Genomic DNA, 57,270 nt, shown 5'->3' with positions numbered 1-57,270 from the left:
TGCGGCGGCCAGCGACATGCAGCAAGGTTTTGATGCCACGCAACCTCAGGCAGTTGCCGCAGCGCCCGCCGCCGAGCCCGTTGCTGCGCCAAGCCCCGCACCCGCGCAACAGCCCGCTCCCGCCGCACCAGCGGATATGGGCATAGACATTGACAGCCTGTTGGCCGCAGCGGCCAATGATCTGCAACACAATGCCGAGGCCGCCCAACCCGCAGCTGGCCCGGCTCCGACATTGGCTCCCACACCGGCTCCGGCAGCAGCGCCAGCCGCCCCTGCCCCCGCCATGTCCAACGACGATCTCGACAGCCTGCTTGCATCGGCAACAGCCGGGCTGGATGTGCCCCCAAGCCCAGCACCCGCGCAACAGCCAGAGCCCGCTGCGCCTGCGGATATGGGCATAGACATCGACAGCCTGCTTGCTGCGGCGGCCAGCGATTTGCAGCAGAGCCTAGACTCTGCACAGCCGGATACGCCAGCCCAGCAAGAGGTTGCACCCACGGCTGCCCCCCTGCCCGATATGGGCCTGGACATCGACAGCCTGCTTGCTGCGGCCAACGACACCGCGCAGCCCGCCGCCGTAGAGCCGCAACTGGCTCCCGAAGCCGCCGATCCCTTTGCCGCAGCTCAGGAAGCTGCGGCCACAGCCGCGCCCGTGCAGCTGGAACCAGAGGTTGCGCCAGAGCTGGAACTTGAACCAGCGCCAGAGCCGCAGCCGGAGATTGTGGAAGTTTTGGCGCAAGATTCCACGCCGCAAACTGCCGCAGATGCCGACGTGGAAACTGCCCCTGAAACAACGGCTGACATAGAAGCCCTGATGGCTGCCGCCTCTGGCGAAGCCCTGGCAGCAGAAGGTTCGGAAGATCAGGATATTCCCGCCGATTCGGCAGATGATCTGCTGGCGGCCATGTCTGCCGATCTTTCTGCGCAGCCAGAAGCGGATATTTTGCCAGAAGCAGGCGCGGACGAGCTGCCCATTGCAGACCATGACTTGCCTCTGGCAGAAAGTGAGCTGCCCATTGCAGAGCTTGAACTGCCTCTGACAGAAACCGATCTGCCCATGGTGGAACCGCTTACGGAACCGGCAGCGGAATCTGATGCGGATTTTGCGGCAGAACAGGCCCTTGCGGCAGCCCATGAACCCGATATGCTTTCGCAAGACCCTTTTTCGCAAGACCAGCTGGTGCAGGATATGCTGCCCGAAGCCCCCGAATTTGACACTTCCCCGGCAGTGCTTGCGGCACAGCAGCAGGACGATTCCGACCCTGCGGGGACAGAATCACAGGCCGCGCTGGAAGCGACCCTTGCAGCTGTTTCTGCCGAGGCCCTTGACGCCGTGATGGCCCAGGCCAACGAAGCTTCTTCGCACGCGCTTGATGCCTTTGCCCAGGCTTTTGACGCATCATCACGCGCGGCAGACGCTGCCGAAGCCGTTGGCTCTCTCGCCGCCCGTGTGGAACAGTGCGAAAGGTCGCTTCAGGAGGCTGGTGACCGCATCATAGCGCTCGAAACCGCCCTGGAGTCACAGATCGCGGCCTCACATGATCTGGCCGCAACAGCCCTGCCCCGGCAGGAGCTGGAGGGCTTGTTTATGGAAGAGCATCCCCTGCACCAGGGCCTCATGGAATGTATCAGCAGGGCCGTTGCCGAAGCCCTTGCCGCTGCACCGGCCCCGGCATCTGCCCCGGCGCTGGCCGCAGCCCCGCAGCCAGACATGGCACAGGTGCAAGCCCTTATTGATGAGCGGCTGCAACCGGTCATTGCTGCGGCTCGCAGCGCCAATGCGCGCATTGATGCCTTGGAGACCCGCCTGGACGCACTTGAACCCCGCTTTAACGACAGGGTTGAAAAGGCCGCCGCAGCGGCGGCGGCTCGTATCCTGCGCGAAGAAATCAGCCGCCTTCTTGAAGAATAGCAGGCGGCTTTGCCCCCGCACCCCGGCAGGCGCCGTGGTGCAGGCTACCGGTTGCAGCACATCCGCATGCCCGGCGGCAGCCATACCGGCCTTGCCAATGACAGGCGGAACGCATATGCTGTTGCGCGGTTTCGCGGGCGCTGTGCCGCGATTCTTACTACTAAAAAAAGGGGCGGGGGCTGTTGCTTCCGTTTCTTAACCCGTCCAGGCAATACCCGCTGTGGGTCTTGGCCATTCCCCAAAGGGACGGGTTTTCATTTTTGCCGTGCCCTGTAGGGCCGGAAGCTGAGGCTCAAATGGATAAGGATCGCAAGGAAGCCTTGCAGGTTGCCAAGGAACTGACCGCTAAATTCATTGAAACGCGCACGGTTTCCCCCAGCAATTTTGCCGAGGTGTTTCCCTCGGTCTACCGGGTTGTCTGCGCCGCCATCGGCGTGGATGCCGACCAGGACAAGGGCGGGAAATAACGTGGAACCGTCCCGCAACACCACCGCAGATTGCACAGCCAAGCCCGCGCACGACGCCGCCGTGGCTGGCATGTTTGGCCGCATTGTGCCCTTTTACGACCTGCTCAACAGGGTGCTGAGCCTCGGCCTTGACCAATACTGGCGCAAGGTGCTGGCGCAGAATGTGCGCCTTGGCGATACGGGCCGCGTGCTTGATCTGGCCGCCGGCACTCTTGATGTTTCGCTGGCCATCCGCCGCCGCTACCCCACGGCCGTTGTTCCGGCCATGGATTTTTGCCCGCCCATGCTGGTGCGCGGCAGCCGCAAGCTCAAGGACAACAACGCCCGCTGCATCCTGCCCGTGGCAGCCGATGCCAAGCGCCTGCCCCTGCCCGATGCCTCGGTTGACTGCATCACCATTGCCTTTGGCATACGCAACATCCTGCCCCGCGAGGCAGCCTTTGCCGAAATGCTGCGCGTTCTGCGCCCCGGCGGCAGGGCCTGCATTCTTGAATTCGGCTCTGGTCAGGAGCGTATCTGGGGTGGGCTGTACAACGTGTACCTCAACCATCTGCTGCCGCGCGTTGGCAAAATTTTTTCCAAAGATCCCGGTGCATACGAATACCTTGCCGATACTATCCGCAAGTTTCCGTCTGCTCTCAGCCTTGAAAAAGAAATGCGCACCGCTGGCTTTGAACGCGCATGGCACGAAAAGCTCACATCGGGCATCGTTTGCCTGCATGTGGGAGAAAAAGCCCGCTAGACATCACGCCCGGCATGGATGCGGGCGGTCACAGGGCGGCAGTAAGGCGGGGTACGAAGTTTAACGGCAGCCCAGGGCCACAATCCCAAGCCCCACGGCCAGGGCCACAAGCCCCACGGCACGCAGGCGGCTTTCTGGCTGCGGCAGCAGTTGCAACAGGGCACGCCGCATACCGCCGGGAAACAGTGTCCAGCAAAGGCCCTCAATGATGATGGCCAGCCCTAGGGCGCGCAAAAACAGAGTGTAGTCGAATTGCATGGTTTTCTGGTGACGGAAAATCCCTGTTTTGTAAAGGAACGAATCATGGCTGCTTGCATGGCCCCGCACACAGGCAACACCGCGCCCGGCTTTTTTTGCACCGCTGGGGCCGCCACGCCCGCGTTGCGCCCTTGCCAGTGCCAGCAGGAGCGCGAAACCCTGTGAGCCTGCTGCTCTGCGCTGCCACCGGGCCGGAGCTGGCTGGCCTTGTACCCGGATTTGCGCCAGCCGGATTTGTGCCGGATAAAATTTCTGCTCCCACGGCCAGTGCGGCAAAAAGCTGGCCAGAAATGACCCTTTGGCCCCTGCGCCTCAAATGCGGCCCGGCATTGTGCTGCATCACCGGTGTGGGGCCGGTCAACGCGGCGCTGGCCACCGGCATTGCCCTGACCAGGGCAATGGCAGAGGGCACGCCCGTTACGGCAGTGCTCAATGCGGGGCTTGCCGGTGCTTTTGATCTGGCAGAGCACCCCCTGCTGGCCCTGTGCCATGTGCGCGAGGAAATCTGGCCCGAATACGGCCTGCACGATGGCCGCTCGGTAACGGCAGAGGCCTTTGGCTTTCCGCAGTGGCAGCCCCCGCAGGGGCCAGCGGTGCGCGACCGCATTGCGCTTGCCGGACTTGAGGCACTCGAAACTTTTGGCGCGCACCAGCACGCCCCGGCCCTGTTGCCCTGCACCTCGCTTACCGTGGCCGGGGTAAGTGCCAGCTTTGCCAGAGCCGCCGATCTGCGCGCCCGCTATGGCGCGGGACTTGAAAATATGGAAGGCTTTGCCGTGGCGTATGCCTGCGCCCGCATGGACATTCCCTGTGTGGGCATACGCAGCGTTTCCAACAAGGTTGGCCCGCGAGCCCAGGACGAAAAGGATTTTCCCGGTGCGCTGGCAGCGCTCACGCGGGTATTGCCCGCGCTTAACCTTATCTGAGTAGCATATGATCCAACTGAAAGCACGTCTGGCTCTTGAGCTGCCCGGCATCAACCGCGCCCTGAACAAGGCCGTGGACACCCTGCCGGAACCTGTACGGCCCGTGGCCCGCCACATTTTTGATGCGGGCGGCAAACGCCTGCGCCCCCTGCTTACCGTGCTGACCACGCGCCTGCTGGGCAACGGAAGCAAAAACATACAGGATCTGGCCATCACGCTGGAAATGCTGCACGCCGCAACCCTGCTGCACGATGACGTGCTCGACAATGCGGTGAGCCGCCGGGGCAAACCCGCCGCGCACACGCTTTTTGACGTTTCGAGCGTTATTCTTGCGGGCGATGCCCTGCTGGCCGGGGCCAACTCCCTGGTTGCAGACTATGGCGACACCCGCCTGACCCGCTGTTTTTCAGAGGCCACCAGCCGCACGGCGGCGGGCGAAATACTTGAAATCGCGGCCCAGCGCCGCGTGGATTCAAGCAGCGCCGACTATGAAGACATGGTTCGCGGCAAAACAGCATGGCTAATCCGCGCTGCCTGCGAAATGGGTGCTCTAGCCGCCGGGGCAGACGACGCCTCTGTGGCGGCAGCCGCCGCCTACGGCGAAAATCTCGGCATGGCCTTCCAGATGGTGGACGATGCCCTCGATTTTGCGCCCGAAAGCGTCACCGGCAAGCCCACGGGCGGCGATGTGCGCGAGGGCAAGCTTACGCCGCCCTTGCGCCTGTACCGCGACAGCCTGAATGCCGAGGAACGCAGCGCCTTTGACGCCGCCTTCTGCGCCGGGTTGATGACCGAAGCCGACGCCGCCAGCATTGCCGAGAGCATCCGGCAGGCCGGTTATGACGACGCTGTGCGCCGTCAGGCAGATGAATTTCTTGACGCGGCAAGGCAGGCATTGGAAACTCTGCCTGACAGGCCGGAGCGTGAGCTCATGCGCCAAATGGCCGACTACGTGCGCGACAGAAAAAAGTAAGCAGCCAAACCAAGAGGAATGCAAACCATGCTCTATAGGGTGGAAACCGGCCCCCGCGCCGGACTTGACGATACCCAGGGCCGCAAGACGGCCCAGCACCTGCGCAAGGCGCTGAACATTTCTGTTTCCGGCGTCCGCCAGATCAAGGTATTTACGGTGGATGGCCTTGATGCCGCGCAGGTGGCGCGCCTGCTGGACGAAAGCATCTGGCACGACCCCATTCTTCAGGAAGCCTCGCTCGAGCCGCTGCCCCTGCTCGATACCACGGCCGACTGGTTTGTGGAGGTGGGTTTTCGCCCCGGCGTGACCGACAACGAGGCCCGCACCGCGCGCGATACCGCCGCCATGGTGCTGGACATTCCGCGTGACAGCCTGCGTGTGTACACTGCCGTGCAGTACCGCATCAGCAGTGACAAGGCCGCGCCCCTCACCCACGAACAGGTGGACATGCTGGCCCGCGACCTTTTGTGCAACACGCTCATCCAGCGCTACCGCATCAAGAGCCGCCAGGAATGGGACGCCCAGCCGGGCTTTGAGGCGCAGGCCGCCAGGGTAACGGGCGAAATCAACGAGGCCGTTGACACCATCGCCCTGTCAGCCATGGATGACGAGACCCTCACCAAGGCCAGCCGCGAAAACACCTGGGCGCTGAATCTCAAGGAAATGCACTGCATCCGCGAGCAGTTCACCGCCCCGGCAGAGGCCGACCGCCGCAAGGCGCTGGGCCTGCCCGCCGACCCCACAGATGTGGAAATGGAAGTGCTGGCCCAGACATGGTCCGAGCACTGCAAACACAAAATCTTTGCCTCGCGCATCAATTATACCGATACCGCCACGGGCCGCAGCGAAGTGGTGGATAACCTTTATAAAACCTGCATCCGTGATGCCACGGCCATGCTGCGCGAGCGCATGGGCGAAAACGACTACTGCAAGTCTGTTTTCAAGGACAATGCGGGCGTTATTTCGTTCATCAACGGCTACGATGCCTGCATCAAGGTAGAAACCCACAATAGCCCTTCGGCGCTCGACCCTTACGGCGGCGCACTTACCGGCATTGTGGGCGTCAACCGTGACCCCATGGGCACAGGCATGGGCGCAGAGCTGGTGTGCAACACCGACGTGTTCTGCTTTGCCTCGCCCTTCCACGACAAAAATCTACCCCCGCGCCTGCTGCACCCCCGCCGCGTGCTTGAAGGCGTGCGCGAAGGTGTGGAACACGGCGGCAACAAGTCGGGCATTCCCACGGTCAACGGATCGCTGGTGTTTGACGAACGTTACCTTGGCAAACCCCTGGTGTACTGCGGCACGGTGGGCATTATCCCCGCCGAACTGCATGGCCGCCCCGGCTGGTTCAAGCAGGCCGAAGAGGGCGATTATATTGTCATGACCGGTGGCCGCATCGGCAAGGACGGCATCCACGGAGCCACCTTCTCATCCGAAGAACTGCACGAGGGCTCGCCCGCCACGGCAGTGCAGATCGGCGACCCCATCACCCAGCGCAAGATGTACGACTTCATCATGCGCGCCCGCGACATGGGCCTGTACCACGCCATTACCGACAACGGCGCTGGCGGTCTTTCCTCTTCTGTGGGTGAAATGGCCGAAGACACGGGCGGCTGCGTGCTTGATATCGCCAAGGCCCCGCTGAAATACGACGGGCTGCGCCCCTGGGAAATTCTGCTCTCCGAAGCCCAGGAACGCATGACCCTGGCCGTGTCGCCAGAAAAACTCGACGAATTCATGGCCCTTGCCGCGCGCATGGATGTGGAAGCCACGGCCCTTGGCCGCTTTACCACCTCTGGCTATTTTGAGGTGCGCTACCACGACCGCCTCATCGCCTCCATGCCCATGGAATTCATGCACGACGGCGTGCCGCAGCTGGAACTTGAAGCAGAATGGAAGGCCCCCGAAACCACCGACATTACCGTGGACGTGGCCGCCGTTGAACACACCGCCTTTTTGCAGCGCATGCTGGGCACGCTCAACATCTGCTCCAAGGAATATATTATCCGCCAGTACGATCATGAAGTACGCGGCGGCAGCGTGATCAAGCCCCTGGTGGGCGTAAAGCGCGATGGCCCCGCCGATGCGGGCGTTATCCGCCCCTTGCTGGAATCGGATGCGGGCCTTGTGATTTCGCACGGTATCTGCCCCAAATTCAGCGATTACGACACCTACTGGATGATGGCCAACGCCATGGACGAAGCCATCCGCAATGCCGTGGCCGTGGGCGCAGACCCCGACGCCCTGGCCGGTGTGGACAACTTCTGCTGGTGCGACCCCGTGGTCAGCCCCTCCAACCCCGATGGCCGCTACAAGCTGGCCCAGCTGGTGCGCGCCTGCCGCGCCCTGCGCCAGTTCTCTCTGGCCTTCGGCGTGCCGTGCATTTCGGGCAAAGACTCCATGAAAAACGACTACACCGGCGGCGGCGAGCGCATTTCCATTCCGCCAACGGTGCTGTTCTCCATTCTTGGCGTTATCCGCAATGTCACGGGAACCCAGACCTCCGACTTCAAGCAGCCGGGCGACGCCATCTATGTGCTTGGCGGAACCTGGCGCGAAATGGCGGGCAGCGAAGCCGCCACAGAACTGGGCCTCAAGGGTGGCCGCGTGCCCCATGTGGACGCCGCCAGCGCCATGCAGCGCTACCGTGCTGTCAACGCCCTCATGGGCCAGCGCGCCTTTTCGGCCTGCCACGACTGCTCTGACGGCGGCCTTGCCGTGGCCATTGCAGAAATGTGCATAGGTGGCCGCCTTGGTGCAGAAATTGACCTTGACGCCGTGCCCGCTTTTGATGCCATGAACGTGACCGAACTGTTGTACAGCGAAAGCGCCAGCCGTCTGGTTGTGAGCGTAAAGCCCGACATTGCCATGATTCTGGATGCCTTTGCCCAGTGGCAGGTTTGCGCACGCATTGGCACGGTCACCGGAACCGGCCAGCTGGCCATGAAATCTGGCGACAGCATGATCATCAACGCCCCGGTGGAAGACCTGGCCCGCTCCTTCAAGAGAACGCTGGACTGGTAACACCGGCAAAACAGCTGAATATGTATTGGGGCAGATGGCTTGGGCCGTCTGCCCTTTTTTGTGCCCCTTTGCCGGACGGCCTGCCCGGCAAGGAACCACCTTTTTCATCCGTATGCGGGCATCGCCAATGCCCCCTTGGCTCGTGTGCTCTTTGCCACAGCCTGCCGCCGAATGCCCTCCCTGCTTGCCACCATTTTGGCCTGCGTTGCCCTGCGATTTCCTAGCTTCACACTGCAAATTTGGGAATTCTCTAGACTATTTTTTGTTTAACATGCTGAATTAAAAGAATTTATCTGTTTGACACGGGGCGTTTTTTTGCTGTATAGTCTCTTAACAAAGAACAGGCATTCCCCTGGGGAACCGATGGACGTGAAGCGCAAGGCGCGCTTGCTGCCATCATTGTAAGGTTTCTGGGGTCAGAACCGCGGGCGCGGTTCGCCCGGCAATTTCGCTGGTCAGCCTCGAACTCTAACAAAGGAACGATCATGAAGTATTCACGCTGGCCATTAGTGCTGGCGGCCATAGCCCTTGGCATGCTTTTGGCCCCACCCATGAACGCCGACGCGGCTTCACAAAGCGCTCCCTCTGATCAAAAGCACACGAACGCTGCCTCCCACGCCGCCAAAAAGTCTTCTGGCGACACTGATGCTCGCAAATCCAAACGCGACAAATCCAGTGACAAATCTGCCTCTTCGCACAGCTCGCGCTCTAAGCGCGATAAAGCTGAATCGCGCTCCAAATCCAAGCAACGCACCTCTTCCAAGCAGCCTGCGGCCATTGATGATGGCAGCAGAGAGAGCACCGACAGCCGCGATATCTGGCTGAAGCGCGCGCAGGAAAGCGAAATCATGACTGGCAAGGCCTCATGGTATGGCCGTGACTTTCACGGCGGCCCCACTGCCAGCGGCGACAATTACGACATGTACACCTTTACCGCCGCACACCGCACCCTGCCCATGGGCACGGTTGTTCGCGTCACCGACCAGGATAACGGCAAAAGCGTTATGGTCTGCGTGACCGACAGAGGTCCCTTTGTGCGCGGGCGGGTCATTGATCTTTCTTTTGCGGCTGCCCAGCAGATCGATATTGAAAACCGTGGCGTAAGCCGGGTTGAGCTGGAAGTTATCAGCGACGAGAGCGGCACACCCCTCAAGCCCGACGAAGCTTTTTTTGTGCGCTACAACGCAGCGCAGAGCGATGAAAAAGTCGGGCCCTTCCGCGCCTTTGCGGATGCCGCCGCCATGCACGAAGCGCTGCGCCAGGTTCACCCCGAGGCCGAAGTGGTCATAGACCAGTCGCGCTAGCAGCACACACCTTCGCACCGTGCAGGCCGCAAGGCGGCCCTCCTACGATTCAAAGATGCGTCCCCGACAAAAGCCGGGGACGTTTTTTTGTAACGTAACAGACTTGCCTAGCTGCTTCTTCCCCGGTATGAAATCAGTTTGCTGTTTCACACCAAGAAGGATGCCATGGGCTTTTTCTACAGTATTGTGTCGTCAGCGGCCTTTGGCCTGATTCCACTGTTTACCCTGCCACTCATGAAGCTTGGCGTATCTGGCGCAACGGCACTTTTTTACCGTTTTGCCATTGCCACTGTTGTTCTGGGCATTGTTCTTGCCATGCGCGGTGAACGGTTTCGGGCCCGTGGTATTGACCTGTGCAAGCTGGCGGGCATGAGTTTTATGTACACCATGGCGGCACTGCTGTTCTTTTGGGGTTTCAAGCACATGCCCAGCGGCGTGGTGGCCACAATACAGTTTACCTACCCTGTCATGGTCATGCTGATCATGACGGTTTTTTACCACGAGCGTTTTTCGTGGATAACGGCCTCGTCCATCCTGCTTGCCATTGTGGGTGTTTATCTGCTCAGCGCTGGGGGCAACGGCGATGCAGGCGCGGAGGCTGGCGTCATGAGCCTGCTGGCCCTTGCGCTGCTGCTGCTCTCTGCCCTTTGCAATGCGGTGTACATCACGGCCATCTACGCCGCACGTATTCCCAACATGAGCGGCCTTGTGATGACCTTTTATGTACTGGCATTTGGTGCGCTGATATCTGGCGGCAATTCGCTGCTTTCCGGCACTTTTCAGCCCCTGCATTCGTGGTGGGAGCTGCTGCTGGCCACCTTGCTGGCCGTGGTAACTGCCGTTGTATCAAACCTCACCCTTATTCTGGCCATCCAGCGCATAGGCTCCACCCTGACATCCATCCTTGGGGTCATGGAACCTGTAACGGCGGTGGTTGTGGGCATTCTGGTGTTCAACGAGCCCTTCAGCCTCTCGCTGGTGGCCGGTGTCGTCCTTATTGCAGCCTCGGTGGTGCTGGTGATGCTGGGCAGGCAGATCACAGAATTCCTGCAACGATTCAGGCACGCCTGATCTGATGATTGCCCGTGGCAGGAGCAAGCACACGCCCACGCCACGGGTTGTTGCAGATTTTTTCGCTACAGGCTGGCGGGCATGCCGCCAAGGCTCTTTGCCAGCAGGGCCGTGTAGCTCATCACCGCCATCCGTCCCCGCCCGTTGGCCTTCAGCGCCACGTTGCAGCCAGAACACGCGCAGACGAGCGCCTCAGCCTGCACATCCTGCGCTGCGGCGATGATACGCTCCGGCTGTTTTTTGCAGCACAGGCTCTGCGCAACATCAAGCACGGTCAGTCCTTCAATGGTATTCAAAAACTGCCGGTAGTGCGCCCAGTTCAGTTCTGTCTGCCGAAAATGCCTTTTGTACGAAGTATGGCAGCCCTCAAAATAGGCAACCCTCATGGGCTGCACCTCCAGGGTCTGCCCCTTGAGCGCCTCCAGCAGAACATCGAGAATATAGGCCTGCTGCGCCGAATTTTCACCAGTTACGGCCTGGGCCACATGGGCGCACCCTGCACAACAGTACGCAAGGCGCGCTGCCCCTTTTTGCGAGGCAGCGTCAGCATTGCCCCGCACATATCCCTGCATGGTTTCCAGCATCATGGGCCTGTCTTCTGCTGCAACCTGATGCATCATGGGCAGCCCGCAGCAGTTTTCCTTTTCCAGCCAGGTATGGCTGACGCCAAGAGTCTGAAAAAGCCAGGCCACCTCGCGCAGAATTTCTGGCGTGCTGAATGGCCTGTAGCAGCCAAATACCAGGGCCAGCTCTGCCTGCGAAGGTGCAGCGCCAAAACCGTTGGCCCCCAGTGCCATGGCCCGCAAAACCTGTGGCGCGCCATGCTGCCCGCTGGTTGCAACCGCCGCAAGCTGGGTATCCAGATCCCTGCCGCAGGCGCTTTTTTCTACCCAGGGGCTCAATTTGTCTGATGTTGCGCGCATGTCTGCTCCTGTATTTTTCTGAATTGTTCCGTCAAAACGCAAAAGGCCGCCCAAACTTTCGGGCGGCCCTGTAAACATGTATCTGGCTACTGTTACAGCCTTTCCACGACCTTGTCGCCCATTTCCTTGCAGCCCAGCAGGGTTTTGCCAGGTTCCATGATATCGCCGGTGCGGAACCCGTCTGCCAGGGTTTTACGCACTGCGGCTTCAATGGCGTCGGCTTCCTTGCCCATGTCAAAACCAAGGCGCAGCATCATGGCCCCGGAAAGAATGGTGGCAAGCGGATTGGCCTTGTTCTGGCCCGCAATGTCGGGCGCGGAACCGTGGATGGGTTCGAACAGGCCGGGGCCGGTAGCCCCCATGGAGGCAGAGGGCAGCATGCCCAGCGAGCCGGTGATGACCGAGGCCTCGTCGGACAGAATATCGCCAAAAATGTTGCCCGTGAGGATAACGTCAAACTGCGAGGGATCACGCACCAGCTGCATGGCGGCATTGTCCACATACATGTGGGTCAGCTCCACATCGGCATACTGGCGGTGCGTTTCGAGAACCACTTCCTTCCACAGGCGCGAGGTTTCGAGCACGTTGCTTTTTTCCACAGAGCACACTTTGCCCCGGCGCTTGCGGGCCGTTTCAAAAGCCACTGTGGCTATGCGACGAATTTCTTCTTCGTTGTACACCATGGTGTTGTAGCCGGTGCGCAGGCCGTCGCGCACTTCCTGCCCGCGTGGTTCGCCAAAATAGATGTCGCCGGTGAGCTCGCGCACCACCACAAGATCAAGGCCCTTGGCGGCGATGTCGGCGCGCAGCAGGCAGGCTCCCGCCAGTTCGGGCAGCAGCATGGCCGGGCGCAGATTGGCGAAAAGCGCCAGCTCTTTACGGATGCGCAGCAGGCCTTTTTCCGGCCTTTTTTCGGGAGCCAGGGCATCCCACTTGGGGCCGCCCACGGCTGCCAGAAACACCGCATCGGCAGCGCGGCACTTGCGCACGGTTTCTTCCGGCAGGGGATCGCCCGCGCCGTCGATGGCCGCACCGCCAATAAGGGCGGTTTCAAACACAAAATCATGGCTGAACTTTTCTGCGGCGGCCTTCAGAACCTTGACACCCTCGGCCAGAATTTCCGGGCCAATGCCGTCACCCGGCAAAAGGCAGATGGTCTTTTTCATGGTATATCCTTGAACTCAATTCTTTGTGTTGATGCTTATTTTCTCATATCTACCCGCCTACCAGCTATTTTTTTTACATAAAGATTTTTGTGCCAGAGCAAGGAAAAATGGGTTTTGCCGACAGGAGTATACTCTTAGGTATTCGACTGGAGGCAAAAACCATTTTTGACGCAGCCCTGGCCAAAAAGATTATGTAAAAAAATTAGCTGGCCAAGCGTTCCTTGACATAGCCGACCAATCCGCCCTTATCGAGAATGACCGCCATGGACTTGGGCAGGGGCGGACAGGTGATTTCGGCTCCGTTGGTCAGATCGCGGATAATGCCGGTGGCGGCGTCAATTTCCAGCTCGTCGCCGTCATTGATCTTGTCCACATCGTCGCCCACTTCCATGAGCAGCAGGCCCATGTTGAACGAATTGCGGTAAAAAATGCGCGCAAAGCTGTGGCCGATAACCACCTGCATGCCCGCACCAAGAATGGCAATGGGCGCGTGCTCGCGCGAGGAACCGCAGCCAAAGTTGCGCCCGGCAACCATGATGTCGCCAGGGGTTACGCGCTTGACCCAATCGGGCTCAAGGCCGGACATGCAGTTTTCGCCCAGTTTTTGGGCATCGGTGGTGACCAGAAAACGCGCGGGAATAATGGCATCAGTATCAATATGTTCGCCCACTTTGTGGGCCTTACCCTTGTAGTTCATGCGGCTGTCCTTCTTTCTCTGCGCCGGGGCATGGCCAGGGCGCAGACAGGTGCTGATTTTTGCTGCCTACAGCTGATCGGGCCCGGCCACGCAACCCGCAATGGCCGAAGCGGCTGCCACAATGGGGCTGGCCAGATACACTTCTGAACTCAGGCTGCCCATGCGGCCCTTGAAGTTGCGGTTGGTGGTGGCCACGGCGCGCTCACCATCGCCAAGAATGCCCATGTGGCCGCCAAGGCAGGGGCCGCAGGTGCAGGGGCCAACCACGCAGCCAGCTTCCATAAAGGTTTCGATCAGGCCTTCCTTGAGGCACTGCTTCCACACCGTGGGGGTGGAGGGCAGCACAATGCAGCGCAGATGCTTGGCAACCTTGCGGCCCCGCAGCACTTCGGCGGCATCGCGCATATCGCTGATGCGGCCATTGGTGCATGAGCCGATAACCACCTGCTGGATGGGCGTATCGCGCACCGCTGAAACGGGCTTGACGTTGGAGGGCAAATGCGGGCAGGCCACCACGGGCTCCTTGCCGGTCACGTCTATGTTGACCACGCGTTCGTACACGGCGCCGGGGTCGGCTGCCAGATCCTGCGTGAGGCCGGGGCGTTTGTGCTCGGCACAGTAGGCGCGGGTTTTGGCATCCACCGCAAACAGGCCCACCTTGCCGCCCGCCTCAATGGCCATGTTGGCCATGCACAGGCGGCCCTCGACCGAAAGATCATCCACAACAGACCCGCCGAATTCCAGGGCCTTGTACAGAGCACCGTCCACGCCGATGGCGCCGATGAGCATAAGCATAAGGTCTTTGCCGCGCAGCCACTTGGGCATCTGGCCGTCAATATTCACGCGGATGGTGGAGGGAACCTTGAACCAGGTTTCGCCCAGGGCCATGGCAGCGGCAATGTCGGTAGAACCCATACCCGTGGCAAATGCGCCGATACCGCCGTAGGTGCAGGTGTGGCTGTCTGCGCCGATAACCACATCGCCGGGGCCCACAAGGCCCTGCTCGGGCAGCAGGGTGTGTTCCACGCCGCAGTCGCCGCCCTCGTAATAGTGGGTGATGTTCTGCTCTTGCGCGAACTTGCGGGTCACCATGACCTGATTGGCCGAATCAATATCTTTCTGCGGCGTAAAGTGATCCATGACCAGAGCAATCTTGTCTTTGTCAAAAACCTTTTCCGCGCCCATTCCCTTGAATGACTTGATGGCAAGAGGGCCGGTAATGTCGTTGGCAAGCACCAGCGACACGCGGCACTGAACAATCTGGCCGTCCTGTTCCACAACTTCGTCTGTGTGGGCTTGCAAAATTTTTTGCGCAAGCGTCTGTGGCATGGTCTACTCCTTTCATCCTGAACTTCACCGAGGGGGGCGCGGCGAATACGGTTTCACTGTGGCGCACAGAGTATGCGCCCCGTGGTTGTTGCACCAATATGGCGGCACAAAAGCGCCTGCCCTTTGCGGGTACTGCGGGCATACAGGCCAGCCGCCCCCGCAGGGAGGCGGCCAGGTCCGTTGCACACCAGAGAAAACAGCCGCTAGTCGTGCTGGCAGTGCAGGCGCGGGCCTTCCTGCTCTTTTTTAAACAGGTGGTTCAGCGCGTTGACATAGGCACGGGCGCTGGCCACAAAGATATCGGGGTGCGTGCCGCGTCCCACGGCGCTGACCTCGCCCTCGCGCAGACGCACAGTCACTTCGCCCTGGGCATCCGTGCCGCCGGTGATGGCGTTGATGGCGTACTGCTCAAGCTCTGGCTGGCGGCCCACCATATCGGCAATGACGTTGAACAGGGCATCCACAGGGCCCACGCCAAAACCCGCGCCGCTGCGCTCAATGCCCTTGATATCCATGATGACGGCAGCCGTTGGCGGCACGCCGCCCGCGTCGGAACTCTGCACGCTCACATGACGCAGGCGGAAGAGATCGGGCATGCGGTACACTTCTTCCTGCACAAGGGCCATGAGGTCGTCGTCGTGCAGGGTCTTTTTGCGGTCGGCCAGTTGCTTGACAGCTTCAAACACGAGGTTGAGCTGTTCGTCGTCGAGCTTGTAGCCCATGCTTTCAAACTTGTTGCGCACAGCGTTGCGGCCAGAGTGCTTGCCAATGACAAGGTTGCTCTCGGTGCGGCCCACAGACTGCGGGGTCATGATTTCGTAAGTTTCGCGGTTTTTCAGCATGCCGTCCTGATGGATGCCGGACTCGTGCGCAAAGGCGTTGGCGCCCACAATGGCCTTGTTGTTGGCAATGGGCTGACCAATGGTCATGGAGAGCAGGCGGCACGAGGGATAGAGCTGCTCGGTAATAATATTGTGCTCAAGCTGATAGTAGTCGTGGCGCACACGCAGATTCATGACCACTTCTTCAAGAGCGGCATTACCGGCACGCTCGCCAATGCCACACAGGGTTACCTCGGCCTGGCGCACGCCCACGCGGAAGGCGGCCAGGGTGTTGGCCACGGCCAGCCCAAGGTCGTTGTGGCAGTGTACGCTGAAGATGGCCTTGTCGCTGTTGGGCGTATTCCTGATAACGTGGTCAAGAAGCGCGGCGTATTCCTGCGGTTCGGCATAGCCCACGGTATCGGGCAGATTGATGGTGCTAGCCCCGGCCTTGATGGCGGCTTCTACCACACGGCAGGCAAAATCGCCCTCGGTGCGCGAAAAATCCTCAAGGGAAAATTCCACATTGCTGGTGTAGGTGGAGCAGCGCTTCACACCCTCGACAATCATTTTAAGAACGTCTTCGGGGTCTTTGCGCAGCTTGTGCTTCATGTGCAGGGGCGATGTGGACAAAAAGACATGGATGCGGGGATTTTTAGCCACTTTAACGGCTTCCCAGCAGCGGTCGATATCGTTGGCAACGCAACGGGCAAGGCCCGCCACCTGAATCTCCCCGGCCTGGGCGGCTATGCGCTGCACAGATTCAAAATCGCCGGGGCTGGATGCAGGAAAGCCCGCTTCCATAATGTCCACGCCCAGCACTTCAAGCTGGTGCGCAACACGCAGTTTTTCCTGCAAATTCATGGTGGCGCCGGGCGACTGCTCGCCATCGCGCAAGGTGGTGTCGAAAAAATAGACGCGGTTGTTCATGACAAACTCCTCTGGTGCTGACAATGATGGCTATATCTTGCATAACGGCCACCGTAAAGGGCGGCTGTCCAGGGAGCGTCTTCCGCCCTTAAAGGGGCGGCGAACCGTTACGCAACCTCAATCGCTCTGGGGCGATAGGGCGCGTAGTAGCTGACGATTGCGGCGGGGAAGAATAATGAAGGTGTAGACAACGCCGCCAACGATGTAGACGGCGCAAAGCACAAAGCCCATGACTCGCGGAAAGGAAATGACCGTTCCGAGCACAAGCAAAAAGAAAAGCATGGTGCGGATGGGGTGGGCGCGCAGAAAATCATATTCCTTGAATGAAAAATAGCGCACCTTGCTGACCATCAAAACCCCAACGCCAATGGCGAGCACAAGGGTCATGTAGGGCAGGGCCCCAAGCATGGACGCGGGGAAATGCGCGGCGCAGAACACAAAGGTAACCACCGTGCAGCCAGCCGCAGGAATGGGCAGACCGATGAAAAAGCGCTTGCCCACAGCGGCCGTGCTTACGTTGAACCGTGCAAGGCGCAGTGCGCCACAGGCAGCGTAGATAAAGGCGGCGGCTATTCCCATGCGGCCAAGTGACGAAAGCTGCCACTGCCACATGAGCATGCCGGGGGCAATGCCAAAGGCCACAAGGTCTGAAAGGGAATCGTACTGCACGCCAAATTCGCTGGCGGTATTGGTAAGACGGGCCACCTTGCCGTCCAGCCCGTCCATGACGGCAGAAAGCAGAATGGCGAAGCAGGCCGACTCGTAGCGGCCCTGTACAGCCCACACCATGGACAAAAAGCCGAGAAACATGCTCAACGTCGTGATCATGTTCGGCAGGAGATATACTCCCTTGCGCGGCTTTTTAACTTCCGGGGCCATCATTCACCATCTTTAAATAACTGCCGCAGATGCGGCTTTGCGGGCCGGGCTATTCCGCCCTGGCCACCACGGTCTGCCCGGCAAACACCTGTTCGCCGATGCGTGTGGCCGCAACATATCCCTGCGGAAGGTAAAGGTCAACTCGTGAGCCAAAACGAATCATGCCGTAGCGCTGCCCACGGTCAAGGACATCACCCTCGTCAACGCGGCAGACAATGCGGCGGGCAATAAGACCGGCAATCTGCACCATTGTCCAGGGTTTGCCATCGGCATCGCGCATGCTGTAGGCGCAGCGCTCGTTGTGCGTGGAGGCCTTGTCAAAGGCGGCGTTGACAAACGCACCGGGAAAATACCTGATGCCTTCAACTGTACCCGCAACGGGCGCACGGTTTACATGCACGCTGAACACGTTCATGAAGATGCTCACGCACAGCCGGGACTCGTCGGTAAAGGGGTCGGGCCGTTCTTCGATACGGATAACCTTACCGTCTGCCGGGCTGACGGCAAGCCCCTCACCCTGGGGCACAACCCTTTCGGGATCGCGGAAAAAGTGCATGCTGAACCAGCACAGCGCCAGAAAAACCACAGCCAGCGGCCACCAGCCCATGCAGGCAAAAACCAGTGCGCTCAGCGCGGTAAGGCCTATGCAGGGCCAGCCTTCGGGGGTGATGCCGCAGTTGGGTGAACGCATGGCGACTCCTGAGTGGAAATTGGCGCGGGCAAACCGGCAATCAGACCAGCCCGCAAAAACTTGTCGGCCATATGCCGAAAGATGAATATACCCCGCCATCGCCACCAAGGCAAGCCCCAACAATCCCGCGCCCTTGCCCCGTCATCTGCCACTGCGCCATACGCGGTAAAGCCCTGCAAAAACACCCTGCCAGGCGTTTTGTGCGCCTATTGCGGAGAATGCGCGGCGCGGCTATACTTTCATAATGAACAGAACAACCGCCATCTGCCTTTTACCCCTGTTGCTGGCCGCCGCTGGCGGCATGGTGGGGTGCGGCCCCAAGGATGTTGGCGAGGGTTCATCTGCGCGCTACGAATCACAGCCCCAGGGCGTAAGTGTTGAGGATCAGCTGCGCTATCCCGTGTACGGCTCAAACAACACACAGCGCATGCTCTATCTGCAAAACAGACCCGATGTCATGCAAAACGTGCAGCAGTGGCGCATGATGCAGTTTCGCCGGGCCAACGGTCTGGACAATGCCGCAGACCCCGAAGACCCGCAATACAGGGCTGTTCCAAAGCAGCGCAGTCCTTTCAGGCAGTAATAATGGATCCGATCACACATGCCGCCAGCGGCGCTGTGGCCATGCTTGCCATGCCCCACCGCCCCGCAAGCCGCTGGGCTGTTCCCCTTGCCGCCCTTGCCGCAGCCTCGCCCGACATGGACGTGGCCTTTGCCCACACCCCCTTGCAGTTTTTGCTGCTGCACAGGGGCATTACCCACTCGCTGGCGGCGGCCCCCCTGCTGGGTCTTGTGTTTGCGCTGGCTGGCTATACCCTGTGGCGGCCAAAAACTGCGCAACACTGGCGCTTTGCCAAAACATGGCTGTTCATGACAGCCATGATCCTGCTGCACATCTGGCTTGATTGCATTACCACCTACGGAACCATGATTCTTCAGCCTTTTTCAGACATGCGCATACGGCTGAACGCGGTTTTCATCATTGATCTGCTGCTCACCCTGCCCCTGCTGTGGGCAGTATGGCGCTGGCGGGCGCGGCGCGGCCTTTTGCTGCTGGCTGTGGCGTGGATGTTCGTTTACCCCGCCATTTCCATCGGGCTCAACGCCTGGCACACGGCGCAGACCCGTGACAACCTCGCGGCGCAGGGGCGGGCTCCCCAAAACATTGTGGTACTGCCCGACGCCTTTTCGCCCTTTTTTTGGCGCGCCCTTTACACCGAGGCCACGCCCAGGGGCCTGATGGTATGTGCGCAGGGGCTCACCGCCCTTGGCCAGCCTCACGGGCCGGAAACCACTGCCCCGGCGCTGCCGGAAAGCTTGGCCCGCGACCTTGCGCGGCAATCTGTGGCTGCGCGGGCATTTTTGCAGTTTACGCTGCTGCCCGTGGTGGCCCCGCTGCCAGCCGATATGCTGCCCGGCGACATGCTACCCGGCGACAGTACTTCTGCGGTGCAGCCAGCAGATGCGCCCTCTCCCAGCTATATCATGGTTCACGATCAGCGCTTTGGCACCAGCCTTGCCCTTGTGCGCAGCATCATGGCCATGCGCCCCAGTGCCGATATTCCTTTTAAATATATGGCAGAGCTGGCCCCCGCCCCCGCCACTGCAGAGCTGGACACCCCTTCTGCCGATTCCTCGCAGGAAAGCGGCAAGGCCGCCGCCCCTGCCCTGGACGCTGCCCCGGCCCATACGCAGCGCCTGCTGCGCGAACGCATGCGCTTTTCAGACAGCCGCCGTGATTCCCTCTGGCAGGCCCCTCGCCCGCCCACACAGCCAGGCCTGCTGCAATGGCTGGTCGGCCTGCGCTGAACATTTTTGCGCAACCCGCCACAGTGAAACATCCGGCGCAGTTGCCCCCGGCGGGCCTGCCATTTGCCGCAATGACTCGCATATCATTTTGGGGTAACGTCAATTCCCGCCTCAGCTGGCCCATGCGGCAGACGCGTGCGCTTTAAAATGCCAACCGGCGCTGACACGTCGGGAAATATCCAGAGGTAACAATGAACGATAACTTTACGCATCTCGACAGCCAGGGCAATGTAACCATGGTAGACGTGGGTGCAAAAGCCCACAGCGAGCGTGTGGCCATTGCCGAAGCTGTGGTAGAACTGGCCCCGGCCACCATGGAACTGCTGCGCAAAAACGCCCTTCCCAAGGGCGATGTGCTCACCTGTGCCAAGATTGGCGGCATCATGGCAGCCAAGCGCACGGGCGAGCTTATACCCATGTGCCACCCCCTCAACCTGACGTATGCGGATGTGCGCTTTACGGTAACAGAAACGCCGCCCACGGTGCGCATAGTGGCAGAAACCCGCACGGTGGGCCCCACCGGGGTGGAAATGGAAGCCATAGTTGCTGCCCAGACCGCAGCGGCCACCATTTATGACATGTGCAAGGCCGTGCAGCGTGACATTGTCATCAGCCATGTGCGCCTGCTGCACAAACGCGGCGGCAAGAGCGGCGAATTTAACGCACAGGATTTCAACGAATGAATCTTGCTCAAATAGACCCTGTGGCCCTTTCCATCGGCAGCCTGCAACTGCGCTGGTATGGGCTTATGTATCTGGCCGGATTTGGCCTTGGCTGGATGCTGGGCCGCTGGCGCGCCTCGCGTCCCGGCTCTGGCTGGACAGCCCCCGATGTGGACGACCTGCTGACCTGTGTGATGATAGGCATTATTCTGGGCGGCAGGCTCGGCTACGTGCTGTTTTACGATCTGCCCGTGTACATCAACGACCCCATGGAGATCATGCGCATCTGGAACGGTGGCATGTCGTTTCACGGCGGGCTGCTGGGCGTTCTTGGGGCGTTTTGGTACTTTGCCCGCACACGCGGCAGAAGCTTTCTGGAAGTGTCCGACTTTATTGCGCCGCTTATTCCGCAGGGCCTCTTTTTTGGCAGGCTCGGCAACTTTATCAACGGTGAGCTGTGGGGCAAGGTCAGCGATGCGCCCTGGGCCATTGTTTTCCCCGGTGCGGGGCCGCTGCCCCGTCATCCCTCGCAGCTCTACGAGGCCGCACTTGAAGGCCTGGTGCTCTTTATCATGGTGTGGGTGTTTTCGCTCAAGCCGCGCAAGCTGGGGGCTGTTTCTGGCCTGTTTGCCCTGGGCTATGCCGTGTTCCGCTTTGCCGTGGAATTTGTGCGCATGCCCGACGTGCAGCTGGGCTATCTGGCCTTTGGCTGGCTGACCATGGGCCAGCTGCTGTGCGTGCCCCTCATGCTGGCAGGTGCGTGGCTGTTGTGGCGCAAGGCCCCTGTGCTGGCCAGGCAGATGCCCCAGACCGAACAAAAAATCAGCCCCCGCAGCAAACAGCCCAAGGGTCGCAAGAAATAACTTTTACACCGGCATGTATGGCGGGCGCTGTCTGCGCGTTGGGTTGTCCCAAATTGGGGGCAAGGTCGTGTTGACAGCGCCACGCTTTTTTGTGAAGCTGACCGGCGTTTATCCACATCATATTTTGGAGTACTCATGGCCAAGGAAGGATCAATCGAAGTAGACGGCGTGGTGCAGGAAGCCCTGCCCAACGCCATGTTCCGTGTGGAACTGGAAAACGGCCACGAAGTTCTGGCCCACATTTCTGGCAAGATGCGCAAGTTTTACATCCGCATTCTGCCCGGCGACCGCGTCAAGGTCGAACTTTCGCCCTACGATCTCACCCGTGGGCGCATTACCTACCGCATGAAGTAGCTGCGGGCGCGGCGGCTTTTTCCGCCACCAGAGTGGCCTTTTGCGCCATTGGCCGCGCCCCCTTTCAGCTTGTTTCTTCAGTGGCCCGTGCCCACGGTCTTAGACAAGACCCACCACACGCAGCAGGGCCACGCACAGCAAGGCCCACACGCCAGCCACAACATCATCAATCATGATGCCAAACCCGTCGGGCAGCCAGTTTTCCGAAGCCCGCACGGGCCACGGCTTGCAGATATCAAACAGCCGGAAAAAGGCAAACGCTGCCAGCACCAGCCAAAAGCCGGGATTTTCAAAAGGCAGCAGCACAAGCCATACGCCTACCAGCTCGTCGATAACCACCTCGCCGGGGTCTTTGCGTTCAAGCAAATGCTCGGCGCGGGTGGCGGCCAGCCCGCCCAGCACAAAAATCAGCGCCAGCAGCACCGCCCGCCAGGGCAGTGACAGGGGCAGAAAAATGTACGGAGCCAGCAGGCAGGCAATGGCCGTGCCCCAGGTTCCCGGGGCCTTGGGGTCGAGCCCGGCAACCCCCAGGCGGCAGAACGACAAAATCAGCTTGTCAAAAAAACTCATTCGGCCTCCGCGATGTGCGTGTTTTTTATGCACCTTACGCCCAAAGCCCACGCAAGACCAGCGCAGAAGACATCCACGCGCAATTATTGCCTAAAGAGCATATTTGCCGTATATGCAAGCCCATGGACAAAAACCGCAGCGAACTTTTTGCCCACTTCAGCTACGACGACAGCCTCACCTACGAGGCCCTGCTTGAAGTGGAAGAAGACCTGACCCGCGAAGTTGAGCAGTTGCTCCAGCGGGCCGGGGCTGCCCACCTTGATTTTACCCCTCTGGGTGATGCGCTCATGTTCCAGTGTGTTTTTGAAGCGCACCGGCTCTACGTGTACCGCAAAATTGCCCTTGAAATTGCCGCACTTCTGCCGCAGGGTGTGCGCGGAAGGCTGCTGTGTGTAGACAAAAATTTTGAGTCCATGCACGTTTTCTGGCTGCGCCCAGGCGAATGGCAGGAAGAAGAACGCCCGGTTCCCGTTGACCCGCCGGCAACCCTAAAAACATGGCGCATCGCCTCGGCAGACGCACAAAATGCTGCCGCTGACGATGATGAAAGCGGGAAAGGATAAAAAGAAAATCCAAGGGGCAGAAGCAAAAAAAGCCGGACAACGAGCCCGTGTAACGGGGCGGCAAAATTAGCACAAATTGGCTATTCCGGCGATTAGCAGCAAGACAGGCCGAAGACTGCTGCAAGCGGAACAAATTTCAGCCGCATAAATTGCCCCAATCTCATTCAATAGCATCGGCCCCCGCCGCTTGCCACGCGCAACACACGCCCGGATGGTGGAATGGTAGACACAAGGGACTTAAAATCCCTCGGCCGCAAGGCTGTGCGGGTTCAAGTCCCGCTCCGGGTACCAAGCTACAATCTCATTAAGCCCCATAAAGCCTAAAAAGCCTTGTGGGGCTTAATAATTTCCAAGTTTATAAGTCTTGGATAGTCTCAAAAGCTCCGTTGACATATCGCGCCATTGGGGGCAACTTAAGGGGCAGATTACAATTTCTTGTTGCCACCTCACATGGAGTTGCCCCCATGCCCCTCACCGATACCGCAATTCGGGCAGTTAAGCCCACCACCAAGGCTACCAAGCTGTTTGACGGCGGCGGGCTTTACCTTGAAGTTGCCCCAAGCGGGGGCAAGTGGTGGCGGCTTAAATACCGCTTTCAGGGCAAGGAGAAGCGCATATCACTGGGCACCTATCCTGCCGTGGGATTGAAGGATGCCAGAGAGAGGCGTGAACAAGCCAAGAAGCTATTGGCGCAGGGCATTGACCCAAGCGCCCACAAGCAAGAAGCGAAAGCTGCCGCCGCTGCTGTTGAGCAGGAGCAGACAACGACCTTTGAAGCCGTAGCCCGTGAGTGGTTCTCCAAAAAGAAGGCCGCGTGGAAGCCGGTTCACCAAAAGAAAATTCTTTCTCGCTTGGAAAATCAAATCTTCCCTTTCATTGGTGACAGACCTTTTTCATTATTGGACCCGCCGACATCCTCACTGCGATTCAGAATGCTGAAGCAAGAGGGGCCATCGTGACCGCCCACCGCCTTGCGCAGCTTTGCGGGCAGGTTTCCCGCTATGCCCGCATTGTGGGGCATACCCGCTATGACGTTGCCGCAGGCCTGACAGAAGCACTCACTCCCGTGCAGACCAACCATTACGCAACCATTACAGACCCGGCAGAGGTAGGACACCTCCTCAGAGCAATAGACGAATACGCCGGGGAGCCTTCAATCTGCTTTGCATTGAAGATGCTTCCTTTCGTGTTCGTGCGCTCCGTTGAACTCCGGGGCGCAGAATGGAGCGAAATTGATCTTGATGCCGCTGAGTGGACGATCCCAGCGGAACGAATGAAAATGAAACGCCCCCACGTCGTTCCCCTGGCAGGCCAGGTGCTGGCGCTGCTAGACAACCTGCGCTCATTAACTGGCGAGGGGCGCTACCTGTTCCCAAGCTTGTACAGTGCAAGCCGCCACATTTCAGATGTTGGGCTTCTGAACGCGATACGCCGCATGGGCTACGCCAAGGGCGTTATGACAATCCACGGCTTCAGAAGCATGGCCTCTACCCTGCTCAACGAGCAAGGATACAGAGCAGACGTAATTGAAGCCCAGCTTGCCCACGGCGAGAAAAACGCCATTCGGGCCGCATACAACCATGCCGAGTATTTGCCGGAACGCCGCCGCATGATGCAGGACTGGGCGGATTATTTGGAAGGATTAAAGGCAATCGAAAATTGACAATAACTTTCTCCCGGATAGGCCGACGGGCTGAAAAGCGGATACCTTGACCGCCTTCCGGGAGATTTTTCAAGGAAAAACCCTGCAAGGGGGGACACCATGGACTACGGGAAAGCCCTAATAACTGAATTTCTTGACCCCGATGAAGTGAGTCGAGGTGTGAGAGATAGAGTTGCAAGAGGGGAACCATTCGACGTTTACCTTGCAAGGGAGGGATATAGAAGAATTATTCCAGATATTCCATACTACGAATATGTGCCAATTTTTTCTGTCGTAAAGGCTTTTGGAATAACTGGTGAAAAAATACGTTTGCTGTATGATCTGTATTTAAAATGTAGCGTGTACAAGAATAAGTCTCCGCAGTATGCGGATTTGATAAGCATTGAAGAAAAGAAAAATCATGTTGGGCAAATAGTTGCGTCTTTTTATGTTTCCGTGATTATGCACAACGCTCAGGCAATAAGTGAGAGTAATGCCTGGGCTATAGTAAAAATATTGAGAGAAAATATCTCAATAGTGTTAAATGGTCATATTTTAAAAGAAGAACTCTATTCGTATATGGCAGCAGCAGGAGAGCAACAAGTTTCTTCTGCCGATGGCTTGCCAATGCCCTGCACTCAGCCACAAATGGTCATAAACAATGTGGCTCAGGCATACTCGCAAGTGACACAATCCCCGCCTATTTTTGTTGCCCCGCAGTCATCCTCAAAGTCAGAACCCTCAAGACAAGAAGATGAATATACACCAAGCGAAACGCACCATGCACATGGACACAATGAAGCCCCCCCAGAACCGACGCGCATCCCCGTGAACGTTCCATCTTCAAGGTGGGCGGGGAAAACTCCTGAACAGATTTTCATGGCCCTGAAAGATGATTACGCCCCAGAAGTTATTGCCTTGATTATGCAGAAAGTGAGCAACAATAAAACAGAATGCGGAAAAGCCTTATCATTAGGTGAGTATAACAGCGGGAAAATAAAAGACGAAGGAAACTACCGGAGGTTTTTTGTCAAACTTCTTGAAGCCGGTAACTCAAAGTACTCATTAACTTTTAACAAATAGTATCGCTTAAAAGCCTGCCATGCGCCTTATTTTTGCCCGTTTTTAACCCTCTTTACGACCGCTTTACGCCTCACACAAGTTCTACACTCTCACATAGCCTCTTACGCAACAGCAAAGCGTAGGAGGCTTTTTTATGAAAGATGTCACATTGAACAGTCGGAAGACTTTGAGAGCAAGGGGCGTAGCCGCTTATTACGGCATTGGTGTAGCGACTGTTTGGCGTTGGGCAAAAGAAGGAAAACTGCCCAAAGGTACCCGCCTCAGCCCCCGCGTTACAGTATGGCGAATTGAAGACCTGGAAAGGCTGCTCGACCAGGCCACCGAGGGGGCGTAGCCATGAATGCCCTCAAAATCTTTGAGCATGAAGCCTTTGGCAGTGTTCGGGCTATCGAGCGCAATGGTCTGCCGTGGTTTGTGGCCAGGGACGTTTGCGACTGCCTTGAAATCCGCACACCCTCGGTAACTCCGTGCAGCAGACGGCAGATAACTTTCTCAAAAGCATGCTGGCAATGGGCCAGATGCAGAACAACAACGCTTGGCGCATGGCTGAAATGAATATGCAGAACCAGCGCCTTGCCGACGCTATCCGTGCCCACAAAAGTTGAACCCGTAGCTGCCAAAAAATAGGTTAACGCGTTGACACATACCAATTTGTAATTACATTACGATAAACCTTTAAGGAGGGTTCAATGTCTGAAGATAAATGGGAATTCTACGTTGATAACAACGGCAAGTGGCGGTGGCGCCGTGTCGCCTCTAATGGACGCATAACCGGGGCATCCTGCCAAGGCTATGCAAACAAAGCGGATTGCATCGATAACGCTATCCGCAATGGTTACGCGGGTTAACCGTCACCTCAACCTCCCCAGTTGACCGCACTGCAAAACCCCCTGCCTTCCAAAACAGTCAGGGGTTTTTGCATGTTCAATTATTTCGCCAAACTCCATTACATATCATAAAATTTTCTTCACGCGCAGCGGCAATAATTTTTTTCTTCATATGATATCAGCACTTGCGCCTGCCAAAACCTCCCACTTGACATAGGTTTGTTTATATGTGTAACTTTATAAATAAACCTATACGCACAGGGACTTCATATGGAAATTTTCTGGCGGACTAGCCTTGAAGAAATATATCAAAATTTTCTCATTAACCTTCAGTTCATGTCTGACCGATGCGAGCTTTGCGACGTATCATTTGCGCAAGGCAGAACACCGAACTACGAATCTATCGCCCAACAGAATCTATATCTTCTGCGATATTTTTCTGCCTATCTGTTTGAATATCATCTGGCCTACCAGAAGCTGCAAGAGGCAAGATTTCTAGACGGAGCTCCGCGCATTACCTCATTGGGCTGTGGCAGTGGCATAGACGGCGCGGCAGCAAAATTCGTTTTTGATGATTATTCGTATCGTGGTATAGATCGTGTACGGTGGGGCAAGTGGTTTGCGAAAGAACCACCTTGCATTGGCGATGCAGGAGCGTTTACCCCTATACATGATAATGTTTTTGTATTTCCCAAATCTCTAGGGGAGCTTCCCGACTGGGTTGTAGACGCTCTTGCTTGCAATTTGCCAAGAACATCGGCAAAAAAAGTCTGCATTATCAATTCACGGCGTAAAGAAACAGCGTCCGATGGGCCTGCGTGTACAAAAATTCTACAGGGATTCTCATCCGCAGGGCCAATTAAATACGCCCAAATTCAGATACGCCAGCAAGGCAACGAAAAAACGGGATTTAAGAGCGACAAGTTCTGGTTCAACTATCCGCCTGAGATCAAACAAACAATATTATCTCTTGCGCAAACCTGCCCATCCAGGCCGCAATGCCCGCAAGGAGTGTCTGCCGATGCACCATGCCGTCGCCTGGGTTCAAACAAGTTGTGCTGGAACGGGGGTGTGCCCATGCAATGGAACCCTGTTTTATCAGACTGCAATTTCTGCACAGATATTTACCTGATCGACCGAACATAACATGCACCCCAAAATAACGATCAATACTCCCAATGGCAGTGTTCAGGGGCTTGCGCCCCTGATCATTTCTGCCAGCCGCACTACCGATATTCCCGCCTTCCACACCGCATGGCTCATGCACAGGTTGCGGGCGGGTTACTGTGTCTGGGTCAATCCCTTTAACAGGAACCAGCGGCAGTATATTTCGTTTGAAAAGTGCAAAGTTATTGTTTTCTGGTCAAAAAATCCCGCGCCGCTTCTGCCTGAGCTGGACGAAATTGCAGATCGCGGCATCAAGTTTTATTTTCAGTTCACGGTCAATGACCACGTAAAGGAAGGCATAGAGCCCAACGTGCCACCGCTTGAGCGTCGGATAGAAACATTCCTTCGCCTCTCTGAAAAGATTGGCCGCGAAAAGGTTATCTGGCGGTATGACCCCATATTTCTTACGCCAGAGCTGGCTGCCGATGAAATTCTTGAGCGTATTGCCAGGCTGGGCAATCAGCTGGCCCCGGCCACTTAAAAGCTTGTTTTCAGCTTTATCGACATTGGTGACTATAAAAAAGTTAGTTCCAATCTCAGCAAAACCGGCATTGATGTGCGAGAACCTTCTGCCAGCGAGCAAATATATTTTGCAAAAGAGCTGCAAAAAATAAATGCCAGCTGGCCCGTGAGGCTAGAGCTGGCAACCTGCGCAGAAGGGCAGGATTTTTCGGCGTATAACATTCTGCACAACAAGTGCATTGATGACCGGCTGATCTGCAAAATCTGTAAAAATGACCCAGAAATTCAGATTGCCTATGGCAAACCGCCCCAGCAGATGCAGCTTTTGCCCTCGGCCCCTTTACAAAGCTACCCAGAACTCAAGGACAAAGGGCAGCGCGAGGTGTGCGGGTGCGTCCCCAGTAAAGACATTGGCGCATACAATACGTGCCTGCACCTGTGTACCTATTGCTACGCCAACCACTCAGAAACGGCAGTGAAAAACAACTGCCAAAAGCTCACGCCAGAAACGGAGAGCCTGATTTTGTAACTTTCAGAGCTGCGGCGCAAAACCGCCACACCCAAAAAATACCCCTCTGCCATGGCATAAGCTTCTACAACTCCCGGTTTGCCGATTTGATGGCGGGAGATCAACCGTTTGGAACACTACATCTAGACAATATTATACCATTCATTGAGTACACTTGCTTAAAAGACTCTACGACACAAAACCTTCATAAATAGGTATGCAACGGCTGCATCACAAACTATCTACGAAAAATATTCGTTTTTTACCCGTAGCATTTTTTGCAGCCCATTCTAGCGCCTTGCCGTAGCCAGCACAGGCGTTGATGCAGTCCCCGCAATGGGTGCAATCCTGCCGGTCTGGCCCGCCCTTGCGGCGCGGGTTCAGGTCGAGTGAACAGGCAAGCTGGCAGGGAGCCTTGCCCTTGCAGGTACATTTTGTGGCCTGCCAGCCAATGCGCAGGCCAGGAACAGCCCCAGGCAGGCATTTTGCCGCAAGCCCCAGCAGCACAGATTGCGGGCACACCAGACGACACCACAGCCGCCTGCCCGTGGCAAACTCCAGCGCCAGCGCCGCCAGCGGCACGGCAGCGGCCCCAAGCAGCAGCCATGCGTCATCGCCTTGCCACGCAAACACAGGCAGCAGCGAGAGTTCGCCGGGCAGTGAAACAACGCCCAGCACGGGAAATCCCGCCCCCAGTGCCGCCACCAGCCCCAAGACCAGTAACAGAATCTTGCCCCAGAATGCCTGCCGCGCCACCATGCGTGCGCCAGACCGCCGCCAACGCAGGGCATATACCAGCTCGGACAAAAAACCGTAGGGACAGACCCACGAGCAGAACACGCGCCCCAGCAGCAAGGCAATGCACAACGATAGTATGGCCCCAGCCAGCAAGCGCCCCGCTGGCAAAAAGCCCATGGCCGCAACCTGGGCCGCTCCAACGGGATCGGCAAAGGGTATGCCCAAAAAGTCGAGCGCAAAAAAACTGCCGTTTACCCCGCGCCAGCCCGCCAGATTCAGCCACGGCAACTGGCACAAACCCGCCACAACCAGCAGTTGCACTGCCCGCCGTACCGCAATCAGTCTCATGCCTTGCCTCCCGGCGCTTTTTCCACAGGGATGCCCGTTTGCGGCTTGTGCCGTGACGATACGGGCACAATTTCCACTGCCTGCACCGGGCACACGTATTCACATATGCCGCAGCCCACGCAGGCCGTGGTCATGGCTGGAACAAGCCCGCCCGAAAGCACCACCGCCGAACCCCGCAGGGGGCAGCGGTCGTAGCAGGTCATGCACATGGTTCCGGTTGCGAAATTGTGACAGCGGTTTTTCAAGATATAGGCTTGCCCCATACCCGCCCGCTGCATTTCAGTAACCGAATTGTCCAGGGCCCCGCTGGGACAGACCGGCGGACACTTCATGCACAGATAGCAGGGCTTTCTGCCGGGACGAATCTGCGGAGTGCGCCGCGCGCGTCCAAACCCACCAGCGAGCTCAATACTCTCGTGCGGACAAATGGTGGCGCACTTGCCGCAACGCACGCACTTGCGCAAAAAGGATTCCTCATCCCCTGCTCCCGGTGGCCGCAGGGGCGGCACAAACAGGCTCATGCCTACTCCCCTGCCCTGAATGGCGTATCCTCGCCATCCGCCCCACGGCGGCGTGGCTGGTGCGCCGGGCAACCCATGTGGCCTTGCGCGTCCATGTCATCCTCATAGTTGGCAAAAACGAGATGCAGCTCGTCCACACCCGGCAGCTCACGCAGGGCGGAAAGTTCACCTTGTATTTTGTCAGAGGCCTGCTCCACCACCAGCACCAGACCGCCAATCTCGGCATCTGCTGGCGTGCGCTGCACGTCCACAATACCCGCACGGCCCCGCACAGCCGCTTCCAGCCCGGCAAGCGCCCCGGCGGGTGCGCCGAGAATGATTCCCGCAATGGCCATATATCCTCCCGCATTGCCCCGCCCGCGCAGAACACACGGGCGGGGACTTTTTCCGTAAAAGGGGCTTGCTGCCAAAACTAGGCCTTACGCACCCGCGCCGCGCATATCTTGTATTCCGGCTCGCGCGATGCCGGGTCTGTGGCGTCCAGAAACAGCTTGTTGACCAGCTTTTTGGGGTCAAAAAACGGCACGGCCACCAGCCCCGGCCTGCACACATCACTCACGCGGGCGGGCAGTTCCATTTTGTCGCGCCGGGTTTCAAGCACCACGGTTTCCCCGTGCCTGATGCCCAGGGCTGCTGCATCCTGCTCGTTGATTTCCACAAATGCCGCAGGGTTGGCCTTGAGCAGTTCAGGAACCTTGCCCGTCATGGTTGCGGTGTGCCAGTGGTCGATAACGCGCATGGAGGTGAGATACAGGGGATATTCTGCATCAGGTTCTTCCGCAGCCCCCTTGGCCGGACGCATAAAGATGGTGGGCCTGCCGTCGGGCTTGCCGTAAAAAAAGAACTTGTCCGGATGGTCGGCAGGCACAAGCGGATCGTGCCCGCGCACATAACGCAGGCTGGTTCCGGGGTGGTCTTCCGAGGGGCAAGGCCAGATGATGCCCGATTCCTTGCGCAGGCGCTCACGGGTCATGCCATAGAAATCATAGGTGGTTCCCTTGGCAACCATGCGCCATTCGTTCCACACGTCCTCGGCGTTTTTAAAGTTCACCAGTTTGGGATCAACCCCCGCACGCTTGGCGAATTCCACCAGGGTGTTCACTGTGGGGCGGCACTGGCCGGGCGAATCAACGGCTTTTTCTGTCAGCGAATAGCGGCGTTCGCCGCAGCCGTACACGCCATCGCGCTCGCACCAAAAGGCAGGCGCAAGCACAAGGTCGGCATATTGCAGGGTTACCGCATCGGGGAAGGCCTCGATGCACACAATGAACGATTCCGGGTTGGACATGGCCTTGTGAACCTTGTTCAGGTTGGGCAGGGTGTGTGCGGGGTTGGTTTCGCAAATAACCATGCATTTCACGTCGCCACGGCCAAGGGCCTCAAACAGCGCCACAGTGTGGTGGCCGGGGGTGGGAGCAATACGCCCTTCGGGCAGGCCCCACAATTTTTCCATTTCTGCCCGGTGCTTGGGATTGGGAATGGCACGCCCGGCGGGCAACAGATGCGCCAAAGCGCCCGCATCGCGCACGCCGCCGCAGGCATTGGGCTGGCCGGTGAGCGAAAAAGACGTAGCGCCGGGGCGGCATATCTGCCCGGTCAGCAGATGCAGATTGTGGATAAGATTGTTGGCAAAAACACCCTGCACGCGCTGGTTGATACCCATGCACCAAAGGCTCATGGTGGCCGATGATTCGGCAAAGGCGCGGGCCGCAGTATAAATCTGCTCCACAGGAACACGGCATATCTCGGCCACCTTTTCGGGCCGATAGTTTTCCAAAAATGCCTTGTAGCCTTCAAAATCAGAGGGCTTGCCCTCCGGGTCGGCAAAGCTCACATAGCGCTGCCAAAAGCGGGGGTTGTCCAGCTCTTCGTTAATGATCACCCAGGCCATGCTGTGCATGAAGGCCAGGTCTGTGCCGGGGCGAAAGGCCACGTGCATGTCGGCAATGCGGGCCGTGTTGGTACGGCGCGGGTCGGCCACAATGATCTTGATGCCCGGCTCTACCTGCTTGCGGCGGGCAATGCGGCGGAACAGTACGGGGTGCGCCTCGGAGGTATTGGAACCGATAATGAAAAAACAGGTGGCCTGATCAATATCGGCATAGGTTCCCATGGGCTCATCCTTGCCAAACGTGGTGGTGTAGCCGCCCACAGCCGAGGCCATGCACAGGCGGGGGTTGCCATCCACGTTGTTGGTGCCAAAGCCGCCCTTGAAAATCTTGTTGGCGAGGTAGCTTTCTTCTGTCAGGCACTGGCCAGACCCGTACCATGCTACGGAATTGGGGCCAAAAGTATCTATGCTGTGCCGGAATTTGGAAGCCATGAGATCAAGGGCTTCGTCCCAGCTCACGGGTTCGAGGGGGCCGCCCTTGGTGCGGCGCAGCATGGGCTGGGTGACGCGCTCCTTGGAGTTGAGCACGGGAATGAGCAGCGAGCCCTTCAGGCACAACAGGCCCGCATTGTGGTTGTTGGGGTCGCCCTGAATGGCCACGGCCTTGCCGTTTTTAACACCCACCATAACCCCGCAGCCCGTGCCGCAGTAGCGGCATACGCCCTTGACCCATTTGTCCGGCTTGTTGTCGTCTGCCGCAAGGGCAAGCGTGGGCAGGCCAGCGCCCGTAGCCGCCGCCATGGCGGCCGACATGGCAAAAAACCGTAAAAAGTCACGACGTGATGTATTCATATCCGCAACCTCGCTAGTTACGCTTGGCATGATTGTTTTGTTACCCTGGCTGCCCCCGCAGGGGCACACCCACTCCCGACCAATGACAGCGGAGGCTACAAATCCGTTTTGCCGCTGGGCGTGCGGTATTCGTAAGCCTTGCCGTGCATGGGACTTTGGTGGTTGGGATGACAGCTGGAACAGTCATCGCGTTTGCCAAACTTGGCTTCCATGCGCTGGATGGAAAGCGAGTGACAGCGGGCGCACACCTCAACCCCCGGCGCGCGCGTAAAGGGAATGGCCCCCTTGCCGTCGGGCATGCCGTGACAGGTCTGGCAGCGCACCAATGTGATGCCGTGTTTGCTCTCGTTCCATTCCTGCGCGATGCGGGGCGTGCTTTTCATGTGGCAGGTATAGCAATCGCCCGCCATCTGCGGCGAATCCAGATGCTTTGCCGCTTCGCACCGCTCGGCAGGAAAGGCCCAGGCCATGTACAGAAAATAGCCGCCCGCCAGCACCGCCAGGGCAAGCAGAACAATGAGCAGTTTCTTGTTGCGGGTCATGGCCGTATCTCCTTAATTTTCTGTGCGAACTTATGATTGGCGGGAATGCGTTCGTCAAAAACGGGCAAATGGGCGAGGTTGCGGTGGCACCCCACGCAGCCGCTGCGGGCCTGACCGTTCTTGCCCTCGTAGTTTTCGTGAGCAAGGCGGCCCTCAACCGACACAGGGCCGTCGGCCTTGGCGTTGCGGGTCAAATCCTGATGGCAGGCGCGGCAGTTGGCATCGTCGGTAAACCGGCGTGCAATGGGTTGCATGGCAGCGCGGTTAAGGTCTGTGCCACCCTCCACGTTGTGTACCCACAAGTCCTTGATGCCCATCCATGCCTTGGCGCCGAGCATGCGGGCCAGATTGCCCGACGGGATATGGCATTGCGAGCATCCAATGGCTTTGCCCTGTGCGTCCTTGGCGTGCGGTGAGAGCATCAGTTCGTCCTGATACACGCGCATTTCGTGGCAAGAAAGGCAAAACGCCGTCTGCGACGAATACGACACCCCCGCTGCCGCCAGGCCCACGCACGCGGCCAGGGCAATACAGCCCACAATCCAGACGCGCTTAGAAGGATACGGCATGGTTTTGGTCTCCATGGCTGAGGGTTCCGCCATGCCCCTGAGCATCGTTGTCCGATAAAATAGCTGGAGCTGGCGCAAATTGTGAATTTACGCACAAAAGCAAGACCAATGCCAAATGCACCATTTAAATTTTTTGTGTGATTAATGGCAGTTTGTGTTTTCTTGTACGGCAGGGGCTTGGTGCTTTGTCATAAAAAAATGACAAAAATCATCTGTACCTGACAGGCTGAAATCATAAAATGACAAAAGCCCCGGATACGTCGAGGACGAATCCGGGGCCGGTCAGAATTCTTTGCTCTTCAGCTGCCGCAGGCATCTGCCAGACTTCCAGAACCCCTTGTGGAAGGGAACAAATTCGGTAAAATCGCCCCATGATACGTTACGGATTTGCCTGCAAGACCATTGGAGTTTCGGGGGCTGACCTTACGGCCATCACCCTTGGCAGGGCCACGCCCGAAAACATGCTGGGCGTGTGCCGCCACAATCTGCGCGCGCTTGAAGCCATGCTGCGCTACTGCGCAGAGGCGCACATACCGCTCATGCGCATCAGCTCGGACATCATTCCACTGGCCTCGCACCCCCAAAACAGCTTTGACTGGCAGCGCGAGCTGCAAGCGGAACTGGCGGCAGTGCGGGCAACGCTGGCGCAGACGGGAATCCGCGTTTCCATGCACCCAGGCCAGTACACGGTGCTCAACTCACCCCGGCAGGATGTGGTTGACCGGGCTGTTGACGATCTGGTGTTCCACGCCGCATTTCTCGATGCCCTTGGAGCAGACGGCAGTGCCCGCATTGTGCTGCACCTGGGCGGCGGCTATGGCGACCGGCCCTCGGCTTTGCAACGTCTGACAGAAAACCTGCTGGCCCTGCCCCCGCAGGTGCTGGCCCGCATTTCGCTTGAAAACGACGAGCGCGTGTTCACCATAGAAGACGCCCTTGCCGTATGCGGCACGTGCGGCCTGCCAGCCATTTTTGACGTGTTCCACCACTCGCTCAATGCCCCGGCCCACGGCACGCAGGCCTACTGGCTTGACCGGGCCATAGAGAGCTGGAGCCCGCAGCATGGCCGCCCCAAGCTGCACTACAGCCAGCAACTGGCAGGCGGCAAGCCGGGCATGCACTCGCGCTTTATCGCCATGAAGGATTTTCTGGAATTTCACCGCTCGCTTGAGGGGCGCGAAGTGGACGTGATGCTGGAGGTCAAGGACAAGAACCTTTCGGCGGTAAAGTGCATCAACCTGGCAAACACCAGTGTTTCACGCCACGAACTCACCCGCGAATGGGCCAGATACAAGTATCTGATTCTTGAGCGCGATCAGGCGGCGTACAATACCTTTCGCGCCATGCTCAAGGCAGATGCGCCCACCGCCCACGATTTTTACAGGCTTGTGGAACAGACTCTGGAAAAGGAAATCCACGGGCCGCAGGCCTGCAACGCCGCTCAACACGTGTGGGGCTATATGGACAAACTTGCCACGGCCGCAGAAAAAAAACGTGTTCTGACGGCCATGGGTGATCTGCAAAACGGCCCGCAAAACCTGCCGCGCCTCAAACGCGCCCTGCTGGGGCTGGCCCTGAAACACAACGTGGAATATCTGCTGCAAAGCCTCTATTTTTACATTTAGCGGCAAAAGAAAAACGCAGGGTACTCCCTGCGCCTATTGCTTCAACTATTTTCCGGGCGCTGCCACGCCATGTGCAGCAATGGGTAGGGCATGCCCTGCCCATCCTGTGCCGAGCGCCCCACAATCCCAAAACCCTGCCGTTCATAAAACGTCAACGCCTGCGGGTTCTGCTCGTTCACATCCAGAGTCAGACGCTTGTGGGCCGCCTTTGCGTGGGCCAGCAGCGCTGCACCAATCCCGCACCTGAAACAGGCCGGATCGACAAAGAGCATCTCAACCTGGGGGCCATTGCAGCCCATAAAGCCCACGGGGCGCGCTCCGGCAGATGGGGATTCGCTCAGTTCGGCAACCCACAGGGACTCTACCCCTGGCAAATAAAGCCTGCGTACATCTTCAAAAAGACGTTCCACCTCGGCGGGCGGCAAAAATTGGTGGGTCGCCTCTACGCTGCGCCGCCACAACAGGCTCAGGGCCTCGTGGTCTGCCCCAGTTGCCTGCCGAATGCCCAGCTTGCCTGCGAGGCCTGACGCGCCTGCAACAGGCTGGGCAACAACATTTATGCTCATGACCTGACTACCGGCTACCTTTCATTCTGCCCCGGTGCGCCCGCCACCAACCCCGCCGTCTGCCCAGCAGAAACAGGAGACTCCTGTTTTTGCACATCGGGGCTGTTCTGCTCTCTGGTCAGCTGGCCGCTGTCGATCATGGCGCGAGCGCTGCTCTCGGCCTGCGGCGCAGTAGCCTCGGCAACCGGAACCGTCTGCTCCTGCTTTTTTGCATACTTGGGCGAAAAATGGCGCTCAACCAGGGCCACCCCAACGGTATAAAGCACAAAAACCACGGTTACCGCACCAAGAAAAAGCACAGTGCGCCATACCATTTTAAGCGTTTCCATACATCTCCACTAAAATTCTTTGACTGGTTTGATCTATTCCGCAGCCGTGGGCAGCACTTCCATGGTGTCGCCCGTGCGCACCTCGCCGCCGTGCAGCACCTTGGCAAATACCCCCTGGGTGGGCATGATGCACTCGCCCATGGTGTGGAATATCTGGCAATGGCTGTGACATTCCTTACCGATCTGCGACACCTCAAGCAACACGTCGTTGCAGGCGATGTGCGTGCCCACGGGCAGGGCGGCAAAATCAATGCCGTCCACCACCAGATTTTCGCCAAAACAGCCGTTGGCAACCAGCGCCCCACGGGCCTTGAATGCCTCGATGGCCTGCCACGAAAGCAGGCTCACCTGCCTGTGCCAGTTGCCCGCGTGCGCGTCGCCCTCGATGCCGTGATTTTCAATAATATTGGCAGACGCTACGGCCTTTTTGGCCGTGCCCTTTTTCTGGCTGGTGCAGATAGCCACAATTGTGCCCATAATGCTGTTCCTTTGCTTGCATAAACCTGTTGCCGCACCTCTGCGGCCGCCACAGTTTGCCCCAGATGCGGGGCCGCGTCCAGAAGGGAAGCTTTACCACTGCCTTTTCTGCCGGGCATTCCCGGTCTGAAGGCGGATTTTCTGAAAATTGCCCCCGGCAGTACAGAATGCCAGTTTTTTGCTATGTTATCACACCCTGCCCTGCCAGCCAAGCGCAGAACATCAGTAGTTATATTTCCAGGTCAGGCCGCCCTTGGTGCTCTGCTGCTCGGTGCGCACCTCAAGATTAGCCCGTGGTGTCAGCTCAAGCTGAATCACAAAGGCAGTGCTGCCCTGCTTTGCCCCCTGCTGCACACCCACGTAGATATCTTCCGTAAGGTATTTGCCCATTTCTACCGAGCTCCCAGCCGCCATGTTCTCACCGTCCTGCCCCTGCTGGCCTGCCCCGGAAGAATTGAACCGCAGCACGTCCACGCCAAGGGCCTGCCGCGCAGAATCAAGCACGCCTCCGCCGCCGTTGCCCGTACCAAAACCGGCCAGCTGCGCAACCGCCGCCGCAAGCCGCAGATTTTCCAGCCGCCCAAGCTCGCTGGCACTTTTGCCAAAAAGTATCTGGGCCAGAATGTCATCACGCGGCATCTCGGGGTCGCTGCTCAAAATGAGCTGCATCTTGCGCACGGTTCCCACAATGCTGATATTGGCCATGAGGGCCGGGGTCTGGCTGGTGAGCATGATATCGAGCAGGGGGTTGGACACAGCACCGCCGCCAAATGTCACAGCACCCCGCGCCAGCTTGAAATTTTTGCCCAGAATATCAAGGCTGCCCTTGGCCGCGCTGAGCTGGCCAGAAACAATGGGCTCGGCTGGCGTGCCGCCAATATGCAGATCTGCCCGCCATTCGCTTTTGAGGCCAAAGCCCTCAACCACAAAACGGCCAGGAATGACTATGCGCAGATCGAGCAGGCCAGCCTTGCCGCCAGCAGACTGACCCTGTACGGCAACAGCGGGCGCAGCGGCAGCCTTGCCTCCACCCTGCTTGGCCGAAGCGGAACCCACGGCTTTTGCGGTGGGGGCTGGCGGGCCGGAAGCCCCAGCCGTGGCCCATCCGGGCGAGGTATTGCTGATGGGCAGCGTGGTGATGCTGCCGCCGACCTCAAGATTGTTGAGCAGCACCAGCCCCTGATTGACAGTAAGGGTTCCGCGCACCTCTGGCGCTGTGGCGCTGCCGCCCACCGAAGCCTGGGCAGAAAGCTCCACGCGCATATCGCGGCGGCGCAGGGGGCGCAGATGGTCAACAGTTACATTGAAATCAAGCTGGCTACCGTCCAGTCTGCTCTGACCGGCAATACGCGCTGTTCCCCCAAGGCCATCGGCGGCGGCAAGGTTCACACGGGCAAGCCCCAGGGATCCTGTCCGGCCTTCTTCAAGATCAAGCCGCAGATTTATGGCCGAGAGCAGCACGCCCAGGGTAAGATTTTCGTACCGGGCATCGTCCATGCGCACAAAGCCCCTGGGGGCTGGCGCTTCAAGGGTTCCGCCCACATCAAGCGAAAGGGCAAGCCGCCCCGCAAGCCGCTGGTCGGCCACTGGCAGCAGGCTCCACAGGGGGGCCACAGCGCCGTTCCAGCGCACCGTTGCCCGCAGCGGCCCCTGCATGTGGGGACGCGGCATCCCGTCTGCCCCGAACAGCAGGGGAACGCGGGCCTCAACCCTGCATTCCGTGCCGCCCAGGGCCGCCACCGTTGTCTGGTCGGGCACAAGACGCATGGCCAGCGCGCCACTCCCCGCAGCCTCGCGCTCCAGCTTGCCGGATAGGCTCAGATTCATGGGTTTGAGAGCGCCCCCCGGCAGGGTCAGGCCGCGAACATCCACCCGCAGATCACCCTGGGGCTGGGCAGGACTGCCCGCAAGCCGTGCAGAGGCTTCAACAGTGCCTTCGGGCAGGGCGGGCACGAGCACACGCCAGGGAGCAAGGGCCAGATGCTCAAGCGTCAGGCGCAGATCGAGCTTTTCAGCCCCCAGTGCGGCCTGGGCCCGCAACCGGCCAGAGGGTTTCATGGTTACATCAAGTCCGTTCAGGCCCAGTTCCCCCGCTCCATAACGCACCAGGGCCCCGGCTGCGGCCCGCAGGCCCAGTTTTTGCGCGGGCAGGTCAAGTTCGAGCCGCCGCAGTTCAACCGTGCCGGGCTGCCAGCGCAACGCGCAGTGCGCCGCCGCAAAGCCGCTGGTATCAAGCGTTGCCTCCAGCGGCCCGGTTACCGAGCCCTGCGCACGCACCCTGGCCCCTAGCCTTTTGCCGTCGCTGTGCAGTCCGCCAAGATCAAGGCGCGCGGCAAGCTGCCCGACGCCAAAAACATCGGTCAGCGCGGCCTCGCCCTCCAGCCCCCGAACTTCAACCGCCGGGGCGCTACCCTCTCTGTAAAAAAGCCGTGGCACGCGCAAGCGCACGCAGGCCTGCTGCGAAAAGGCCCGCGTGCCCGCGCCATCCGCTGCCTGCTGCGAGAGCAGCTCCAGCGACAGGGCGGCATCGCCTTCCAGCCGCGCACCGGGCAAAAAGGCCGAAAGGGCCTTCCAGTCTGCAACGCGCACATCCACCTTGCCGTCAACGCGGGGCATGCCCGCCACGCCCACAGACAGTGGCAGGGGCAAGGCCGCCGCCACCTGTCCCGAAGCGACAATGCCCAAGATATCACCCTGTAGATCGCGCACGCCTGCCAGCACTGTGCTGCGGTCGCCTTGCCGCGTCTGGCGGGCGAATACCGTCGCACCAAGGCTTTGCGCAAAGGAATCTGCCGTGGCTGATGCCTGCACCCTTACGGCCAGTTCTGGGCCCGAATCAGCACCAACTTCTGCGCCAACTTCTGCGCCGAACAGCACCTGCCGCCAGCGAAAAGGCACGCTTTCCAGCCTGAGGGCCACATTTGCCAGTGCATGCCCGCCCATATTCCAGGCGGGGCAGTCGAGGGCCGCACGCACATCCGGCGCATCCAGTGACCCGCCGAGCGCCAGTTGCAGCCGGGCTTTTGCGGGCAGCAGGCCCCCGCCCGCATTTGTGCGCGCAGGGCTGGCATCGGGAACGTCGGCATTCTGCGAGTCAAGGCTGGTCAGGATATCCGCATCCAGCGGCCCGCCAAACCACAAATCCGCCGCGCCGCTCTCCCACGCCGCATGCCCCGCAACCCTCAGGGGACCCGCCTCTACAGAAATTTTTTCAATGGCCGCACGCCCGCCTGCCGCAGGGCCCCTACCCGCAGGAGCAGTGACGCGTGCCACCAGCCGCATATCCGCATTGGCCCCCTGCCCTAGCAGGCTTGCCAACATGCTGCCGCCTGCGGAATCTGCATCAGCTACGGGCGAAGAGGTAGCCTCTGCTGCTGCGGGTAAAGCCGTGTGCAGCGAACAGGCAAGCCCCGCCCTTGCGTCCAGAGCCAGCATATTCCCCTGCCGCGAGGGCACAGCAGAAACTTGCACACGGGCCTCAACAGCCGTGGCTGCAAGCCCGGCCAGAGGCAGGGGCGCGTTGTCAGCCCCCTTGAGGGAGAGTTCCATATCTGCCTGCACCCCAGCTGTTCCGCCCACAAGCTTCAGGCTCGCATCAAGGCGGGCAGTGGTCAGAGCTGCCGCTTCGGGGCGGGCATCGTCAGGGGCGGGCGGCAAAGAATTGCCAGCATCTGCCGGTGGCTGACCAGCCTGCCCCAGCAAGGACTGCGCCACCTGGGCATTGCTCAGGGAAAATTCGTCAATCCGCACCTGCGGCAACCAGCCGGGCAAAGAATCAAGGGCACGCAGGGCATCGGCCAGCGCCGAGCGCAGACCGGCTTCCGTAAGGGGGGGTGTGGATGGCGGCACGGTCGCCGCCTCCGGCAATTGGGGCATACGCAGCAGATCGGCACTGTCCACGCGCACAAAGGCCATGCGCAGCGCGGATGGCAAGGCCTGCCAGTCCCAGCTGGCGCTGCATGCGGGCAGGCGCAGCCACAGGCCATCGGCATCGTACAGCTCGACACCAAGCGTAAATGCAAAGGGCAAGGGGCCGGAAAGATGGGTGATACGCGCACGGATGGCCGGGGCAGCCTCGCCTTGCGCCACAGCCCCGTTTGGCGGCGCGGCCTCCATGGCCGCATTGATTTTATCTGTCAGCCACGCCTGTACACTCTCGCTGCGCAGGGCCGCCAGCCCGCCAGCCAAAACGCCAGCCAGAGCCAAAACGCACACGAGCAGACACAAACCCAGCGCCTTGCCCGCACGGCGCAGCCGACCGAATTTTAGGGGGGATTGCCCCGGCATGCGGGATGGCCGGGTAGCGCCCTCGCCCGTATCTGCCAAAGGCTTGGGCGACGGCTTGGGCGCGGCATCGGCGGCAGAAGATGGCGGCGTTGCCGCCTTGCGTTCCTGATCCATCAAAAAGACTGCCCTATGCTGACATAAATCTGCACCGGGGGGTCACCGTCAATGGGTTGCAGAGGAAAGCCCACATCCAGCCGCACCGGGCCGATGGGCGTAAAATAGCGGAATCCAAGGCCCGTACCCCAGTTCATATCGCCGATGATGCGCGGCAGCTCGTCCCTGTAAACCATGCCGCCGTCAAGAAAAGGAACCAGGCCAAAGTCATCTGTAATTTTGTAGCGGGCCTCAAGATTGACCACCTGATACGAACGCCCGCCCAGGGGCTCATCCTTGTGGTCACGCGGCCCCAGAGACTGGTAGGCATACCCCCGCACCGAGCCCGCGCCGCCCGTGTAATAGCGCAAACTGGCGGGAATGGCGCGCAGCCCCGCACCGGCAAGACCGCCAACTTCTACCCTGCCCGCCAGCACAAGCTTGTCATCTGGCAGGCCGTTTTTTCGAAAGGGGGCGTAATAGCCGCTGGCCGAAACCACGCCGGTCATGGCGCTGAAGGATTCGCCATAAAAACCGGCGTAGGGTTTGAATTTGAAGGCCAGCTCGGAACCATCGGATGGATTGAGCACATTGTTGCGCGTATCGCGGCGCAGCCCCAGCCTTGGGCCGAAAAATCCGTAGCCCTTGGCGTCCTGCTCGTTGTCCTTGATGGAGCCGCTTTCGCCGCCAAGCCCGGCGCTGCCCCACCACTGGCGCGAAAGCCGCCGCTCTATGTCGCCCGCGCCCGTACCGGCCATTTTTTCGTAGGCGCTGGTATTTTCGCGCAGGGTCGAGCCAGTCACCAGCAGCTTTTGCTCGCGGGCCAGAAAAGCCGGTTTTTCAAATGCCGCCTTGAGCCCCTGGGTTTCAGTGGCGATGGGGGCGCTGACGGTAAGCTTTTCACCATTACCAAAAAAATTTCGGTGCTCCCACATGCCTTCCACGCCAAGCCCGGTATCGGTGTCGTAGCGGGCGCTGGCCCCAACAGAGCGGAATGGCGCTTCTGCCACGGTAACTTCCAGCGGCAGCACCGCCGCACCGTCACGGCCCGCGCCGCTGGCAAGCTGTTCTTCAAGGGCCTTGGCCTCCACCGTGCGGAACAGGCCAAGGGCGCGCAGCTTGTTGGCGTAGTCCTCCACCATGTCCGAATTCCAGGGTTCTTCGGCATCGTTCCAGGGGGCCAGCCGTTGCACGTATTCGGCATTTACTTCTTTTGCACCGCGCACCTCGATGCGGCCCATGAGCGCGGGCGGGCCGGGGCGCACCAGAATATCGGCATTGAGCCTGCTGGCCTCACGGTCGAGCGTATAACTTGTGTCGGCAACACTGGCCATGGGGTATCCCTGCCGCCGCAGGGCTTCGGGCAGGGCGTTTACCGCTGCCAGCAGATCATCGGCAGCAATGGGCTTGCCAATGGCAACACCGGGCAAAACAGCGGGGAAGGAAGGCGGCGGCACGGATTCTTTTTCCAGCCCCCAAAAGCCCACCTCGCGCTGGCGGTTGCGAAAATATGCCGGAACAACGGGTTCGGGGTCGTAGTACACGTCTGCCCGGCCCAGGCTGTAGCGCTTGCCCGGTAACAGCGTGAGAACCACGGCAACGGGTGTGGATTCCCTGTCCATTTCAAACGAGGCCGTGCCGTCATAATATCCCTGCGAATGCAGCAGGCTCTGCGCGCTTTCCGTATCGGCACGGGCGCGCCTTTCCAGCGCAAGCAGGCTGTCGGGCGGCTCCTTGGCAAGCTGCACAAGCTGGCTTGAGGCCTTCATTTGCCCTGCCAGCGAATCTGGCCCGTTCTGCACCTTGATGCGCACCTTGTACGGCACAGGCTTGCCCTGCCAGGCCGTCTCCAGCCCCGGCGGGGCCGGTTGGGGCTGCTCGGCCGGGGCGCGGGCAATCAGGCCGCAGCCGCCGGCACACGCAAGCAGAACCAGTGCCACGAGCAATTGCAGCAGCACCGCAAGGCAGTAGGGCCTTGAATTTTCTGTTGCGCCAAGGTTACGAATCATGTCCAAACATACGATGCCCGACAACATGAATCAAGAACCATTAGCAACTGCCGCTTGCAAAAAAATGCCGCTCCGCTAGGATTGCAACAACAGGTCTTGTGCCTGCACACCGAATAACCACAGGATTCAATTATGAATTACGATCTCTGCCTGCACATGGACAGCAAGGACCCCGCCATCCTGCGCCTTGTTCTTCGTAATGCGGCCAACTATATCAAGGCCTTGCCCGAAGAACGTTTTCAGCTTGTGGTGGTGGCCAACGGCCCCGCAGTCACCCAGTTTGTCAAAAGCAATGAAGAATTCCGCGCCATTGCGGCCCCCCTGCAAGATCAGGGGCTGCGCATCATGCTTTGCGCCAATGCGCTGGCCGACAACAACATCGACCACGCCAGCATCTGGCCCGGCTGCGATGTTGTGCCCGCAGGCCTGGTGGAAATTGTGCGTTTGCAGCGCGAGGGTTTTGCCTACATCAAACCCTAGAGGGGTCAGGCCCCGCGCGGGGCAGGCACTGTATGCGCTGTACACTCTTGCTTGCGGCAATGCCGGAGGAGGCTGGGCATGGAATGCTTTGGGGAAATTCTGGATATGGTACGCCGCCAAACCCCAGTGGTTCACAGTATTACCAACTATGTAACGGTCAATGACTGTGCCAACATGATTCTGGCCGCAGGCGGCTCGCCCATCATGGCAGACGATGCGGCAGAAGTGGAACAGATCGTGGCCCTGAGCTCGGCGCTGGTTCTCAACATCGGCACACTCAATGCGCGCACGGTTGAATCCATGCTGGTCGCAGGCAGGCGGGCCAATGCCCTGAACATTCCCGTCGTGCTCGACCCCGTGGGCGCGGGGGCCTCAGATCTGCGCAACGAAACCCTGCGCAGGCTCTTGCAGGAAGTGCGCTTTGCCGTCATCAAGGGCAACAGCTCTGAAATCCGCTTTCTGGCTGGAGAAAAAGCCACGGCACGCGGCGTGGACGCAGATCAGGGGGCGCTGGTTTCAGAGGACAATCTTGCCCCTGCCGCACGCATGGCCGCAGACCTCAGCGCCGCCACCGGAGCCGTTGTGATTGTGAGCGGGCGCATAGACATTGTGGCCCATGCCCAGAAAGCCTGGGCCGTGAGCAACGGCGACCCGCTCATGACGCGCATTACAGGATCGGGCTGCATGACCGCCGTGGTGGTAGGCTGCTGCGTGGCCGCTGCCCCGGCAGAGCTGCCCCAGGCCTGCCTGTGCGCCGTGTGCGCCATGGGCGTGGCTGGCGAAATCGCCTCTGAAAACATGGCCGCAGTGGGCGGCGGCACGGGCACGTACCGCACCATGCTGCTGGACGCCATGAGCACGCTGGACGGCCCCGCCATTACCTGCCGGGCCAACGTAAAGCACATTCTGTAGGCTGCGCCCTTACCAAGTTGCAAAAAGCCCGCCTTTGTTCCGGCTGTACCACTGGTACGGCCTGGGGCAAGGGCGGGCTTTACTATGGCGGGAACTGTTGGATTTTTCTGAACAGGTATCTGGCTTTTAAATGGGCAAGCGCACCACACACAAAACATCGTTGCTGTACCGGCCATCGCGCTTGTATTCGCGATACCCGCGCGAACGGGCGCAGCCCACGGCATAGAGCACACCTTCCACCGATTCCAGCTGCGAATGGCACTCTCCCTGCCCCAGCGCCAGCCACTGGGGCTGCAAGGGGCTGCTCTCGCCGGGTATCATGTGGGCTTCGCTGGCGGCCACAAGGGTTCCACCCGCCTCTGCAAAGTAGCCCGCCGCGCCGTCAACCACCGCGCCTTCGCTGTTCTTGGGCAGGGTATCGGCCAGCATGTCGGCAAACTGCGGCAGCGAATCAAACACAATGCCTATGCCGCCCACGGCCTGCCCCCCCTCTGGAGCAAACACGGGAGCGCTGTACACATAGGTGGGCTGCGCCTTGCCCTTGGGATGGTACAGGGAGGTTGTGCGAAAAGGCGACACGGCAAAATCGTCCGAATCCTTGAGCGACAGGGTGCGGCGCACGTAGTCCTCGTTTATCTGCTGGCCGTAGAGGCCGCGCTCCGCTGCCTGTGAACAGGCCAGCACAACGCCGTGGGCATCGTAAAGAAAAAGATTGGAATACACAGTGTAGTAGCTGTTGATATATTCAAGAATATTCTCAAGCCGCGCCAGAGCTTTTTTGTCCATCGCAGGCTGGGCCAAAATACGGCGAAAATCTGGCGTAAGCGCCCACCAGCGGCAATCGTTGGCGCGCTCGTAGAGGTTGCGGTCCATGATTTCCACGGTGATGGATGCGAGAAACGAGGCATCGTTGAGACGCGAGGCTGTCACTGTTTTCAGCAGGCCGTCGGTAAAAAAGTGGAACTCCCGCTCCATCTCTATGCCCATCTTTCTCACCGCATCCAGAATGGGCGGCAGGGCCTGCGCGGCGTGGCGCTCGTCCTCGCGGGCATTGCCGCTCTGGCGCGCGGCCATGATCTGTCCGTTGAGCGCCGCCAGCGTGAGGTCGCCCATGACATCGCTGGCCTGACCTTCGATATTGGTCAGCTGGGCAGAAAAACCCGCCTCGCGCCGCACAAGGGCAACATCCAGCCCCTCGGTGGGCCTACTGGCAAAGGCGCGTTGCGCAGGCCGCAACACATGGGTCTGCCATGCCTGCCCCTCATAGCCCTGATAGCCCTCGGACGGACGCGAAACCGCCAGCGTGGTGCTGTTGCCAGAGCTGCTGACTGCAAAACTGTCTGCCGGGGTGCGGGCATAGGTGCGCCCCACGGGGGCCTGCCGGGCATCGCTGCTGGCAAAGGCCTCGCCCCTGCTGTCGAGCAGCATGATGACCATGTCTTGTGCAAAGCGGGCCATGCCCGCAAGCAGGTCTGCCACCTCGCCATCCATGTCAAAAACAAGGCAGAGCACACCAAGCGGCTCTGCTGCGCCCTCCGCACGAATAACGTGCGAATAGACCAGGGCTGCGCGTCCATCTGGTGACAGATCCGTAGGACGGAAAGTTTCCACAAACTCGCTGGCGGCCAGGGTTTGGGCCACAAGCGGGTCGCTTGAGGCGCTCACCGGCCTGCGGGTGTCGAGCTGCACGCATACCCTGCCCTGCGTATCGAGCACCAGAATATCCCGGTACACGCTGTACTTGGCGCGGTATGCGGCCAACCGCGAGCGCAAGGCGGCCACATCGGTGGAAGCCCCCTGCAAAAAACTGATGATTTCGCCGTCTGTTGCCAGAAAGCTCACATCGGCGGTGCGCTCGTACAGGTTGCGTTTGATGATGTCCATGACCACTTGGGCCACGGGCGACATCTCGCGCACGGCTTTTTCTAGCAGCTTTTCGGCCAGCATGGCGGTCATGTCCTTGCGCAGCTGCCCAAAGGTATCGCGAGTTTTGAAAATAAAATCGAACAGCGTGGCGGCAATGGCGTTGCAGTTGATCTTTCCCGTCAGGGCTATCCACGTCCACTGCCTTTCAAGCTGAGAAAATACCGTGTGGCAACGCCTGATATCAGGCATGTACTGAATCAACTGCTCAACGGCCTCTGTTTCGGACGCATGGGACTGGCGCACTATCACCTCGTTCAAGCCTCTCTTGACGCCGCAACGCAGTTCAAAAAACAGATCACTGATAATCAAATACAGATTGCACTGGATATTTGAAATCAAAACTGGGGGGAAAACGACCCTGTAAAAAAATTAAAAAATTGTCAATAATACTCTATTTTTTTGTTATGTGTGAACACAAAGTAATCAGACATCATGCCTTATTAAAAATGATACGCAGCATTATGCGCAAATGTGACCACAGATTTAATCCATACTGTAAAAACATCTTTCACAAATATACATTTGAACATTTTGCAACTACACTTATATATTTTTACGTCTCAATTGCGTATTTTATTCTATTTTTTACTCAATCGAATGCAATATAAATGCATCTTCCCCCAGCCCCAGGTTAAAATAATTTTAATTACAGTCTACCAAGCATAAACATGACAGCCTGTTACGCCATATACAAACAAGGCCGCCGGAAATATCCGGCGGCCTTGACCAATATATGTTGCTGCGGCCTGTTAGGGCCTGCCCAGGCAACCTAGCTGTTTTTGCGCTTGCCTGCGGTCTGGTAACGCTTCATGGCCGAAAGCTCGGCCTTGCGCAGACGGATGGAAAGCGGGGTCACTTCCACCAGTTCGTCTTCGCGCACAAAGTGCAGTGCGTGCTCAAGGGTCATCTTTTTCACCGGGGTGAGGGTGACGTTTTCATCCTTGCCCGAAGCGCGCAGGTTGGTGAGCTTCTTTTCCTTGGTGGGGTTAACGTCGATATCGTTATCGCGGTTGTGTTCGCCCACAATCATGCCTTCGTAGACCGGGTCGCCGGGCTCCACAAAAAGCACACCGCGCGGCTCAAGGTTAAAGAGGGCGTAAGCCACGCCGGAGCCGGCGCGGTCAGCAACGATGGAACCCGTGTAACGCGTGGGGAAGTCGCCGCGCCATTCTTCGTAGCCTTCAACGTAGGAGTTCATGATGCCGGTACCCTTGGTATCGGTGAGGAACTCGTCGCGGTAGCCGATAAGGCCGCGCGAAGGCACGCTGAATTCAAGACGCACACGGCCCGTGCCGTTGTTGACGCAGTTGAGCATGCGGCCCTTGCGCTGGGCCAGCTTGTCGGTCACCACGCCCATGAACACTTCGTCGCAGTCCACGTACAGACGTTCGATGGGTTCGATAACCTTGCCATTATCGTCCTTGCGCAGAATAACTTCGGGGCGGCCCACGGAAAGTTCAAAACCTTCGCGGCGCATGGTTTCGATAAGAATGGCCATCTGAAATTCGCCACGGCCCTTGACCAGAAAGGCATCACGGTCTGCCGTGTTTTCAACTCGCACGGCCACGTTGCGCAGGGTTTCCTTGACCAGGCGGTCATAGATGGCGCGGCTCTGCACAATCTTGCCTTCACGCCCGGCCAGAGGGGAGCTGTTGATGCCAAAGCGCATGGCCACGGTGGGTTCGTCCACGCGGATACGGGGCATGGCGCGGGGATTGTCGCGGGTGCAGATGGTATCGCCGATGGTGACATCTTCGATACCGGCCAGAACCACGATGTCGCCGGGCAGGGCCTTTTCCACTTCCACCACCTGCAAGCCGTCGTACACCTGAAGCTTGGTGGCGCGCAGGGGCTTGGGCTGGCCGTCTTCGCCGATGCAGGCCAGCGATTCCTTGGCGTAGACAGTGCCGTGCATGATGCGGCCTACGGCCAGACGGCCCAGGTAGTCGGAATAGTCAAGGTCTGCCACCAGCATCTGGAAGGGCTGCTCCGCATCATAGCTGGGGCCGGGAATGTACTTAACAATGGCGTCGAACAGGGGCGAAAGGTCCTTCTGTTCATCATCAATATTGTTCATGGCCACGCCAGCACGCCCAATGGCGTAGAGCACGGGAAATTCCAGCTGGTGCTCGTTGGCGTCAAGGTCGATGAACAGGTCATAAATTTCGTTGAGCACTTCCTGGGGGCGGGCGTCCTTGCGGTCGATCTTGTTGATGACCACAACCACGGGCAGACCGGCCTCAAGGGTTTTGCGCAGCACAAAACGCGTTTGCGGCAGCGGGCCTTCGGAGGAGTCCACCAGCAGGATTGCGCCTGTGGCCATGGAGAGCGAACGCTCCACCTCGCCGCCAAAGTCGGCATGGCCGGGGGTGTCGATGATATTGATCTTCACTCCGTTCCAGTTGACGGCGCAGTTCTTGGCCGCAATGGTGATGCCGCGTTCGCGCTCAAGGTCCATCTTGTCCATAACGCGGTCGTCCACCTGCTGGTCGGCGCGAAAAACGCCGCCCTGCTTGAACAAACCGTCCACAAGGGTGGTCTTGCCGTGGTCAACGTGGGCGATAATGGCTACGTTACGGAGGGATTCATTGTGTTGCATGGCTTTTTGCCCTTAAAAAAAACACTGGGTAGTGCGGTTTTGTTCCCCGCCAAGGGGAGATTCCGACTGGCAGCAAGGCTGCGGCAGTTAAGCGTCGGGACGAGGCCGACGCAGGCAGGGGGAAAAACCAGCAGTCGGTATTGTTTATTCTTTACTGTGTCCGGGCCGCGCTTTTACCCACTTTTCAGAGTTTTGTCACCATAGCGCGGATAAGCCGCCCCAGATTTTTGCCCGCCACAGCGGCCACTGCCAGAATTTCTTCCAAGGGAGCCGGGGTCATGCAGTCGGGCAAATTTTTATTGGTCAAACATGAAAGGCCCAAAACCCGCATGCCCATATGACGGGCAGCGATGATCTCAAGCACGGTGCTCATGCCCACGGCGTCGGCTCCCCACTGGCGGTACATGCGCGTTTCTGCCGGGGTTTCCATCTCTGGCCCGTGTACGCCAATGTACACGCCGCGCTCGAGCCGCAGATTCATCTTGGCGGCGGTTTCGAGCGCCAGCGCCCGCAGGTCTGCGTCCAGCGGAACGCACATGTCGGGAAAACGCGGGCCCCAGCCCTCGTGGTTAAAGCCGGTAAGCGGCGAATGCCCCGTATGGTTGATGATGTCGGTCATGCACATGATGCCGCCCGCATCAAACTGCGGGTTGAGCCCGCCTGCGGCATTGGTGATGATGAGCATTTTTGCACCCAGGGCAGCCATGACGCGCACGCCCATGCACACCTCTGCGGGGCTGCGCCCTTCATACAGATGGCAGCGCCCCTGCTGGATGAGCGCGTAGCGGCCCACGCAATCGTCCTCACCGCACGCACCGGGAAAGCGCCCCCACACAAAGGCTCCGGCATGTCCCTCCACGCTTGATACGGGAAAACCCGGCAAGTCGGCATAGGGCACAACCACCCGGTCTTGCAGCCGGTCTGCCAGATGCGAGAGCCCCGTGCCCAGCACAATGCCAATGGGCGCATCCGCACCGGCCTGCGCGCCAGCGTCGAGCCTGCACGCGCCCAGAGGCAAGGCCGAGGGCCCCTGCGCTGCCTCAATGGCCTCACGCAGGGCTGTGGCGGCACGCTGGACATCTTGAAAATTTTGCATAGAATCCCCCCTGAAAAAATAGGCTCCGTGGTCTGCTGCCAGGCCGCAATCCGCGCCGCGCTTCTCTTTGCCGCTGCGCGGCTTTTTGTGCGGGGCAGCCTCTGCGCGAGTGGATTTTCGCGCCAAAAACGGGTATGAGGTGCGGATGCATTGCCTGTATAGCCCGCCAGTCGATACCCCACAAGGGGGTACGGGCTACAAAACAGAACCGTAACATCCCGCCATGCAAATCCAAACTTCGGATACGCCGCCACCGCCCACGGGCACGGGCGGCCATGCCGGGCATAACCAACACAAAAAAAATCGCACGTTAATGAGGGAGACAGGCTTGGACAAAGCTCAGGACAGCATTCCCCTGCAAAAGCACAAAATTCTGGTGGCCAACCGTGGCGAAATCGCCATGCGCATCATGCGCGCCTGCCGCAAGCTGGGAGTGGCCTTTGCAGCCATTTTCACTGCTGAAGATGCGGCTTCGGGCCATGTGCGGCTGGCACGCGAACAAGGCGGAGAAAAAAGCCTTTACCGCGTGTCTTCTTACCACGACGCCAACGAACTCATGGCCGTGGCCGATGAAGCGGGTTGCACCGCTGTGCATCCCGGCTACGGTTTTTTTGCCGAGGACTATCGTTTTGCACGCCGCGTGACCAAACGCGACCGGAAACTCATATTCATCGGCCCCTCGTGGAAGATAATCCGCGAGCTGGGCGACAAAATCAACACCAAGCGCCTGGCCCGCAGCCTGGGCGTGCCCACCGTGCCGGGTTCCGACCGTCCCATTTACGACGAGATGGAAGCCGAACGCATTGCCAAGAGCGTGTTTGAATTCCAGGCGCAGCAGGGCATCACCCGCCCGCTGGTGCTGGTCAAGGCATCGGCTGGCGGCGGCGGCATGGGCATTGAAGAAGTGTACGACCCGGACCAGTTCCGCTCGGTCTACCGCCGTATCCGCAGCTACGCCCTGCGCCAGTTCAAGGACGAAGGCGTGCTTATCGAACAGCGCATCACCGACTTCAACCACCTTGAAGTACAGGTTGTTTCTGACCGTTCTGGGCAGAACCCCGTGCATTTCGGCACGCGCAACTGTTCCATCCAGTCCACTGGCCGCCAGAAGCGTATCGAGATCGCCCCCGGCTTTGCCCCCGACGAGCTCAAGTACACCTTTGACGCGGGCAAGGTACTGCGCGATATCGTTGACTATTCCCTCACCATGGCCCGCAAGGTGGGCTACGACAATGTGGGAACCTGGGAATGGATTGTGACCCGCAAGGGCGAACCCTTCCTTATGGAAGTGAACACGCGCATCCAGGTTGAAAACGGCGTTTCTGCCCGCATTTCAAAAGTGGGCGGCAAGGGCGATGTAGACCTTATTGCCGAGCAGATACGCATTGGCCTTGGCGAACCGCTGGGCTACGGCCAAAGCGATATCAGCTTTGAGGGCCTTGGCATCGAGTACCGCCTTATCGCCGAAGACCCGGACAACAACTTTACCCCCTGGGTGGGGCGCATCGAACGCTTTGGCTGGAAAGAACAGCCCTGGCTGACCATGCTCACCCATGTACCAACCACAGAACCGTATGAAATTCCCACAGAATTTGATCCCAACCTGGCTCTTGCCATCATCTGGGGCAAAGATCTGGAGGAAGCCAAGGCCCGAGGCCTTGAATTTTTGCGCGATCTGCGGCTGGAAGGGCACAATACCGCTGGCGAGGAGCTGAAATCCAACGTCAACTTCCTTGCGGCCAACACAGAACGCATCTTGCGTTTCTGACAGGGAACCAGCCCATGAACAAGGCATTGCCACCCCATCGGCCACAGCCCGCCTGCGCTGCCAGCGCAAGCGGCAGTCCTGCGGCCCACACCGCGCCCACGCGCTTCCCACGGGCAGGCATGCTGGCAGACAACCCATTGGCCGCCCTGATTTTCGGGGATTTCGCCTACCTAAAAAAACCAGTCTAGCTGGCCCCAATATATTATGGACAACAACATCGAAAAACGTATCCAGAGCCTGCGCGACAGGCTGACCTATCTGGTGGAAATATTTGCTGGCAAGCACAAGGACAACGCCGATCTGCTTGAAGAAAAGCTGACCGCCTTTGCCGCGCGCGTCCGCACCGGCACGGTAGAAGATCCCTATGCCGAACTTGCCACCGTAGAAGACCTTTTCAACTACGTGGAACGCCGCCTTGAAGGCAGCATTACGCCCATGGACAAGGTGCGCATTGTGCGCCATTCCCAGCGTATCTGCCTGCGCGACATTCTCGAAAACGTCTACGACAACTTTACCGAAGTGGGCGGGCAGGACGAGCACAGCCTCGACCCCAGCATGCTTATTGCCCGTGCGGTTATTACCCGCCGCCGTGGCAAGAAGGTGTACACCCAGTCGGTCATGGTTATCGGGCAGGAAAAAGGCCACGGCGCGGAATTCCGCAACGGCGGCTCGGTCAAGCCCTGGGGCAACGCCAAGGCGCAGCAGTACATGCGCGTGGCCGAAACCGAGGGTATCCCAGTTCACACCTACATTTTCACGCCCGGCTCGTTCCCCATCGAGGACTACCCCGGCGCGGCACAGCAGATCGCCCGCAACATCTACTGCATGGCCGGCCTGCGCGTGCCCGTTATTGCCGTTATTTCCGAGGGCGGCTCTGGCGGGGCCGAGGCCATTGGCCTGGCCGACAAACGCCTGATGCTTTCGCACGGCTACTATTCGGTCATTTCGCCAGAGGGTGCTGCCGCCATCGAAGGCCGCATCAAGGCTGGCCAGCGCGCCACGCCAGAACTGATCGAGAGCTGCGCCACAAACCTCAAGATGACCGCGCAGGACAACCTCAAGTTTGGCTATATCGACCGCGTGGTGCAGGAGCCGCCTCTGGGCGCGCGCCCTTGGCACTTCGACTTTTTCCGCAATCTGCGGCAGGAAGTGCTGCGCGCCACCGACGAAGTGGTGATCTCCACGCGCACCATGCCCGGCCTCAAGGGCCTGGCTCTGGCCCGCGTGCGCAAGCCCGATGCCAACCTGGACGAAATGTACACCCGCTGGGGCCTGACCTCTGCCGCCAAGGACAGGCTGCGCGAACGCCGCCAACAGAAGTTTTTGCGGCTCTCGCGACAGGCGGCCCGCGACAGGCGGCCCTTCTTTACCAAGATGGCCGTTGCCACCTGGGATTGGGTCACCAAGCCCTGGGTCAGCTTCAAGTACGATTTCTACCGCAAACACCAGAGGCGCATACGCACCTTTGTGGAAGAAGTTGAAAACGAATGGGAAGTGTTCAAGGGGCGCCTGCTTGCCCCCTGGCGCAAGCTTACGCGCAAGCTTCCCAGCACCAAGGTGGAGAACAGCAAGGTCAAGGAACTGACCGCCCTTTCCACATGGTCGGACGATGGCCGCCGCAGCCGGTGGAACTATATTTCGCCGCGCTACAAGGCCGACCGCGCCATTACCTGCCCCAACAGCGCCGCCTACGGCTGCCTTGACCTGTGGGGCCCAGACCTGTTTGCCGAATTTGCGGGCGTGTGCAGCCACTGCGGCTACCATTTTCCCATGGAGCCGGAATGGTATGTGAAGAACGTTTTTGATCTCGGCTCGGTATTTGAGTTCAACAGCGAGATCGAAGCGGGTAATCCTCTCGAATTCCCCAACTTCAGCGACCGTGTGCTCGACGCCCAGAAAAAAACCGGGGCCAAGAGCGGCTGCATTACCTTTGAAGCCCGCATAGACAACACCAAGATGGTTGTTGCCATGCTTATGGGAACCTTCCGGGGCGGCTCTGTGGGCGCTGCCGAGGGCTACAAGTTTGTGGAGGCGGCCCAGCGCGCAGCCAAGAAGCGCTATCCCTTCCTTGCCTATGTACACGGTACGGCTGGCATACGCATTCAGGAAGGCACGCACGGCGTTATCCAGATGCCCCGCTGCACCGTGGCCGTGCGCCGTTACATCGAATCCGGCGGCCTGTACATGGTGCTGTACGACACCAATTCCTTTGCCGGGCCAGTGGCCAGTTTTCTTGGCTGCTCGCCCTACCAGTTTGCCGTGCGCTCGTCCAACATCGGCTTTGCCGGGCCGGGCGTTATCAAGGAAACAACCGGCATGGACATTCCGCCCAAGTACCACCGCTCGTACCGCGCCCTTTCGCGCGGGCACATTCAGGGCATCTGGGACAGGCGCGAAGTGCGGGCAAACCTCAAACAGGCCCTGCTGACCATTGGCGGCAGAAACCTGTACTACAGGTAATGCCAGCCTGCGTGGACGCTGCAAGATAATTCCGAGCGGCGAGGTGGCCGGGAACTGTCCGGCCACCATCTGCCGGGGCCGGATCAAACCGGCCTTGGGCAACGCCGCCAATATATAACGCTTAACGGATCCTAGCATGATAAACATATCTGCACTGCTGGACGAAATAAAGGCTTCTCCCTACCGCGAGATCGTCATCAGTACGCCCCATTCGGGCAAGGTGACTTTTTCGGGCATAAAACAGGGCGACAAGGTCGTGGGGCCGCAGGGCCAGTGGAAGGAAAAGCCGGGCACTCTCATCGCCACCCTTGAACGCGAGCGTAACCCCAAGCCCATTTCTGCCAACGAAAAAGGCGAGATCAGCCTTTTGCACAGCGAGCTCGAAGGCACGTTTGCAGAAGCGGGCACGCCCCTTGCCGTGGTGCGCCACATGCTCACCCGCGCCGAGGTGGAACGCATACTGCTGCAAAAAGCCCTGCATCTTTTTGTTGCGCCCGAGCGGGCCAAGTACTACTTCACACCTGAAGTGGACAAAAAAATACACGCTGCCGACTCCCAGTCTGTGGCCGTGCGCGAGGGCATGGAACTGCTCATCATGTCACGCATGAAGCGCGAGGTTCCGCTGGCATACACAGGCCCCGCTGGCGTTATCTACGCCGTGTATTTTACATACAACGAAAATATCGATGCTGGCGCGCCCCTCATTGGCGTCTGCCCGCAGGATCAGCTGCCTGCCATTCAGGAAGTTATCATGCGCGTGCAGACAGAGTGGACAGAAAAAGACTAGCATTCCCCAAACAACGCCCCTGCCAGGGCCCGCAGCGTCATGCGTGGGCCAGGGCAGGCACCGCACAGGCACAAGGGCGGCTGCCGCCAACCGGAGCACCAATGGGCAAAGCACTGCAAATCCGCGTGAGCGCCGTTACATGGAACGAAGACCTGCTTGAAAAGCTCTGGCCCAAACTCACGGAGCTCGCTTTCAGCGTACCCATCAAACACGAAAAGCACGGTGTTTTTGACATGGTGCGGGCGCTGGACGATGGTTTGCAGTTTTTGCCGTGGTCGGAAGCCCGCCGCAAGGCCCTTGGCCCCGGCATTCTTGAGGCCGCACGGCTCAAGGCAGATATTGAGGCGGCCCTGGCAGACTGGCAGCCCCGCGACGCCAACAAGCTGAGCGACAAACTTGAAGACGTGCTGGATCAGCTCGAAAAAGCATTTGTAGCCTGAGCCCAAAAATCGCATACGACCCTGGAGCATCACCATGCTGAACAAAGTAATGATCATTGGCCGTCTGGGCCGCGACCCCGAGCTGCGCTACACACAGAGCGGCTCGCCTGTTGCCACCCTGAACGTAGCCACCGACGAATCCTACACCGACCGCGATGGCAACAAGGTGGACCGCACCGAATGGCACAGGGTTTCTGTTTTTCAGCGCCAGGCCGAAAACTGCGCCAACTTTCTCGCCAAGGGCAGCCTGATCTATGTGGAAGGCAGCCTGCAAACCCGCAAGTGGCAGGATCAGCAGGGTCAGGACAGGTATACCACCGAAATCAAGGCCCAGCGCGTGCAGTTTCTTGACCGCAAGGGCGATGCCCCGCGCGATGCCGGCGGTGGCCGTGGTTTTGAAGACGACTACGGCGCGCCTGCCGCCTCTGCGGCCCCGCGTGCCAATGCCCCGCGTGGCGGCCAGGGTGGTCAGGGCGGACGCCCCCAGGGCAACTTTGCCCCCCAGGGTAACCGCAAACCCCAGAATATGGACGACGACCTGGGCCCCGCCTTTCCCTCTGAAGCTTCCAACATGGACGACGTGCCGTTCTAGGCAGTCGTGCTTCAGTAGCGAGCAGCAGGGCTTTAGGCCTGGGCGCGCCCTGGGCGCGTTCGTGGGTTAACCACGCGGCATACGCATGGCAAACTCCGCCTGACGGAGTTTGATCCGCCGGGGCGGCTACGCTGCCGGGCGGAAATACACGGAAACCACTCGCTTTACGGCGCGGCAAAGCCGCGACCGGCTCCTGGTTTCCGATCGTGTTGCTCGGCAACACTAAAAGGGCGTGGATACTCCACGCCCTTTTTGCGTGACCTGTTTGGCGCGACAGGCGAGATTGAGAAAAATTTCTCTTCTTCTGCAAAAACATGCAAGCGTGCCCCAAGCAGGCCAATAGCGCGCCACCCGCTTATGACAGACCACTAGCGCCCAGCCCCCGCGCCAAAGCCTACCAAAAGGCTTTGCGAAAAAAAGCGCACTTTCACATGACCTTTTGGGGTTAGGCACACTTTTCTTGTCTGCCCCCCTTCTCTTTTTGCGCGATTCAGCGTATAGCTCTCCGTGAATTTTCCGCACGACTGGCCGGAACAATGGTTTTTGAGCAAGTGGTCAGAAAAATTTTTAAGAGGTAGTTGACTTTTTGTTAGAATATTCACAAGATGCGTTTTGAACACTGGCCTTCCGCACGGCGTTGCTGGCCACGGAAGGATGCCCACATAACTAAAACTCGGAGGATTTCGCAATGTCCAAACTGGTAGCTCCTCATGGCGGTAAGGGTCTGGTCTGTTGCCTTCTGGAAGGTAAGGCCTTGGATGACGAGAAGAAAAAAGCCGCAGGCCTGAAGCAGATCG

General features: G+C 59.1%; 50 protein-coding genes, 1 tRNA gene and 2 pseudogenes (1 of these 53 only partly in view). 30 read left to right on the top strand and 23 right to left on the bottom strand.

Going from position 1 to position 57,270, the window contains the following annotated elements; translation table 11 throughout:
- The 3 genes from ACE3NW_RS08325 to ACE3NW_RS08315 form a co-directional block, all read left to right on the top strand.
- Positions 1-1,912, top strand: the 3' portion of a protein-coding gene (locus ACE3NW_RS08325; RefSeq protein WP_374282312.1) for a hypothetical protein. Its footprint begins 824 nt before the window's first position; the window shows 1,912 of its 2,736 coding nt (coding positions 825-2,736); the start codon falls outside the window, past its left edge; it ends in the stop codon at positions 1,910-1,912.
- A gap of 296 nt (positions 1,913-2,208) precedes the next feature.
- A complete protein-coding gene (locus ACE3NW_RS08320) occupies positions 2,209-2,379 on the top strand; it encodes a hypothetical protein (protein WP_168732437.1) in 171 nt (56 codons plus the stop codon).
- A 1-nt stretch (position 2,380) separates the two neighbouring features.
- A complete protein-coding gene (locus ACE3NW_RS08315) occupies positions 2,381-3,121 on the top strand; it encodes a ubiquinone/menaquinone biosynthesis methyltransferase (protein ID WP_374282309.1) in 741 nt (246 codons plus the stop codon).
- 60 nt (positions 3,122-3,181) lie between these two features.
- Here ACE3NW_RS08315 and ACE3NW_RS08310 read toward each other — a convergent pair whose 3' ends face one another.
- The gene (locus ACE3NW_RS08310; protein ID WP_374282307.1) at positions 3,182-3,379 is read right to left on the bottom strand and encodes a DUF2065 domain-containing protein; all 198 of its coding nucleotides are present in this window, start codon (positions 3,377-3,379) and stop codon (positions 3,182-3,184) included.
- A gap of 161 nt (positions 3,380-3,540) precedes the next feature.
- On the opposite strand from ACE3NW_RS08310, the gene mqnB reads away from it, so the two are divergent.
- The 5 genes from mqnB (at position 3,541) to ACE3NW_RS08285 (ending at position 10,680) form a co-directional block, all read left to right on the top strand.
- On the top strand, positions 3,541-4,305 hold the full coding sequence (mqnB, locus tag ACE3NW_RS08305; protein ID WP_374282305.1) for a futalosine hydrolase: 765 nt from the start codon (positions 3,541-3,543) through the stop codon (positions 4,303-4,305).
- Between the two features lie 7 nt (positions 4,306-4,312).
- Entirely contained in the window at positions 4,313-5,278 is a 966-nt protein-coding gene (locus ACE3NW_RS08300; RefSeq protein ID WP_374282303.1) for a polyprenyl synthetase family protein, read from the top strand.
- Between the two features lie 27 nt (positions 5,279-5,305).
- Positions 5,306-8,305: an AIR synthase-related protein gene (locus tag ACE3NW_RS08295; RefSeq protein ID WP_374282301.1), complete on the top strand. Its 3,000-nt coding sequence runs from the start codon at positions 5,306-5,308 to the stop codon at positions 8,303-8,305.
- 485 nt (positions 8,306-8,790) lie between these two features.
- Complete coding sequence (locus ACE3NW_RS08290) at positions 8,791-9,609, top strand: septal ring lytic transglycosylase RlpA family protein (RefSeq protein WP_374282299.1); 819 nt, start codon at positions 8,791-8,793, stop codon at positions 9,607-9,609.
- Between the two features lie 138 nt (positions 9,610-9,747).
- On the top strand, positions 9,748-10,680 hold the full coding sequence (locus tag ACE3NW_RS08285; RefSeq protein WP_374282297.1) for a DMT family transporter: 933 nt from the start codon (positions 9,748-9,750) through the stop codon (positions 10,678-10,680).
- 65 nt (positions 10,681-10,745) lie between these two features.
- Here ACE3NW_RS08285 and ACE3NW_RS08280 read toward each other — a convergent pair whose 3' ends face one another.
- The 7 genes from ACE3NW_RS08280 to ACE3NW_RS08250 form a co-directional block, all read right to left on the bottom strand.
- Complete coding sequence (locus tag ACE3NW_RS08280; RefSeq protein ID WP_374282295.1) at positions 10,746-11,603, bottom strand: heterodisulfide reductase-related iron-sulfur binding cluster; 858 nt, start codon at positions 11,601-11,603, stop codon at positions 10,746-10,748.
- Positions 11,604-11,695: 92 nt separating this feature from the next.
- A complete protein-coding gene (leuB, locus tag ACE3NW_RS08275; protein ID WP_374282293.1) occupies positions 11,696-12,769 on the bottom strand; it encodes a 3-isopropylmalate dehydrogenase in 1,074 nt (357 codons plus the stop codon).
- A gap of 202 nt (positions 12,770-12,971) precedes the next feature.
- Complete coding sequence (locus ACE3NW_RS08270) at positions 12,972-13,466, bottom strand: 3-isopropylmalate dehydratase small subunit (RefSeq protein ID WP_374282291.1); 495 nt, start codon at positions 13,464-13,466, stop codon at positions 12,972-12,974.
- Positions 13,467-13,532: 66 nt separating this feature from the next.
- Positions 13,533-14,795 (bottom strand): 3-isopropylmalate dehydratase large subunit, encoded by a 1,263-nt coding sequence (leuC, locus tag ACE3NW_RS08265; RefSeq protein WP_374282289.1) that lies wholly within the window; start codon positions 14,793-14,795, stop codon positions 13,533-13,535.
- A gap of 203 nt (positions 14,796-14,998) precedes the next feature.
- Positions 14,999-16,546, bottom strand: a complete 1,548-nt coding sequence (locus ACE3NW_RS08260; RefSeq protein ID WP_374282287.1) for a 2-isopropylmalate synthase — start codon at positions 16,544-16,546, stop codon at positions 14,999-15,001.
- A 117-nt stretch (positions 16,547-16,663) separates the two neighbouring features.
- Positions 16,664-17,428, bottom strand: a complete 765-nt coding sequence (gene pssA, locus ACE3NW_RS08255) for a CDP-diacylglycerol--serine O-phosphatidyltransferase (protein ID WP_374282285.1) — start codon at positions 17,426-17,428, stop codon at positions 16,664-16,666.
- Positions 17,429-17,474: 46 nt separating this feature from the next.
- Positions 17,475-18,116: a phosphatidylserine decarboxylase family protein gene (locus tag ACE3NW_RS08250; protein ID WP_374282283.1), complete on the bottom strand. Its 642-nt coding sequence runs from the start codon at positions 18,114-18,116 to the stop codon at positions 17,475-17,477.
- Between the two features lie 244 nt (positions 18,117-18,360).
- Between ACE3NW_RS08250 and ACE3NW_RS08245 the strand changes: the two genes are divergently transcribed.
- The 5 genes from ACE3NW_RS08245 (at position 18,361) to infA (ending at position 21,804) form a co-directional block, all read left to right on the top strand.
- A complete protein-coding gene (locus ACE3NW_RS08245) occupies positions 18,361-18,699 on the top strand; it encodes a chemotaxis protein (RefSeq protein ID WP_374282281.1) in 339 nt (112 codons plus the stop codon).
- 2 nt (positions 18,700-18,701) lie between these two features.
- Positions 18,702-19,925 (top strand): metal-dependent hydrolase, encoded by a 1,224-nt coding sequence (locus tag ACE3NW_RS08240; protein ID WP_374282279.1) that lies wholly within the window; start codon positions 18,702-18,704, stop codon positions 19,923-19,925.
- A 191-nt stretch (positions 19,926-20,116) separates the two neighbouring features.
- Complete coding sequence (gene moaC, locus ACE3NW_RS08235; protein ID WP_374282277.1) at positions 20,117-20,608, top strand: cyclic pyranopterin monophosphate synthase MoaC; 492 nt, start codon at positions 20,117-20,119, stop codon at positions 20,606-20,608.
- On the top strand, positions 20,605-21,450 hold the full coding sequence (gene lgt, locus ACE3NW_RS08230; RefSeq protein ID WP_374282275.1) for a prolipoprotein diacylglyceryl transferase: 846 nt from the start codon (positions 20,605-20,607) through the stop codon (positions 21,448-21,450). Before moaC ends, lgt begins: the two co-directional genes overlap by 4 nt.
- 135 nt (positions 21,451-21,585) lie before the next feature.
- Positions 21,586-21,804: a translation initiation factor IF-1 gene (gene infA / locus ACE3NW_RS08225; protein WP_006008898.1), complete on the top strand. Its 219-nt coding sequence runs from the start codon at positions 21,586-21,588 to the stop codon at positions 21,802-21,804.
- A 99-nt stretch (positions 21,805-21,903) separates the two neighbouring features.
- On the opposite strand, the gene ACE3NW_RS08220 is transcribed toward infA, so the two are convergent.
- Positions 21,904-22,374, bottom strand: coding sequence for a phosphatidylglycerophosphatase A (locus ACE3NW_RS08220; protein WP_374282272.1), 471 nt, complete (start codon positions 22,372-22,374; stop codon positions 21,904-21,906).
- Positions 22,375-22,496: 122 nt separating this feature from the next.
- Here ACE3NW_RS08220 and ACE3NW_RS08215 point away from each other — a divergent pair, with 122 nt between their 5' ends.
- The 9 genes and pseudogenes from ACE3NW_RS08215 to ACE3NW_RS08175 all read left to right on the top strand — a co-directional run bounded on the left by ACE3NW_RS08215 (position 22,497) and on the right by ACE3NW_RS08175 (position 28,647).
- The gene (locus ACE3NW_RS08215) at positions 22,497-22,937 is read left to right on the top strand and encodes a hypothetical protein (protein WP_374282270.1); all 441 of its coding nucleotides are present in this window, start codon (positions 22,497-22,499) and stop codon (positions 22,935-22,937) included.
- Positions 22,938-23,142: 205 nt separating this feature from the next.
- Positions 23,143-23,228 (top strand) — tRNA-Leu (locus tag ACE3NW_RS08210).
- A 173-nt stretch (positions 23,229-23,401) separates the two neighbouring features.
- Positions 23,402-23,931, top strand: a pseudogene (locus ACE3NW_RS08205) (tyrosine-type recombinase/integrase); the annotation flags it as partial.
- Between the two features lie 180 nt (positions 23,932-24,111).
- Positions 24,112-24,600 (top strand): tyrosine-type recombinase/integrase, encoded by a 489-nt coding sequence (locus ACE3NW_RS08200; RefSeq protein ID WP_374282343.1) that lies wholly within the window; start codon positions 24,112-24,114, stop codon positions 24,598-24,600.
- A gap of 99 nt (positions 24,601-24,699) precedes the next feature.
- Positions 24,700-25,662 (top strand): hypothetical protein, encoded by a 963-nt coding sequence (locus ACE3NW_RS08195; protein WP_374282268.1) that lies wholly within the window; start codon positions 24,700-24,702, stop codon positions 25,660-25,662.
- 133 nt (positions 25,663-25,795) lie between these two features.
- On the top strand, positions 25,796-25,996 hold the full coding sequence (locus ACE3NW_RS08190; RefSeq protein WP_374282266.1) for a helix-turn-helix transcriptional regulator: 201 nt from the start codon (positions 25,796-25,798) through the stop codon (positions 25,994-25,996).
- A 355-nt stretch (positions 25,997-26,351) separates the two neighbouring features.
- Positions 26,352-26,510 (top strand): YegP family protein, encoded by a 159-nt coding sequence (locus ACE3NW_RS08185; protein ID WP_374282264.1) that lies wholly within the window; start codon positions 26,352-26,354, stop codon positions 26,508-26,510.
- A gap of 249 nt (positions 26,511-26,759) precedes the next feature.
- Positions 26,760-27,635, top strand: coding sequence for a hypothetical protein (locus ACE3NW_RS08180; protein WP_374282262.1), 876 nt, complete (start codon positions 26,760-26,762; stop codon positions 27,633-27,635).
- A gap of 1 nt (position 27,636) precedes the next feature.
- Positions 27,637-28,647, top strand: a pseudogene (locus tag ACE3NW_RS08175) (DUF1848 domain-containing protein).
- Positions 28,648-28,857: 210 nt separating this feature from the next.
- Here ACE3NW_RS08175 and ACE3NW_RS08170 read toward each other — a convergent pair.
- From ACE3NW_RS08170 to ACE3NW_RS08145, 6 genes are all read right to left on the bottom strand, one after another.
- Positions 28,858-29,712 carry a 4Fe-4S binding protein gene (locus ACE3NW_RS08170; RefSeq protein WP_374282260.1) on the bottom strand — a complete coding sequence of 285 codons (855 nt, stop codon included), beginning with the start codon at positions 29,710-29,712 and terminating at the stop codon, positions 28,858-28,860.
- Positions 29,709-30,233, bottom strand: coding sequence for a 4Fe-4S dicluster domain-containing protein (locus ACE3NW_RS08165; protein ID WP_374282258.1), 525 nt, complete (start codon positions 30,231-30,233; stop codon positions 29,709-29,711). Before ACE3NW_RS08165 ends, ACE3NW_RS08170 begins: the two co-directional genes overlap by 4 nt.
- Positions 30,234-30,235: 2 nt before the next feature.
- Positions 30,236-30,568 carry a hypothetical protein gene (locus tag ACE3NW_RS08160; RefSeq protein WP_374282256.1) on the bottom strand — a complete coding sequence of 111 codons (333 nt, stop codon included), beginning with the start codon at positions 30,566-30,568 and terminating at the stop codon, positions 30,236-30,238.
- Between the two features lie 77 nt (positions 30,569-30,645).
- Complete coding sequence (locus tag ACE3NW_RS08155; RefSeq protein WP_374282254.1) at positions 30,646-32,916, bottom strand: nitrate reductase; 2,271 nt, start codon at positions 32,914-32,916, stop codon at positions 30,646-30,648.
- A gap of 95 nt (positions 32,917-33,011) precedes the next feature.
- Positions 33,012-33,458: a hypothetical protein gene (locus ACE3NW_RS08150; protein WP_374282252.1), complete on the bottom strand. Its 447-nt coding sequence runs from the start codon at positions 33,456-33,458 to the stop codon at positions 33,012-33,014.
- Positions 33,455-34,027: a cytochrome c3 family protein gene (locus ACE3NW_RS08145; protein WP_374282250.1), complete on the bottom strand. Its 573-nt coding sequence runs from the start codon at positions 34,025-34,027 to the stop codon at positions 33,455-33,457. Before ACE3NW_RS08145 ends, ACE3NW_RS08150 begins: the two co-directional genes overlap by 4 nt.
- 371 nt (positions 34,028-34,398) lie before the next feature.
- Between ACE3NW_RS08145 and uvsE the strand changes: the two genes are divergently transcribed.
- The gene (uvsE, locus tag ACE3NW_RS08140; RefSeq protein WP_374282248.1) at positions 34,399-35,652 is read left to right on the top strand and encodes a UV DNA damage repair endonuclease UvsE; all 1,254 of its coding nucleotides are present in this window, start codon (positions 34,399-34,401) and stop codon (positions 35,650-35,652) included.
- Positions 35,653-35,693: 41 nt separating this feature from the next.
- On the opposite strand, the gene ACE3NW_RS08135 is transcribed toward uvsE, so the two are convergent.
- The 5 genes from ACE3NW_RS08135 to ACE3NW_RS08115 form a co-directional block, all read right to left on the bottom strand.
- The gene (locus tag ACE3NW_RS08135; protein ID WP_374282246.1) at positions 35,694-36,218 is read right to left on the bottom strand and encodes a GNAT family N-acetyltransferase; all 525 of its coding nucleotides are present in this window, start codon (positions 36,216-36,218) and stop codon (positions 35,694-35,696) included.
- 14 nt (positions 36,219-36,232) lie between these two features.
- A complete protein-coding gene (locus ACE3NW_RS08130; protein ID WP_374282244.1) occupies positions 36,233-36,547 on the bottom strand; it encodes a hypothetical protein in 315 nt (104 codons plus the stop codon).
- 33 nt (positions 36,548-36,580) lie between these two features.
- Positions 36,581-37,024, bottom strand: coding sequence for an MOSC domain-containing protein (locus tag ACE3NW_RS08125; protein ID WP_374282242.1), 444 nt, complete (start codon positions 37,022-37,024; stop codon positions 36,581-36,583).
- A gap of 222 nt (positions 37,025-37,246) precedes the next feature.
- Positions 37,247-41,425, bottom strand: coding sequence for a translocation/assembly module TamB domain-containing protein (locus ACE3NW_RS08120; protein WP_374282240.1), 4,179 nt, complete (start codon positions 41,423-41,425; stop codon positions 37,247-37,249).
- Positions 41,425-43,413 carry an autotransporter assembly complex family protein gene (locus ACE3NW_RS08115; protein ID WP_374282237.1) on the bottom strand — a complete coding sequence of 663 codons (1,989 nt, stop codon included), beginning with the start codon at positions 43,411-43,413 and terminating at the stop codon, positions 41,425-41,427. The genes ACE3NW_RS08120 and ACE3NW_RS08115 overlap by 1 nt, the downstream gene beginning before the upstream one ends.
- A gap of 132 nt (positions 43,414-43,545) precedes the next feature.
- On the opposite strand from ACE3NW_RS08115, the gene ACE3NW_RS08110 reads away from it, so the two are divergent.
- Entirely contained in the window at positions 43,546-43,893 is a 348-nt protein-coding gene (locus ACE3NW_RS08110) for a DsrE family protein (RefSeq protein ID WP_374282235.1), read from the top strand.
- 78 nt (positions 43,894-43,971) lie between these two features.
- Positions 43,972-44,805: a hydroxyethylthiazole kinase gene (gene thiM, locus ACE3NW_RS08105; RefSeq protein WP_374282233.1), complete on the top strand. Its 834-nt coding sequence runs from the start codon at positions 43,972-43,974 to the stop codon at positions 44,803-44,805.
- A 126-nt stretch (positions 44,806-44,931) separates the two neighbouring features.
- Here the strand turns inward: thiM and ACE3NW_RS08100 are convergent, their stop codons facing one another.
- The 3 genes from ACE3NW_RS08100 to ACE3NW_RS08090 all read right to left on the bottom strand — a co-directional run bounded on the left by ACE3NW_RS08100 (position 44,932) and on the right by ACE3NW_RS08090 (position 50,426).
- Positions 44,932-46,989 carry a cache domain-containing protein gene (locus ACE3NW_RS08100; protein WP_374282231.1) on the bottom strand — a complete coding sequence of 686 codons (2,058 nt, stop codon included), beginning with the start codon at positions 46,987-46,989 and terminating at the stop codon, positions 44,932-44,934.
- Positions 46,990-47,500: 511 nt separating this feature from the next.
- The gene (gene typA / locus ACE3NW_RS08095) at positions 47,501-49,330 is read right to left on the bottom strand and encodes a translational GTPase TypA (RefSeq protein WP_374282229.1); all 1,830 of its coding nucleotides are present in this window, start codon (positions 49,328-49,330) and stop codon (positions 47,501-47,503) included.
- 184 nt (positions 49,331-49,514) lie between these two features.
- A complete protein-coding gene (locus tag ACE3NW_RS08090) occupies positions 49,515-50,426 on the bottom strand; it encodes a purine-nucleoside phosphorylase (RefSeq protein WP_374282227.1) in 912 nt (303 codons plus the stop codon).
- Between the two features lie 313 nt (positions 50,427-50,739).
- On the opposite strand from ACE3NW_RS08090, the gene ACE3NW_RS08085 reads away from it, so the two are divergent.
- The 5 genes from ACE3NW_RS08085 (at position 50,740) to ACE3NW_RS08065 (ending at position 56,473) form a co-directional block, all read left to right on the top strand.
- Positions 50,740-52,194, top strand: coding sequence for a biotin carboxylase N-terminal domain-containing protein (locus tag ACE3NW_RS08085; protein ID WP_374282225.1), 1,455 nt, complete (start codon positions 50,740-50,742; stop codon positions 52,192-52,194).
- A 204-nt stretch (positions 52,195-52,398) separates the two neighbouring features.
- Entirely contained in the window at positions 52,399-54,654 is a 2,256-nt protein-coding gene (locus ACE3NW_RS08080; RefSeq protein ID WP_374282223.1) for an acetyl-CoA carboxylase carboxyl transferase subunit alpha/beta, read from the top strand.
- A 136-nt stretch (positions 54,655-54,790) separates the two neighbouring features.
- Complete coding sequence (locus ACE3NW_RS08075; RefSeq protein ID WP_374282221.1) at positions 54,791-55,441, top strand: biotin attachment protein; 651 nt, start codon at positions 54,791-54,793, stop codon at positions 55,439-55,441.
- Between the two features lie 101 nt (positions 55,442-55,542).
- The gene (locus tag ACE3NW_RS08070; RefSeq protein WP_374282219.1) at positions 55,543-55,881 is read left to right on the top strand and encodes a hypothetical protein; all 339 of its coding nucleotides are present in this window, start codon (positions 55,543-55,545) and stop codon (positions 55,879-55,881) included.
- 34 nt (positions 55,882-55,915) lie between these two features.
- Positions 55,916-56,473 (top strand): single-stranded DNA-binding protein, encoded by a 558-nt coding sequence (locus tag ACE3NW_RS08065; RefSeq protein ID WP_374282217.1) that lies wholly within the window; start codon positions 55,916-55,918, stop codon positions 56,471-56,473.
- Positions 56,474-57,270: the final 797 nt, after the last annotated feature.

Origin of the sequence: Desulfovibrio sp., from assembly GCF_041907885.1 — a bacterium.
Taxonomy (GTDB): domain Bacteria; phylum Desulfobacterota; class Desulfovibrionia; order Desulfovibrionales; family Desulfovibrionaceae; genus Desulfovibrio.
This window is presented reverse-complemented; position numbering and strand designations above follow the sequence as displayed.

What these genes read in the sequence shown, in the direction of transcription:
- ACE3NW_RS08320 (WP_168732437.1), top strand. Translation starts at nt 2,209, where the DNA reads ATGGATAAGGATCGCAAGGAAGCCTTGCAGGTTGCCAAGGAACTGACC.
- ACE3NW_RS08310 (WP_374282307.1), bottom strand. Translation starts at nt 3,379, where the DNA reads ATGCAATTCGACTACACTCTGTTTTTGCGCGCCCTAGGGCTGGCCATC.
- ACE3NW_RS08300 (WP_374282303.1), top strand. Translation starts at nt 4,313, where the DNA reads ATGATCCAACTGAAAGCACGTCTGGCTCTTGAGCTGCCCGGCATCAAC.
- ACE3NW_RS08295 (WP_374282301.1), top strand. Translation starts at nt 5,306, where the DNA reads ATGCTCTATAGGGTGGAAACCGGCCCCCGCGCCGGACTTGACGATACC.
- ACE3NW_RS08290 (WP_374282299.1), top strand. Translation starts at nt 8,791, where the DNA reads ATGAAGTATTCACGCTGGCCATTAGTGCTGGCGGCCATAGCCCTTGGC.
- ACE3NW_RS08280 (WP_374282295.1), bottom strand. Translation starts at nt 11,603, where the DNA reads ATGCGCGCAACATCAGACAAATTGAGCCCCTGGGTAGAAAAAAGCGCC.
- leuB (WP_374282293.1), bottom strand. Translation starts at nt 12,769, where the DNA reads ATGAAAAAGACCATCTGCCTTTTGCCGGGTGACGGCATTGGCCCGGAA.
- ACE3NW_RS08270 (WP_374282291.1), bottom strand. Translation starts at nt 13,466, where the DNA reads ATGAACTACAAGGGTAAGGCCCACAAAGTGGGCGAACATATTGATACT.
- leuC (WP_374282289.1), bottom strand. Translation starts at nt 14,795, where the DNA reads ATGCCACAGACGCTTGCGCAAAAAATTTTGCAAGCCCACACAGACGAA.
- ACE3NW_RS08260 (WP_374282287.1), bottom strand. Translation starts at nt 16,546, where the DNA reads ATGAACAACCGCGTCTATTTTTTCGACACCACCTTGCGCGATGGCGAG.
- pssA (WP_374282285.1), bottom strand. Translation starts at nt 17,428, where the DNA reads ATGATGGCCCCGGAAGTTAAAAAGCCGCGCAAGGGAGTATATCTCCTG.
- ACE3NW_RS08250 (WP_374282283.1), bottom strand. Translation starts at nt 18,116, where the DNA reads ATGCGTTCACCCAACTGCGGCATCACCCCCGAAGGCTGGCCCTGCATA.
- ACE3NW_RS08245 (WP_374282281.1), top strand. Translation starts at nt 18,361, where the DNA reads ATGAACAGAACAACCGCCATCTGCCTTTTACCCCTGTTGCTGGCCGCC.
- ACE3NW_RS08240 (WP_374282279.1), top strand. Translation starts at nt 18,702, where the DNA reads ATGGATCCGATCACACATGCCGCCAGCGGCGCTGTGGCCATGCTTGCC.
- moaC (WP_374282277.1), top strand. Translation starts at nt 20,117, where the DNA reads ATGAACGATAACTTTACGCATCTCGACAGCCAGGGCAATGTAACCATG.
- lgt (WP_374282275.1), top strand. Translation starts at nt 20,605, where the DNA reads ATGAATCTTGCTCAAATAGACCCTGTGGCCCTTTCCATCGGCAGCCTG.
- infA (WP_006008898.1), top strand. Translation starts at nt 21,586, where the DNA reads ATGGCCAAGGAAGGATCAATCGAAGTAGACGGCGTGGTGCAGGAAGCC.
- ACE3NW_RS08220 (WP_374282272.1), bottom strand. Translation starts at nt 22,374, where the DNA reads ATGAGTTTTTTTGACAAGCTGATTTTGTCGTTCTGCCGCCTGGGGGTT.
- ACE3NW_RS08215 (WP_374282270.1), top strand. Translation starts at nt 22,497, where the DNA reads ATGGACAAAAACCGCAGCGAACTTTTTGCCCACTTCAGCTACGACGAC.
- ACE3NW_RS08200 (WP_374282343.1), top strand. Translation starts at nt 24,112, where the DNA reads ATGCTTCCTTTCGTGTTCGTGCGCTCCGTTGAACTCCGGGGCGCAGAA.
- ACE3NW_RS08195 (WP_374282268.1), top strand. Translation starts at nt 24,700, where the DNA reads ATGGACTACGGGAAAGCCCTAATAACTGAATTTCTTGACCCCGATGAA.
- ACE3NW_RS08190 (WP_374282266.1), top strand. Translation starts at nt 25,796, where the DNA reads ATGAAAGATGTCACATTGAACAGTCGGAAGACTTTGAGAGCAAGGGGC.
- ACE3NW_RS08185 (WP_374282264.1), top strand. Translation starts at nt 26,352, where the DNA reads ATGTCTGAAGATAAATGGGAATTCTACGTTGATAACAACGGCAAGTGG.
- ACE3NW_RS08180 (WP_374282262.1), top strand. Translation starts at nt 26,760, where the DNA reads ATGGAAATTTTCTGGCGGACTAGCCTTGAAGAAATATATCAAAATTTT.
- ACE3NW_RS08170 (WP_374282260.1), bottom strand. Translation starts at nt 29,712, where the DNA reads ATGAGACTGATTGCGGTACGGCGGGCAGTGCAACTGCTGGTTGTGGCG.
- ACE3NW_RS08165 (WP_374282258.1), bottom strand. Translation starts at nt 30,233, where the DNA reads ATGAGCCTGTTTGTGCCGCCCCTGCGGCCACCGGGAGCAGGGGATGAG.
- ACE3NW_RS08160 (WP_374282256.1), bottom strand. Translation starts at nt 30,568, where the DNA reads ATGGCCATTGCGGGAATCATTCTCGGCGCACCCGCCGGGGCGCTTGCC.
- ACE3NW_RS08155 (WP_374282254.1), bottom strand. Translation starts at nt 32,916, where the DNA reads ATGAATACATCACGTCGTGACTTTTTACGGTTTTTTGCCATGTCGGCC.
- ACE3NW_RS08150 (WP_374282252.1), bottom strand. Translation starts at nt 33,458, where the DNA reads ATGACCCGCAACAAGAAACTGCTCATTGTTCTGCTTGCCCTGGCGGTG.
- ACE3NW_RS08145 (WP_374282250.1), bottom strand. Translation starts at nt 34,027, where the DNA reads ATGCCGTATCCTTCTAAGCGCGTCTGGATTGTGGGCTGTATTGCCCTG.
- uvsE (WP_374282248.1), top strand. Translation starts at nt 34,399, where the DNA reads ATGATACGTTACGGATTTGCCTGCAAGACCATTGGAGTTTCGGGGGCT.
- ACE3NW_RS08135 (WP_374282246.1), bottom strand. Translation starts at nt 36,218, where the DNA reads ATGAGCATAAATGTTGTTGCCCAGCCTGTTGCAGGCGCGTCAGGCCTC.
- ACE3NW_RS08130 (WP_374282244.1), bottom strand. Translation starts at nt 36,547, where the DNA reads ATGGAAACGCTTAAAATGGTATGGCGCACTGTGCTTTTTCTTGGTGCG.
- ACE3NW_RS08125 (WP_374282242.1), bottom strand. Translation starts at nt 37,024, where the DNA reads ATGGGCACAATTGTGGCTATCTGCACCAGCCAGAAAAAGGGCACGGCC.
- ACE3NW_RS08120 (WP_374282240.1), bottom strand. Translation starts at nt 41,425, where the DNA reads ATGGATCAGGAACGCAAGGCGGCAACGCCGCCATCTTCTGCCGCCGAT.
- ACE3NW_RS08115 (WP_374282237.1), bottom strand. Translation starts at nt 43,413, where the DNA reads ATGATTCGTAACCTTGGCGCAACAGAAAATTCAAGGCCCTACTGCCTT.
- ACE3NW_RS08110 (WP_374282235.1), top strand. Translation starts at nt 43,546, where the DNA reads ATGAATTACGATCTCTGCCTGCACATGGACAGCAAGGACCCCGCCATC.
- thiM (WP_374282233.1), top strand. Translation starts at nt 43,972, where the DNA reads ATGGAATGCTTTGGGGAAATTCTGGATATGGTACGCCGCCAAACCCCA.
- typA (WP_374282229.1), bottom strand. Translation starts at nt 49,330, where the DNA reads ATGCAACACAATGAATCCCTCCGTAACGTAGCCATTATCGCCCACGTT.
- ACE3NW_RS08090 (WP_374282227.1), bottom strand. Translation starts at nt 50,426, where the DNA reads ATGCAAAATTTTCAAGATGTCCAGCGTGCCGCCACAGCCCTGCGTGAG.
- ACE3NW_RS08085 (WP_374282225.1), top strand. Translation starts at nt 50,740, where the DNA reads ATGAGGGAGACAGGCTTGGACAAAGCTCAGGACAGCATTCCCCTGCAA.
- ACE3NW_RS08080 (WP_374282223.1), top strand. Translation starts at nt 52,399, where the DNA reads ATGGACAACAACATCGAAAAACGTATCCAGAGCCTGCGCGACAGGCTG.
- ACE3NW_RS08075 (WP_374282221.1), top strand. Translation starts at nt 54,791, where the DNA reads ATGATAAACATATCTGCACTGCTGGACGAAATAAAGGCTTCTCCCTAC.
- ACE3NW_RS08070 (WP_374282219.1), top strand. Translation starts at nt 55,543, where the DNA reads ATGGGCAAAGCACTGCAAATCCGCGTGAGCGCCGTTACATGGAACGAA.
- ACE3NW_RS08065 (WP_374282217.1), top strand. Translation starts at nt 55,916, where the DNA reads ATGCTGAACAAAGTAATGATCATTGGCCGTCTGGGCCGCGACCCCGAG.